50 protein-coding genes and 1 riboswitch (2 of these 51 running past the window's edge) are annotated in these 57,671 nt (G+C 59.0%); of the genes, 34 read left to right on the forward strand and 16 right to left on the reverse strand.

What is annotated here, in order from left to right:
• The 3 genes from ACA061_RS13390 to chrA all read left to right on the forward strand — a co-directional run.
• Positions 1 to 1,551 carry the 3' portion of an ABC transporter ATP-binding protein gene (locus ACA061_RS13390; protein ID WP_150603453.1) on the forward strand. The gene continues 309 nt to the left of window position 1, outside the view, so the window shows 1,551 of its 1,860 coding nt (coding positions 310-1,860); its start codon lies off the left edge, out of view; the stop codon is at positions 1,549 to 1,551.
• 249 nt (positions 1,552 to 1,800) lie between these two features.
• Entirely contained in the window at positions 1,801 to 2,556 is a 756-nt protein-coding gene (locus ACA061_RS13395; protein ID WP_150615663.1) for a bestrophin-like domain, read from the forward strand.
• 199 nt (positions 2,557 to 2,755) lie between these two features.
• Positions 2,756 to 3,964: a chromate efflux transporter gene (chrA, locus tag ACA061_RS13400; RefSeq protein WP_210700061.1), complete on the forward strand. Its 1,209-nt coding sequence runs from the start codon at positions 2,756 to 2,758 to the stop codon at positions 3,962 to 3,964.
• 51 nt (positions 3,965 to 4,015) lie between these two features.
• On the opposite strand, the gene ACA061_RS13405 is transcribed toward chrA, so the two are convergent.
• Both ACA061_RS13405 and ACA061_RS13410 read right to left on the reverse strand, forming a co-directional pair.
• Positions 4,016 to 4,768: a methyltransferase domain-containing protein gene (locus ACA061_RS13405; protein WP_497301882.1), complete on the reverse strand. Its 753-nt coding sequence runs from the start codon at positions 4,766 to 4,768 to the stop codon at positions 4,016 to 4,018.
• Positions 4,768 to 5,466 (reverse strand): glutathione S-transferase family protein, encoded by a 699-nt coding sequence (locus tag ACA061_RS13410; RefSeq protein WP_210554756.1) that lies wholly within the window; start codon positions 5,464 to 5,466, stop codon positions 4,768 to 4,770. Before ACA061_RS13410 ends, ACA061_RS13405 begins: the two co-directional genes overlap by 1 nt.
• A 153-nt stretch (positions 5,467 to 5,619) precedes the next feature.
• On the opposite strand from ACA061_RS13410, the gene ACA061_RS13415 reads away from it, so the two are divergent.
• Both ACA061_RS13415 and ACA061_RS13420 read left to right on the forward strand, forming a co-directional pair.
• A complete protein-coding gene (locus tag ACA061_RS13415; protein WP_497301883.1) occupies positions 5,620 to 6,630 on the forward strand; it encodes an AraC family transcriptional regulator in 1,011 nt (336 codons plus the stop codon).
• Positions 6,631 to 6,765: 135 nt separating this feature from the next.
• Entirely contained in the window at positions 6,766 to 7,053 is a 288-nt protein-coding gene (locus tag ACA061_RS13420; protein WP_191626453.1) for a hypothetical protein, read from the forward strand.
• 60 nt (positions 7,054 to 7,113) lie between these two features.
• Here ACA061_RS13420 and ACA061_RS13425 read toward each other — a convergent pair whose 3' ends face one another.
• Positions 7,114 to 8,016, reverse strand: a complete 903-nt coding sequence (locus ACA061_RS13425; protein WP_497301885.1) for a bestrophin family protein — start codon at positions 8,014 to 8,016, stop codon at positions 7,114 to 7,116.
• A 177-nt stretch (positions 8,017 to 8,193) separates the two neighbouring features.
• Between ACA061_RS13425 and ACA061_RS13430 the strand changes: the two genes are divergently transcribed.
• Entirely contained in the window at positions 8,194 to 8,385 is a 192-nt protein-coding gene (locus ACA061_RS13430; protein WP_150615657.1) for a hypothetical protein, read from the forward strand.
• Between the two features lie 73 nt (positions 8,386 to 8,458).
• Here the strand turns inward: ACA061_RS13430 and ACA061_RS13435 are convergent, their stop codons facing one another.
• Positions 8,459 to 9,748: a carbohydrate porin gene (locus tag ACA061_RS13435; protein WP_497301887.1), complete on the reverse strand. Its 1,290-nt coding sequence runs from the start codon at positions 9,746 to 9,748 to the stop codon at positions 8,459 to 8,461.
• Between the two features lie 95 nt (positions 9,749 to 9,843).
• On the reverse strand, positions 9,844 to 12,252 hold the full coding sequence (locus tag ACA061_RS13440; protein WP_497301888.1) for a glucose/quinate/shikimate family membrane-bound PQQ-dependent dehydrogenase: 2,409 nt from the start codon (positions 12,250 to 12,252) through the stop codon (positions 9,844 to 9,846).
• 321 nt (positions 12,253 to 12,573) lie between these two features.
• Here ACA061_RS13440 and ACA061_RS13445 point away from each other — a divergent pair, with 321 nt between their 5' ends.
• From ACA061_RS13445 to ACA061_RS13455, 3 genes are all read left to right on the forward strand, one after another.
• Positions 12,574 to 13,485, forward strand: a complete 912-nt coding sequence (locus ACA061_RS13445) for a ZIP family metal transporter (RefSeq protein ID WP_497301890.1) — start codon at positions 12,574 to 12,576, stop codon at positions 13,483 to 13,485.
• Between the two features lie 98 nt (positions 13,486 to 13,583).
• Positions 13,584 to 13,832, forward strand: a complete 249-nt coding sequence (locus ACA061_RS13450) for a hypothetical protein (protein WP_497301891.1) — start codon at positions 13,584 to 13,586, stop codon at positions 13,830 to 13,832.
• A 25-nt stretch (positions 13,833 to 13,857) separates the two neighbouring features.
• Positions 13,858 to 14,358, forward strand: coding sequence for a GNAT family N-acetyltransferase (locus tag ACA061_RS13455; protein ID WP_224796299.1), 501 nt, complete (start codon positions 13,858 to 13,860; stop codon positions 14,356 to 14,358).
• Positions 14,359 to 14,362: 4 nt separating this feature from the next.
• On the opposite strand, the gene ACA061_RS13460 is transcribed toward ACA061_RS13455, so the two are convergent.
• From ACA061_RS13460 to ACA061_RS13470, 3 genes are read right to left on the reverse strand one after another with little or no spacing between them, the layout of a single operon-like run.
• Entirely contained in the window at positions 14,363 to 15,154 is a 792-nt protein-coding gene (locus tag ACA061_RS13460) for an ABC transporter ATP-binding protein (RefSeq protein WP_150615653.1), read from the reverse strand.
• Positions 15,151 to 16,167, reverse strand: a complete 1,017-nt coding sequence (locus tag ACA061_RS13465) for a FecCD family ABC transporter permease (protein ID WP_150603467.1) — start codon at positions 16,165 to 16,167, stop codon at positions 15,151 to 15,153. Before ACA061_RS13465 ends, ACA061_RS13460 begins: the two co-directional genes overlap by 4 nt.
• The gene (locus ACA061_RS13470) at positions 16,164 to 17,177 is read right to left on the reverse strand and encodes an ABC transporter substrate-binding protein (RefSeq protein WP_497301892.1); all 1,014 of its coding nucleotides are present in this window, start codon (positions 17,175 to 17,177) and stop codon (positions 16,164 to 16,166) included. Before ACA061_RS13470 ends, ACA061_RS13465 begins: the two co-directional genes overlap by 4 nt.
• A gap of 144 nt (positions 17,178 to 17,321) precedes the next feature.
• Positions 17,322 to 17,514, reverse strand: a riboswitch (cobalamin riboswitch).
• Between the two features lie 248 nt (positions 17,515 to 17,762).
• On the opposite strand from ACA061_RS13470, the gene ACA061_RS13475 reads away from it, so the two are divergent.
• From ACA061_RS13475 to ACA061_RS13485, 3 genes are all read left to right on the forward strand, one after another.
• Positions 17,763 to 19,268 (forward strand): GGDEF domain-containing protein, encoded by a 1,506-nt coding sequence (locus ACA061_RS13475; protein WP_150615651.1) that lies wholly within the window; start codon positions 17,763 to 17,765, stop codon positions 19,266 to 19,268.
• A 194-nt stretch (positions 19,269 to 19,462) separates the two neighbouring features.
• On the forward strand, positions 19,463 to 20,620 hold the full coding sequence (locus tag ACA061_RS13480; protein WP_150615650.1) for an HD-GYP domain-containing protein: 1,158 nt from the start codon (positions 19,463 to 19,465) through the stop codon (positions 20,618 to 20,620).
• 41 nt (positions 20,621 to 20,661) lie between these two features.
• Entirely contained in the window at positions 20,662 to 25,041 is a 4,380-nt protein-coding gene (locus ACA061_RS13485; protein ID WP_497301894.1) for a response regulator, read from the forward strand.
• 19 nt (positions 25,042 to 25,060) lie between these two features.
• On the opposite strand, the gene ACA061_RS13490 is transcribed toward ACA061_RS13485, so the two are convergent.
• Complete coding sequence (locus ACA061_RS13490; RefSeq protein ID WP_150603472.1) at positions 25,061 to 25,939, reverse strand: LysR family transcriptional regulator; 879 nt, start codon at positions 25,937 to 25,939, stop codon at positions 25,061 to 25,063.
• Positions 25,940 to 26,095: 156 nt separating this feature from the next.
• Between ACA061_RS13490 and ACA061_RS13495 the strand changes: the two genes are divergently transcribed.
• From ACA061_RS13495 to ACA061_RS13520, 6 genes are all read left to right on the forward strand, one after another.
• Positions 26,096 to 26,521 (forward strand): VOC family protein, encoded by a 426-nt coding sequence (locus tag ACA061_RS13495; protein ID WP_497301896.1) that lies wholly within the window; start codon positions 26,096 to 26,098, stop codon positions 26,519 to 26,521.
• Between the two features lie 113 nt (positions 26,522 to 26,634).
• The gene (locus tag ACA061_RS13500; RefSeq protein ID WP_497301934.1) at positions 26,635 to 27,915 is read left to right on the forward strand and encodes a cation:dicarboxylate symporter family transporter; all 1,281 of its coding nucleotides are present in this window, start codon (positions 26,635 to 26,637) and stop codon (positions 27,913 to 27,915) included.
• 90 nt (positions 27,916 to 28,005) lie between these two features.
• Positions 28,006 to 29,109, forward strand: a complete 1,104-nt coding sequence (locus tag ACA061_RS13505; protein WP_497301897.1) for an alkene reductase — start codon at positions 28,006 to 28,008, stop codon at positions 29,107 to 29,109.
• Between the two features lie 59 nt (positions 29,110 to 29,168).
• Positions 29,169 to 29,912: an SDR family oxidoreductase gene (locus ACA061_RS13510; protein ID WP_497301898.1), complete on the forward strand. Its 744-nt coding sequence runs from the start codon at positions 29,169 to 29,171 to the stop codon at positions 29,910 to 29,912.
• Positions 29,913 to 29,986: 74 nt separating this feature from the next.
• Entirely contained in the window at positions 29,987 to 30,373 is a 387-nt protein-coding gene (locus ACA061_RS13515; RefSeq protein WP_150615644.1) for a nuclear transport factor 2 family protein, read from the forward strand.
• A 65-nt stretch (positions 30,374 to 30,438) separates the two neighbouring features.
• On the forward strand, positions 30,439 to 30,876 hold the full coding sequence (locus ACA061_RS13520) for an SRPBCC family protein (protein ID WP_497301899.1): 438 nt from the start codon (positions 30,439 to 30,441) through the stop codon (positions 30,874 to 30,876).
• A gap of 69 nt (positions 30,877 to 30,945) precedes the next feature.
• Here the strand turns inward: ACA061_RS13520 and ACA061_RS13525 are convergent, their stop codons facing one another.
• Positions 30,946 to 31,836: an MBL fold metallo-hydrolase gene (locus ACA061_RS13525; RefSeq protein WP_497301900.1), complete on the reverse strand. Its 891-nt coding sequence runs from the start codon at positions 31,834 to 31,836 to the stop codon at positions 30,946 to 30,948.
• Positions 31,837 to 32,048: 212 nt separating this feature from the next.
• Here ACA061_RS13525 and ACA061_RS13530 point away from each other — a divergent pair, with 212 nt between their 5' ends.
• Positions 32,049 to 33,026 (forward strand): GlxA family transcriptional regulator, encoded by a 978-nt coding sequence (locus ACA061_RS13530; protein ID WP_191626454.1) that lies wholly within the window; start codon positions 32,049 to 32,051, stop codon positions 33,024 to 33,026.
• 24 nt (positions 33,027 to 33,050) lie between these two features.
• Here ACA061_RS13530 and ACA061_RS13535 read toward each other — a convergent pair whose 3' ends face one another.
• Together ACA061_RS13535 and ACA061_RS13540 are read right to left on the reverse strand one after the other, a co-directional pair.
• On the reverse strand, positions 33,051 to 34,190 hold the full coding sequence (locus tag ACA061_RS13535) for an ATP-binding protein (RefSeq protein ID WP_497301902.1): 1,140 nt from the start codon (positions 34,188 to 34,190) through the stop codon (positions 33,051 to 33,053).
• A 179-nt stretch (positions 34,191 to 34,369) separates the two neighbouring features.
• Positions 34,370 to 35,185 carry a DUF1206 domain-containing protein gene (locus ACA061_RS13540; RefSeq protein ID WP_150615640.1) on the reverse strand — a complete coding sequence of 272 codons (816 nt, stop codon included), beginning with the start codon at positions 35,183 to 35,185 and terminating at the stop codon, positions 34,370 to 34,372.
• 325 nt (positions 35,186 to 35,510) lie between these two features.
• Between ACA061_RS13540 and ACA061_RS13545 the strand changes: the two genes are divergently transcribed.
• Together ACA061_RS13545 and ACA061_RS13550 are read left to right on the forward strand one after the other, a co-directional pair.
• Entirely contained in the window at positions 35,511 to 37,637 is a 2,127-nt protein-coding gene (locus ACA061_RS13545) for a TonB-dependent siderophore receptor (protein WP_497301903.1), read from the forward strand.
• Positions 37,638 to 37,717: 80 nt separating this feature from the next.
• Positions 37,718 to 38,653 (forward strand): LysR family transcriptional regulator, encoded by a 936-nt coding sequence (locus tag ACA061_RS13550; protein WP_497301905.1) that lies wholly within the window; start codon positions 37,718 to 37,720, stop codon positions 38,651 to 38,653.
• Here the strand turns inward: ACA061_RS13550 and ACA061_RS13555 are convergent.
• From ACA061_RS13555 to ACA061_RS13570, 4 genes are all read right to left on the reverse strand, one after another.
• Positions 38,638 to 39,084, reverse strand: coding sequence for a GlcG/HbpS family heme-binding protein (locus tag ACA061_RS13555; protein ID WP_497301906.1), 447 nt, complete (start codon positions 39,082 to 39,084; stop codon positions 38,638 to 38,640). The two genes, ACA061_RS13550 and ACA061_RS13555, sit on opposite strands and share 16 nt — an antisense overlap.
• Positions 39,085 to 39,095: 11 nt before the next feature.
• Positions 39,096 to 40,445, reverse strand: coding sequence for a metal-dependent hydrolase family protein (locus tag ACA061_RS13560; protein ID WP_150615635.1), 1,350 nt, complete (start codon positions 40,443 to 40,445; stop codon positions 39,096 to 39,098).
• 186 nt (positions 40,446 to 40,631) lie between these two features.
• Positions 40,632 to 41,789 carry an alpha/beta hydrolase family protein gene (locus ACA061_RS13565; RefSeq protein WP_497299375.1) on the reverse strand — a complete coding sequence of 386 codons (1,158 nt, stop codon included), beginning with the start codon at positions 41,787 to 41,789 and terminating at the stop codon, positions 40,632 to 40,634.
• A 56-nt stretch (positions 41,790 to 41,845) separates the two neighbouring features.
• Entirely contained in the window at positions 41,846 to 42,808 is a 963-nt protein-coding gene (locus ACA061_RS13570; protein ID WP_150603487.1) for a LysR family transcriptional regulator, read from the reverse strand.
• A gap of 279 nt (positions 42,809 to 43,087) precedes the next feature.
• Between ACA061_RS13570 and ACA061_RS13575 the strand changes: the two genes are divergently transcribed.
• From ACA061_RS13575 to ACA061_RS13635, 13 genes are all read left to right on the forward strand, one after another.
• Positions 43,088 to 44,029, forward strand: a complete 942-nt coding sequence (locus ACA061_RS13575) for a VOC family protein (RefSeq protein ID WP_210700042.1) — start codon at positions 43,088 to 43,090, stop codon at positions 44,027 to 44,029.
• A gap of 3 nt (positions 44,030 to 44,032) precedes the next feature.
• Positions 44,033 to 44,443, forward strand: a complete 411-nt coding sequence (locus ACA061_RS13580) for a Rieske (2Fe-2S) protein (RefSeq protein ID WP_210554774.1) — start codon at positions 44,033 to 44,035, stop codon at positions 44,441 to 44,443.
• Between the two features lie 87 nt (positions 44,444 to 44,530).
• A complete protein-coding gene (locus ACA061_RS13585) occupies positions 44,531 to 45,655 on the forward strand; it encodes an FAD-dependent oxidoreductase (RefSeq protein WP_210554775.1) in 1,125 nt (374 codons plus the stop codon).
• A 56-nt stretch (positions 45,656 to 45,711) separates the two neighbouring features.
• Complete coding sequence (locus ACA061_RS13590) at positions 45,712 to 47,409, forward strand: DUF1302 domain-containing protein (protein WP_497299376.1); 1,698 nt, start codon at positions 45,712 to 45,714, stop codon at positions 47,407 to 47,409.
• A 12-nt stretch (positions 47,410 to 47,421) separates the two neighbouring features.
• Positions 47,422 to 48,810 carry a DUF1329 domain-containing protein gene (locus tag ACA061_RS13595; protein ID WP_497299377.1) on the forward strand — a complete coding sequence of 463 codons (1,389 nt, stop codon included), beginning with the start codon at positions 47,422 to 47,424 and terminating at the stop codon, positions 48,808 to 48,810.
• 61 nt (positions 48,811 to 48,871) lie between these two features.
• Positions 48,872 to 49,966, forward strand: a complete 1,095-nt coding sequence (locus ACA061_RS13600) for a WD40/YVTN/BNR-like repeat-containing protein (protein WP_497299378.1) — start codon at positions 48,872 to 48,874, stop codon at positions 49,964 to 49,966.
• A 4-nt stretch (positions 49,967 to 49,970) separates the two neighbouring features.
• Entirely contained in the window at positions 49,971 to 52,445 is a 2,475-nt protein-coding gene (locus tag ACA061_RS13605) for an efflux RND transporter permease subunit (protein ID WP_497299379.1), read from the forward strand.
• Positions 52,435 to 53,670 carry an MFS transporter gene (locus tag ACA061_RS13610; protein WP_497299380.1) on the forward strand — a complete coding sequence of 412 codons (1,236 nt, stop codon included), beginning with the start codon at positions 52,435 to 52,437 and terminating at the stop codon, positions 53,668 to 53,670. The genes ACA061_RS13605 and ACA061_RS13610 overlap by 11 nt, the downstream gene beginning before the upstream one ends.
• The gene (locus tag ACA061_RS13615; RefSeq protein WP_497299381.1) at positions 53,671 to 54,252 is read left to right on the forward strand and encodes a cupin domain-containing protein; all 582 of its coding nucleotides are present in this window, start codon (positions 53,671 to 53,673) and stop codon (positions 54,250 to 54,252) included. It begins immediately after the preceding gene.
• Positions 54,249 to 55,232 (forward strand): fumarylacetoacetate hydrolase family protein, encoded by a 984-nt coding sequence (locus ACA061_RS13620; protein ID WP_210700035.1) that lies wholly within the window; start codon positions 54,249 to 54,251, stop codon positions 55,230 to 55,232. The genes ACA061_RS13615 and ACA061_RS13620 overlap by 4 nt, the downstream gene beginning before the upstream one ends.
• A gap of 10 nt (positions 55,233 to 55,242) precedes the next feature.
• Positions 55,243 to 56,244, forward strand: coding sequence for an NAD-dependent epimerase/dehydratase family protein (locus tag ACA061_RS13625; RefSeq protein WP_497299382.1), 1,002 nt, complete (start codon positions 55,243 to 55,245; stop codon positions 56,242 to 56,244).
• The gene (locus ACA061_RS13630; protein WP_497299383.1) at positions 56,225 to 57,016 is read left to right on the forward strand and encodes a cyclase family protein; all 792 of its coding nucleotides are present in this window, start codon (positions 56,225 to 56,227) and stop codon (positions 57,014 to 57,016) included. The genes ACA061_RS13625 and ACA061_RS13630 overlap by 20 nt, the downstream gene beginning before the upstream one ends.
• Before the next feature lie 49 nt (positions 57,017 to 57,065).
• Positions 57,066 to 57,671, forward strand: the start of a protein-coding gene (locus ACA061_RS13635) for an arylsulfatase (RefSeq protein WP_497299384.1). It continues 1,038 nt past the right edge of the window; only the first 606 of its 1,644 coding nucleotides appear in the window; it begins with the start codon at positions 57,066 to 57,068; the stop codon falls past the right edge of the window.

Raw genomic sequence — 57,671 nt, forward strand, 5'->3', positions numbered from 1 at the left:
GTGCAGCACCAGATATTGGCGATTAACTTGCCGTTGCGCTTGCGTTGGGATTTCCATCGTCTGATGCTGCGGCAGAGCCTTTCGTTTTTTTCCGATGAGTTTTCCGGCCGGGTCACCACCAAGGTGATGCAAACCGCGCTGGCAGTGCGCGACGTGCTGTTTACCCTGATCGAGATCATCCCCGGGATCGGTGTGTATTTCATCGCGATCATCGCGTTGGCCGGTGGCTTTGCGCTGAAACTGATGCTGCCGTTCATTGGCTGGGCGGTGTTGTTCGCGCTGGCCATGTGGTACTTCGTGCCGCGCCTGGGCAAGGTCGGGCAGGAGCAGGCCAATGCGCGGTCAATGATGACCGGGCGTATCTCCGACGCCTACACCAACATCACGACGGTGAAGCTGTTCTCCCACTCCAATCGTGAAGCGCACTTCGCCCGCGCAGCGATGGAAGATTTCAAACTGACCGGTTTTCGCCAGATGCGTCTCGTCAGCATGTTCGAGATCGTCAACCAGGCCTTGGTGGTAGGGCTGATCATGTCCGCGGGTGGTTACGCCTTGTGGTTGTGGCACCAGGGCGATGTCGGCGCCGGTGCAGTGGCGGCAATCACTGCCATGGCGTTGCGCATCAACGGCATGTCGAACTGGATCATGTGGCAGATGACCTCGCTGTTCGAGAGCATCGGCACCGTGCAGGATGGCATGGCCACACTGACTCAAGGCGCCAAGGTGCAGGACGCGCCGGATGCAGGTGTGCTGGTGACCAAGGGCGGCGCCGTTACTTTCGATAAGGTGCACTTCAACTACAACGGCGAACGCCAGGTGCTCGATGGCCTCAGCCTGAACATCCGCCCGGGTGAAAAGATCGGTCTGGTCGGCCGCTCCGGCGCCGGCAAATCCACGCTGATCAACTTGCTGCTGCGCTTCTATGATGTCGACAGCGGTGAGATTCGCATCGACGGTCAGAACATTGCGCACGTGACCCAAGACAGTTTGCGCAGCGCCATCGGCATGGTCACTCAAGACACCTCGCTGCTGCATCGTTCGATTCGCGACAACATCGCCTATGGCCGTCCGGATGCAACCGATGCGCAAATCCGCAGCGCCGCCGCCAGCGCCCAGGCCCATGAGTTCATCAGCCAACTCAGCGACCGGCAAGGCCATAGCGGCTACGACACGCTGGTCGGTGAGCGGGGCATCAAGCTGTCGGGCGGTCAACGGCAACGCGTCGCGATTGCCCGGGTGATGCTCAAGAATGCACCGATCCTGCTGCTGGATGAAGCCACCAGCGCACTGGATTCGGAAGTCGAAGTGGCCATTCAGGAAAGCCTCGATGACATGATGCAGGGCAAAACCGTGATCGCTATCGCCCATCGACTGTCGACGATCGCGGCCATGGACCGATTGATCGTGATGGATGACGGACGCATCATCGAACAGGGCACCCACAGCGAATTGCTGGAGAGGAATGGCGTGTACGCGCGGCTTTGGCAGCATCAAAGCGGCGGGTTTCTGGGTGAGGACAAGGGGTTGGTCGAGGCACTGGATCAGGCTTGAGATGCAAGGGCGCCTGGCGCGGATTTATTGAGTTCCGTCCATGCGCCCTCTATATGGGCCGACAGTAGCCCGTGGTTAACCAGAACTTTGGGCAGAGGTCGACCAATACCTGCCAGTCATCAACGCCGGCCTTCGACTCAGCATCGCGGTCATTCCCCAAAGGCAAACCCGTATCTGAATAGGGAAACTCCGAGAACGCCTGAAAGTCTATTCTCCAAGACTTGACTCCACTGTTCAGGGTGCTGATGCATGAACTCTCTCTGGATCGCCCTGGCCATCTTCGGGTGCCTGGTTGCTGCCTCGCTTCTGATGATGAATGGGTACCCCAAGCTGGCGTCCCACCACCGGGATGACGACACCAATACGGTCATTCGCCTGGTCGCCAACATTTTTGTGGTTATGACGTCGCTGGTCTTTGGTCTGATGATCAATTCTGCCAAAAACACCTACGAGTCCATAGATGCGAACTTCCATGGGTATGCAACCAGCCTGATTATTTTTGACCGGACGCTACGAGGCTATGGAGATGCGACACAAGTCACGCGCAACCGTCTGATCACCTATCTTGCGCGCGCTATCGAGACCCCGTATCGAGGTGATGAGGCATTGCAGCATCGCAACAGCGAAGCGGCTAAATACCTGGATGACGTAGGCAAGTCGCTGACCGGCATAAAGCCACCGGATCGCTTCCATGAAACGATGCTTCAGGATATCCGTCAGCAATATCATTCGCTCATCGAGCAACGCTGGAGGATCGTCGAGCAGTCAGAGGGGGCAATTCCGGGCCCTTTGATTGGAATGCTGGTTGCCTGGTTGACACTCATCTTCGCCAGCTTTGGTTACCGCGCTCCCCGGAACTCGATGGTGATTGGAATGTTTATTGTCTCGTCATTTCTCATCGCGGCCTCTGTTTACCTCGTGTTGGACATGGATGTGCCATTTCACGGCCCTATTCAGATATCCGATGAGCCCCTGCGCAGGGCGCTCGCCGAAATGCAGCTCTGAGCGGCTTGTTGGGCATTTGCATTCCAAGTGGCAGCTTCCATCCGGATGCCAATGCTCCAGCCGTTGCAGGTGGTGCGGCAGGAAGCAGCCGATCAACGTCCCCCGGTGTTTTAACGGCAATGGAACAATGACCCTGTAACTTCTCAAGAACCCGAAATACGCTATCGTTGCGCGACTATTGAAGAAGGAACGCGGGTACATGGCCGACTCTTGTACGACTGAACGAAACAGTGCCTGGTCGGTGTTTCTGATCTTTCTGCGGCTCGGATTGACTTCATTCGGTGGTCCCATTGCCCACTTGGGCTACTTCCACCATGAGTTCGTCAGCCGGCGGCAATGGCTGACCGAGCGCAGCTATGCCGATCTGGTCGCGCTTTGTCAGTTTCTGCCGGGCCCGGCGAGCAGTCAGGTCGGCATCGCTTTAGGCCTGTCCCGCGCAGGTTATGGCGGCGCGCTCGCTGCTTGGGCCGGGTTTACGCTGCCGTCAGCGATGCTGATGATTTTGTTTGCGCTGGGCCTGTCCCGTTATGGCGCTGTTCTTTCGCCCGGCGCTCTGCATGGCCTCAAAGTCGTCGCTGTCGCAGTGGTTGCTCAAGCCGTGTGGGGAATGGCACGAAACCTGTGCACGGACGTGCCGCGAATGACCCTAATGTTGATTGCCGCGTGCGTCGCGTTGCTTGCGCCGACGGCTTGGGGGCAGGTCAGTGTGATTGTCATCGCCGGGCTGCTGGGGCTGATGCTGTTCAAGCCTGCGCAACGTGTCGAACACGACGCGCTGTCGATACCGATCAGTCGCAGGGCAGGAATGATGTGGCTGGCCTTGTTTCTTCTGTTTTTGGTGGGGCTGCCGCTGTTGGCTGAACGGGTAACCGATCAAAGCCTGGCAATGGTCGATGCTTTCTACCGTTCCGGCTCTCTGGTATTCGGCGGCGGCCACGTGGTTCTGCCTCTTCTGCAAGCAGAAGTCGTGCCCACCGGTTGGGTCAACAGTGAAACGTTCCTGGCCGGGTACGGTGCTGCGCAGGCTGTGCCGGGTCCGTTGTTTACGTTCGCGGCGTTTCTTGGCGCCTCCATGAACGGCGCGCCGTCAGGTTGGGCGGGCGGCGTGATCTGCTTGTTGGCGATCTTTGCCCCAGCGTTTTTGTTGGTCGTCGGCACCTTGCCTTTCTGGGAGCGGTTACGGCGAAGCGTGCGTGCGCAAGCCGCGCTGGCTGGCGTAAACGCAGCGGTCGTCGGCCTGTTGCTGGCCGCGCTTTATCAACCCGTGTGGACCAGCGCGATTCTCAAGCCGCAAGACTTCGGCCTCGCGCTGGTCGCCCTGATGGCGTTGATGATTTGGAAGTTGCCGGCGTGGCTGGTTGTAATCGGCACGGGAGTGGCGGGGTGGGTGATGAGTGTCACGCTTTGAAAACGTCCAGGTCAGCGCTCTACGCGACCGCGCCTGTATAGCAGTTGAAAATCACACTTTGCGCGCCCAGCTACCGAACATCACGTCGCCGATATACGTTGCGCGAGAGTCTGAACGCTCCTGGTCCAGACGTTCTTGCAACGTTTCAATCCCGACGTCTTCTGCACTGGCCACCCCCAGCGCAATGATTCGCGGCAAGCACGCTCGAACAATGCTGCCGAGACCGTAAGGTGTATCAGGCGTTTGCACCAGGCATTCAGCCCGCACATGTTCGACGGCCAGGCCCGCCTCGGTGAAGAGGCTGTGCAGGTTGAATCCGATGTGGAGATCGGCTCCCTCACGCGCGATCATTTGCTGTATCCAAGCTTGCGCTTGTCTATGCAGCGGGAAAGGCTCCAGGCTTGCCGGTACCATCGTCGTATCGTGTTCTTGAAAGACCAATATGCCGCCGGGACGCAAACATTTCGACAGCGCCCGAATCGTCGCCACGGCATCCTTCTGATACATCAGCACGCGTCGCCCGACAATGGCGTCGAAAGTACCCATGGAATCTGGCAGCTCCAGAAGATCGTACTGCACAAAGGTCAGGGCAGGGTGGTCTTTTGCTGCACTGCGCTCGCGGGCAATGGCGACGGCGCGGGCGTCATGATCAACGCCGATGATCTCTCCGTCTTTTCCCACCAGTTCGGCCAGGAGAAAGGAAACATCCCCTGAGCCGCAGCCCACGTCCAGAACACGCATTGCTTTGGTGATGCCCGCGTCGATCAGCAAGCGCGTGGTGAAATCCGGTCTGTTGCTCGTCATCACAAAGCCTCATCAAGTGTTCCGGGGAAACTCCCCAGCAGCGCTTCATCTTTCGCCACGGCACGCTTATAGGCGTCGCGACTTATCAACTTCCCGGCGTAAGCGAGAAACGCGGGTCTGTGCGGCAAAGTGCCCAAGCCTAATCCCCAGCCGATGTGGGAGCCAACATAAATGTCGGCAGCGCTGAAGTGCTCCCCGGCAATGAACGGATGAGCCAGCACGGCGCGTTCAAGTTGGTCGACGGTGCGTTCGTAGCTTCCATAGCCAAAGAAGAACTCCTGATCCGCCGTCGGGTTGAAGCCGGCGCGATGATTGGTCACGGCCTGTTCCAGAGGGCCCGCGGCGAAAAACAGCCAACGGTAGTAGGCCGCCCTTTGCGTTACCGCAGGGGCCAGCCCGGCTTCCGGGAAAGTGTCTGCGAGGTACGCACAGATGGCGGCCGTTTCTGTTATGGTTTGCCCGTTATGCACCAGCGCAGGGATCTTGCCCATCGGGTTGACGTCGCGAAAGAATCTGACCCGCGGATCATCACCTTCGGCCAGCGCCGGCACTGCCAGCGCAGCGCCTCCCCAGCGGTCTGCCTGACTGGTCGCCTGGTAATCCAGAATGACCGTTTCATACGAGCAGCCGATCTCTTCAAGCATCCAGCGCACCATGCGGCCGCGAGAATTGGGGTTGGTATAAAAGGTCATCGTCATCGTGAGCTCCTTTCAGCTCGATTCGTTGCCGACAATGTTAAAAGCGAAGCTGCATCATCCCTTCGGCGGTTTGCGCCAAAACTCTCGCAGAGTGCGCCATCAACGAGGCGCTACGTCAGTAAGCCGCTTGCCTGCGGCTCGGAGCCTGGAAAAATGTCCCACCTTCAAACCAGCGCCGAGCGCTGTAGATTACCCCGAGCGTTCTGGCAATCGATCGAACAACTGGGGCTGAATCCCTCGTTGATCCAGGCGCACGCTCAATTGCCCCATGACCTTCATCTGAACGAAGCTGCCGTTGTCAGCACACAGCAATTGTTTGCCGTGTGGAACGCGATCGAGGCGCTTTCTGCAGACCCGGCCTTCGCGATAAAAATGGTCCGCGATACGCCCAGCGCGAAACACAAACTCGCGTTTCTTGCAGCGCTATATGCGGCCAGTTTTCGCGACGCACTTGCGAGGTTTTGCCGTTTCAAGCGCCTGTGCAGCCCCGACCAGATTTGCATAAATGAGCGTGCGGACAGGGTGCTATTCACGATTCAGTGGCCTTCTGGTGCAGGGCTTGCGCCTAATCTCTCGGTGGATGCCTGTTTTGCTTTGGTACTTGAACTGGGTCGACGAGGCACCGGTAAGCACCTGAAGCCTCTTGCACTGAGCTTGAGGCGCCAGCCGCAAAGCCTGGAAATCCATTCGAGTTACTTCGATTGCCCCATTCAATTCGGCGCGGCTCGTGACGAATTGAGCATGAGCGCCGCCGACCTCGATCTGCCATTTCTTCAACACAACCCGGAAATGCTGGACATGATGACGCCCGGCCTTAGCGCCGCGATGCGAGAGATCGAAGCGCCGGTTGGTTTCTGTGAGCAGGCGATTGAAGTTCTGAAACGAGCCTTGGCGGATGGTCGGCCGAGTTTGCAATATCTCGCCCGTGAACTCTTGCAAAGCGAGCGCACGTTGCAACGACGATTAACGGCGGAGGGTACGACGTTCAGCGCGCTGCTCAACGAGGCCCGGCGCCAGGCCGGATTGCACCTGCTGGCTGACAAGACGATTGAGCTGAAAGAAGTGGCTTACCTGCTCGGCTACCAGGACGTTAACTCTTATTACCGGGCGTTTCGGCAATGGGAGAACGTTTCACCGGGCGAGTGGCGACGCGCCAATGCATGAGGTTTTAGTTGGTAGAGACAGAGACTGATCAACGCCTGGCACAAATAATTTGAACGGCTCTCGGGCGCGCTCACCTAATGATTAGCTTGTGAATAATCACACAGGCACTGTGCCAATATCGGCATTCTCCGAGAGGTGATCAACGTGGCTAAAGACGACAAGAAAAGCAAAGGTGACGCTTCGAAAGCCAGCAAGGACTTGAAAGACAAAAAGTCATCACCGGCCAAGAAGTCAGCTGCGGCCTCGACGCTTTCCAAATCCTCCGACAAGAAGGACAAAAAGAAAGACGCCGAACCGAAGAAGTCTGCAAAGAAGGCTGATAGCAAGCCAGAAAAGACCAAGAAGACAGAGAAGGCTGATAGCAAGCCAGAAAAGGCCAAGAAATCAGAGAAGTCTGATAAGCCTGCAAAGAAGAAAAAGTGACACCTGCTATCTGCTAGGGCTTTACGCCCTAGCTTTCTTCAAGCCATTGGCTCCAAACCTTCAGGCCAGCTCTTCAACCCTGTGCGCATCACCCAAGGAATCACGCTGCATCGACTGCAGGTTTTTCTCGATGGTTTCGCACAGCGCTTCCATCTGAATCTGGTGCTCACTGAGGCGAAACGGGCTCTGTAGATCGGTGCCGATGCGCTCGATGGCCAGCAGCATGAAACCCACCACGGTCGAGGCGAGCGGGGTGAACCAGCCCAGCGATTCCACCAGCCCCACCGGTACGATCAGGCAGAACAGCGAAATAAACAGCCGTGGGAAATACACGTAAGGGTAGGGCAGCGGGGTATTGGCGATCCGCTCCATTCCGCCCTGGCTGTTGGACAGATCGACCATGGTCGATTCCAGCCGTGCAAGGCGAATGCTGTCCAGGCGCCCGGCCTTGTATTCCTTCGCCAGCAGGGCGGCGGAACCGGTGAGGATGTCGTTGGCGAAGTTGTTGGTGGTGCCGCTGCGGGCGAACTCGTCGGCAGGGATAAACGCGCGAACTTCTTCCGGGCAAGGCTCGCCCTGTAGATGCGCCGCGAGGCAATTCACATAGGCCACGTGGCGGCGCAGCAGGGTCGATTTGACTGGATTGACCTCATTGTCCGGGTCATCCAGCAATGTCAGCACCTGCCGGGCGTAGCTACGCGAACTGTTGATCATCATGCCCCACAGCGTGCGCGCCTCCCACCAACGGTTATAGGCGCTGCTGTTGCGAAAACTGATCAACACCACCAATGCAGAACCGAGCAATGTCAGGGGCATCAGCGGCAGGTTGATCTTGGCATTGAGAAACAACATGAAGTCTACGGTGACGGCGATATCCCAGAGCAATAACCAGAACAGGGCCCAGCCCACATAGCCCATGGTTTTGATGATCAGACGGTATTTTTTGATGATGGCTGCTTTCAAACGGAAACCTCGAGGTGAGCAGTAAGCATTAACGCCTTAGCTCGGACGGTGTTTTCGGGGTAAAGGTTCGGCGATTGAAATACCTGTCGTCCATTCGTCCAGAATGCGGCACTCCTCAGAGCGGATCGCCTCTGAACTTCAAGCACGGACTTCCCGCGCCCCGGTTGGAGAGCCAGCATGGAAATTGATGAAAATGCCCCAGGCAACAAATCTCAGCAGGAAGTGACACGCACCACGGACAACGAGACCGGACACGATCCGCAGCGCGATGAACCTGAGGTCCCGTTGCCAGCAGACGACGAAGCGCCGGTCGAGGAAGACATGAGCGATGTGGATGCGAATAACTCGGTATCGAGCGAGCATCCTTGATCAACATAATCGAGCAATAAAAAACCGGCATTGCGCCGGTTTTTTTATGTTCTGCAATCGGGAAATCGGCAGATCAGAGTGCAGCTTTCACCTGCAAGCCAAACACCAACGCATTGTCGATGTCCTGCCCGGAGAACGCTCCCGGCTCGATGATGTACTGCATATTTGGGCGCAGGGTCAGCCAGGGCGTGGCCTGATAACCGTAACCGAGTTCGATCAACTGTTCGGCGCTGTCCAGATTCGGGAACGCTGTGCCGTTGTTCAGTGCGGCGTCTTGTTGCACATCGCGACTGCGCGGGTTGGGCACGGCGCGGCCATAGCCCAAAGCAAGCGTGTCACGCGGCCGGCCTTCAAATGGTTTGTATAAAACCACCCCCGTGCCGTACCACTTGCTGAAAGGCGAAGCGGCAGAACTGGCTGCCGAATACTGGCCGAAGGCGTGCAGGCTGCGACCTTCGGACGCCTGCGAGCGCCACACCGCCTGGTCGACGAGCAGGTAATGACCACCGCGACCGGACACCTCTTTGTCGCTGTCGATGCGTTTTACATCGGAGCTGTCGTAGTAGTAACCAACCTTGTATTCACCCGGCAAGTCCCCTGCGTGCTTGTACACCAACTCGATCGGCACCACGGTACCCGTCGTGTGTTTCGGACCAAGATGCCAGGCACGGCTGGAGTCGCCGTTGCTTTCGGGGTCGACATTGAATGCGGCCACACGCAGTTGCCACGCTGGCGACAGGTCGTATTTCACCCGCACGCCCAACCGGGCGTTGGGGTAGTTGGTCCAGCCGCTGCCGCCGGACATGTTCAGCGGGTGGCCGCAGAAACCGGCGTTCATGAAGTTACACAGAATGCCGCTGTCCAGGCCACCGAGGTCGTTACCCATGGCCATGTAGCCGAGTTTGACGTTCAGCGCCGGGGTGAACAGCGAGCGTTCGTAGCTCAATTCGGTCAGGCGGGTGTAGAGGCCACCGTAGTTTTCCTGGATTGGCAGACGGTTGCCGACCAGATCGTCGGAGGCGCTGTTGCCGCGGCGGTCGTTGATGGTCAGTTGGACCTTGCCGGCGTTGTCCACGCCATACAGTTTGCTCAGGTCGAATTGCACGCCGAGCTTGATGTTCTGCGAGTAACGCGCCGAACGATGCAGCCCGCCGTCGGCGTTGTAGGCCATTTCACCGCTGTAATCGCCGGTGAACTTGATGCCATCTTCGTCCATCTGGTGGCGCAGGCCGCCCCAATCGCCAGTCAAGGTGTTGCGGGTCAACAGGTTCGAGTCGGCATCGGCGAAGGCGGGCAGGGCGGTGCTGCAAGTCAGGCCCAACAGCACGCCGTTGATCCAGCCGCTATGAGAAAAACGAAACATGGAAATCTTCCTGGTGAAATCTTCAGCGATAGGCATAAAGCGGCGCGGCACCCGAAGGTGCCGCGCACAAGTGCAATGAAGTGGCTCGCAGATGTTTACGGCAGCGCGTAAGCCATCACGTAGTCGCCACGATCGGTCGACTGACGAGCACCACCGGCGGTAATGACGATGAACTGCTTGCCGGTCTTCGGCGAAACGTAAGTCATAGGGCCGCCCTGGCTGCCCACAGGCAGACGCGCCTTCCAGACTTCTTCACCGTTGCCGCTGTTGAAGGCGCGCAGGTAGAAGTCTTGAGTGCCGGCGATAAAGATCAGGCCACCTTGGGTCGACAGGGTGCCGCCGAGGGTTGGCAGACCAACCTTGATCGGCAGGTGCATGCGGATACCCAGCGGACCGGTGTCTTCAACAGTGCCGACCGGCACTTGCCAGGCGACTTTCTGCGTCTTCATGTCGATGGCGGTCAGCGTACCGAACGGCGGAGCCTGGCAAGGAATGCCGGCGACCGACAGGAAGCGGTTTTTGTTCACCGCGTAAGGCGTGCCCTTGAGCGGTACTGCGCCCATGCCGGTGTTCAGCGATTCGCCACCGGAAGCGGCCTGAGCCTTGTTCTGCGACGGGATCATCTGAATCCACAGACCCAGGCGCATGTCGTTGACGAAGATGAAACCGTGCACCGGATCAGTGGAGATGCTGCCCCAGTTCATGCCGCCCAGCGAACCCGGGAAGCTCAGGGACTTGTCGGTGCCCGGCGCAGTGTACAAACCGTCATAACGCATCGACTTGAAATCGATCCGGCACAACAGTTGGTCGTACGGCGTTGCGCCCCACATGTCCGATTCGGTCAGGTGCTGAGCACCGATCTGCGGCATGCCCACCGATTTTGGCTGGGTTGGCGAGTACGGTTCGTTAGGGATGTTGGCCGCTTTGACCGGCACTTCTTCAACGTCGGTCAGCGGTTTGCCGGTAGCGCGATCCAGTACATAAATCTGGCCAGCCTTGGTGCCGATGACCAGCGCCGGAACGGTTTTGCCGTCCTTGGTGAAGTCGATCAGGCTCGGCTGCATCGGCAGGTCGAAGTCCCAGAGATCGTTGTGAACGGTCTGGAACACCCACTTTTCTTCACCACTGTTGGCGTCCAGCGCGAGGATCGACGCACCGTAGGTGTGATCCAGTTTGCTGCGCTCCACACCATAGATGTCGGTGGAAGAACTGCCCATCGGCAGGAATACGGTGTTGGTCGCCGCGTCGTAAGACATCGGTGCCCAGCTGTTCGGCGTGCTGCGCACATAGGTGCTGCCGTCTGCTGGCGCGTTGCGATCCTGCGGGTTGCCCGGATCGAACGCCCAGCGCATGGCGCCAGTCATCACGTCGAACCCACGGATCACGCCGCCCGGCATGTCGGTTTGCACGTTGTCGGCCACACGACCGCCAACGACTACGGTGGTCCCGGCCATCAACGGGGCGGAGGACAACTGATAGTAGCTGTCCGGGACATTGCCCAGACCGGCCTTGAGATCAACCTGGCCATTGTTGCCAAAACCCCGGCAGAACTCGCCGGTGTCGGCATCCACGGCAATCAGGCGTGCGTCGATGGTGTTGGTCAGCAAACGACGTTGGCAGTGGGCAGGGAGGGCGTCGGCCGTTTCTGGAGCGACCGGCGAGTTGTCTGGCTTGGCGACTGCCGCAGTGGCGTCGAAGTAAGCCATGCCACGGCAACGCTGCCAGACTTTCGATTGCGCGTTGATCGAGTTTTTCCAGATTTCCTTGCCGGTGTCGGCATCCAGCGCGATCAGGTTGTTGTGCGGGGTGCAGATGAACACTTTGTTGCCGACCTGCAGCGGGGTGAGCTGGTCTTCGGCACCGTTGCCATCGCTCTCGGCGACGTCACCGGTGTGATACGTCCACGCGACCTGCAATTTGTCGACGTTGGTACGGTTGATCTGGTCCAGCGCGGCGAAGCGGCTGCCACCTTCGGTATTACCGTAGTGAGCCCAATCCTTCTGCGCCTTGTCTGGCTCGACAGGGGTGAGGCCCGGGCCAGTGCCGGTCGCGGCAACTGTCGGGTGGGCGACGAACATATTGCCGGCCGCGACAGCCAGTGCCACCGCCAATACCGCGGCAACGCCATAAGCGCCACGGCGAGGCACACCGCCGTTGGCGCGGGTCAGCAGGGGATAGACCAACGTAACGGCCAGGCCGACCGCGCCGAACATGAACAGGCGCGAGAACAACGGCCAGAACACCAGGCCCACGTCGCTGACTGCCCAGACGGCCGTTGCCAGCAGGAACGCCGCAAACAACCAGGCACCGGCCGGCTTATAGCGCGCGATCAGCAAACCGGCGATGGTCATGACCAGACCACCGACCAGGAAGTACCACGATCCGCCGAGGCCGACCAACTTCACGCCCCCGGCCGCGAGGGCCAGACCGAGCAGGGCGATGATCACGCCCAACCCGATCAGAATGAATTTTGATACGCCAGAGACGCGTTGACTTTGCTTCACGTTGAGAGCCCCGTTGAAATGAAGCGCGCATTATATAGTTAGGTAACTATCTAGTTAAATCACAATTTCACCTTCAAGCGTAGTTCGTCCTTGTCAAGCGATCCAACGCGAGGCCCTGAACACGCCAGGCGTTTGCTGCGTTTGCCCGAATGCTAACGACAGGCGCTAAAATCGGCGGTGCGCGCCGCCCGTCGCAAGCGCACCATGAAAATTGCAATTTTTCCTTTCGACCACGTTTCAGATCATTGTGGATTGCCTGCACCGCTGCCGATCCCGGCGCGGACGTGCGATGTACCCACTTCAAAAAAATCAGGAGGAGCAATGTCGCAACCTGTTGCGTCTGCAAGGCCGACTCAAGCGTCAAACCGGCGCTGGATGGGCATGATGTTTTGGCTGGTACTGGCAGGGGTGGCAGTGCTGTTGCTGGTCAGTGGCTACGGTGCGTTGGTAAATACCGACCGCGCTAACTTGCAACTCGCCGTACTGGGTGGACTTTCCGGATTTGGTGCGACCGCGCTGGGCGCCGTGGCAGCCATTGCGCTGCGCGACATCTCGGCGCGCACGCAGGACACCATGCTCGGCTTTGCCGCCGGCATGATGCTCGCCGCCAGTTCGTTTTCATTGATTCTTCCCGGGATCGAAGCCGCTCGAGAGCTTAGCGGCAACCCGATGCTGGCTGCGGGCATCGTCGTGTTGGGATTGGGACTGGGGGTGGCGTTGATGATCGGACTCGACCGATTTGTCCCTCACGAACATGCCGAGAGCGGTCGGCGCGGGCCGGAAGTCGAGCGCATCAACCGGGTCTGGTTGTTCGTCCTGGCGATTACCTTGCACAACTTGCCGGAAGGCATGGCCATCGGCGTCAGTTTCGCCAATGGCGATATGCAGGTCGGCCTGCCGCTGACCACAGCGATTGCCATCCAGGACATTCCCGAAGGTCTGGCGGTGGCGCTGGCCTTGCGGGTGACCGGTATTTCAGCACTGCGCGCGGCGATGATCGCCATTGCATCCGGCTTGATGGAGCCACTCGGTGCGGTCGTCGGTCTGGGCATTTCCAGTAGCTTCGCGCTGGGTTACCCGATTGCACTGGGGCTTGCCGCCGGCGCGATGATATTTGTGGTGTCCCACGAAGTGATTCCCGAAACGCACCGTAACGGCCATGAAACACCGGCGACGCTTGGGCTCATGTTGGGCTTCGGGGTAATGATGTTTCTCGACACGGCGCTGGGCTAGTCGCTCATCGTCCGGTTTGAACTCCTGGCCTGAGTGTTGCGTCCGTTGCTGAGAGGGCCTTACTACCGTTTAAAGCCTCGCAACGGGGGATCCGTGCCATGAATGCCTACAAGAATCTGCTGAGCGATACCGAAGTCAAAAAACTCGCCGCACTGGATCGTTGGCACGCGGCGTTTGACGATGTGACGTTGCGTCGGGATAACCCGGACGGCTATCACGAAGAGCTGATCCGCCGTGCCGATGAACTGGACCGCTTGGGGAAAATCACTTTCGAAGAGTGGCGGGTGTTGCGTCTCGAAGCTGATCAAGCCTGGCTGCGCGCGGTATCTGGGGATGACTATCGGTAAAGTGGTTATCAACTATGGAGATTATGTGTCCACATTCAACATCGAGGCCGTGACCCGGTCAGAGATTGCCGAGGTCATCGACTTCGTCATGCAGGCTCGCGCTGAGCTTTTTCCGAAGCTGAGCGCCACAGGAACCCCGCCAGATCTGGCGAATTTTGAAGAGACTTACATCAGTGGCGCCGGACGTTTTCTGGTCGCCCGTAATGAAGGCCGCATCGTCGCCGCGATCGGTTATTTACCCTATGACCAGCGCTTCGAACACCTCGACTATCAGCAACTCGAGGTCGTGGAAGTGGTGCGGCTGTTTGTCATTCCCGAGTACAGACGCTCAGGATTGGCCAGTGAGCTTTACCAGACGTTGAAATCATCAGCCGAAGACGCCGGAGTCGACGTGATCTACCTGCACACGCATCCGTTCTTGCCGGGTGCGATCAATTTCTGGCTGAAACGCGGTTTTCAGGTGATCAACGTCGATCCCGACCCGGTCTGGCAGACGACTCATATGGATTGCCGAATTCAGAACTGACGGATCAGGAAGAGCGCAATCGCAGGATCTGCGCGCCGTCGAAAGGGTCGGTCAGGTAATGGGCATGCACCCCGAACGTGTCGAGCAGGCGTTGCGGGGTCAACACCTCAAGTGGTTTGCCGAGGGCGACCAGGCGACCCTTTTCCAGTACGGCCAATCGATCACAAGTCAGTGCTTGATTGAGGTCGTGCAGGGCAATCACCGTGGTCACCGGCAACGCTTGAACCACATTCAAAATAGACAGTTGATGCTGGATATCCAGGTGGTTGGTGGGTTCGTCCAGCAGCAGGATTTGCGGGCGCTGGGCGAGGGCGCGCGCGATGTGCACACGCTGGCGCTCGCCACCGGAAAGGCTGCGCCAGGAGCGATTGCGCAGATGCGTCGCGTCAACATCGCGCAAGGCCTGATCGATAATGCCATCGTCCTCGGCAGACCACGGACTGAGCGCCGACAGCCATGGCGTTCGACCCAGCGCCACGGCATCAAACACGCTGATCGCGTCGAGGGTGTCCGCCTGCTGCTCAACCACCGCCAGCGTTTGCGCGATGGTTCGGCGCGACAGCGTCTTCAACCGCTGGCCGTGGAGATGGATGTCGCCACGACTGGGCGTGCGTACGCCGCAGAGCAATTTCAGCAAAGTGGATTTGCCAGAACCGTTGGGGCCGACAAGGCCAAGGGTTTCGCCGCGACGGATGTCCAGATCAATCTCGTGCAGCAACCGCGCATCGCGGATATCAAAGCCGAGGCCGCAGCAACGCAGCACCGATTCGCCGACCACCGGGGACAGCGCATTCATCGGGCATTCCTCCGGCCGATCAGGATCAACGCGAACACTGGCGCACCGACCAGCGCGGTAATCACGCCGACCGGGATCACCTGGCCTTTGATCAGCGTGCGCGACAGCACATCAGCGGCAATCAAAAACACCGCGCCACCCAGTGCACTCGCGGGCAGCAGACGCGTGTGTCGAGTGCCGAGCAAAAGCCTTACAGCGTGGGGAATCACCAAACCCACGAAACCAATCGAGCCGACAATCGACACCATCACAGCCGTCACCAATGCGGCACAACTGATCAACAGCAATTGCACGCGCCGCACCGGAATCCCGAGCGATGCCGCTGAGTCGACGCCGAAGGTAAACGCGTCCAGCGCACGCCGATGCCACAGGCACACAACGAGCCCGATGACCGCCACCGGCACCGCCAGCCACACCGATGGCCAGCGCACGCCGCTGAGATTGCCGAGCATCCAGAACATGATGCCGCGTGCCTGTTCGGAGCTGGCCGACTTGGTGATCAGAAATGCCGTGAGCGCATTGAACAGTTGCGAACCGGCGATCCCCGCCAAAATGATCTGGCCGGTATTACCCGGTGAGCCAGCGGCGCGGCCGAGCAAAACCACCACGGCGAACGCCACAACAGCGCCGCCAAACGCACCAACTGACATGGAAATCGCCCCGGCACCGAAACCCAGCAACGCGACCATCACCGCGCCCGTCGAGGCACCAGCGGAAATGCCGAGCAGATACGGATCGGCCAACGGGTTGCGCAGCAGCGATTGCAGAATCACCCCGCAAGTCGCCAGGCCTGCGCCGCAAGCGGCAGCCACCAGCGCGCGAGTCAGGCGATAGTTCCAGACAATGCCTTCGTCGATCGGATCAAGCACATAACCGGCCGCCCACAGTTTGTTGGCCAGCACCTGAAACACCACGATGGGATCAATGGTCGTCTCACCAATGGCCACACCGGCAATCACCGCTAAAAGCAGGATGGCCAGTGCCAACAGGGTGCGTATCAACGTCGCGGTCATTTGGACAGGTCGTAGCCGTTGATGGCGCTCGCCAGTGCGGCGATGCCGTCGAACGTGCGCATGCTGGCCTGCATGGCCATGGCGTCGAGAATGATGATGCGGTTGTTTTTCACCGCGTCCATGTTGCGGGTTACGGGATCGTTGCGCAGGAATTCCAGTTTCTTCAGGTAGTCGTCAGCCGGGAAGCGCCGACGATCCATGCGCGCGATGACCAGGAACGTCGGGTTGGCTTTGGCGATGGTTTCCCAGCCGACAGTTGGCCATTCTTCATCGGACTCCACGACGTTGCGCACGCCCAGCGTGTTGAGCATGAAGTCTGGAACGCCCTTGTGTCCGGCGACGTACGGGTCGATATCCAGACTGGCACTGGAAAACCAGACCAGTGCGCTGATGTCTTTCGAGTTCTTGTCATTCGCCATGGCAATCGAGTTGGCGAGGCTCGCCTTGAGGTCTGCGTTCAACTGTTGAGCGCGCGCCTGGACATCAAAAATCTCACCGAACTGGGTGATGCTTTTATAGACGCTATCGATGCGAAACGGCGCCAGACGCGTGCCGTCGGCACCGACCAGATTGTCCTTGGCCTCGCAGTCAGACGGCATCAGATACGTCGGAATCTTCAGTTCGTGAAACTGTTCGCGGGTGCCGACCGCGCCTTGCGGCCCGACCATCCATTCCAGCTCCACAGCCACCAGTTGCGGGCGCTTGGCGATCACCGATTCGAAACTCGGTTCGTTATCGGCCAAGCGCTCGATGTTGTCGTTTTGCGCCTTGTATTGAGGCAGCACATCGTTGAACCACAGCGAAGTGCCGACGATTTTTTCGCCCAGTCCGAGGGCGAAGAGCATTTCCGTGCCGGCCTGGCCGATTGTCACCGCGCGCGCCGGGGCCTGCGCGAACGTCAGCGTGCTGCCGCAGTTTTCAATCGTCAGGGGGTACTGCGTCGGTGCAGCATGGGCGAGGGCGCTAACACCCAGGCCAACGACGAGGGCGACAAAACGAGGCAACAGCATGATGCAATCTCCATTTGAACCGTACACGGAGCCAGGGTGCAGGTTCTGGAAACACATCGCTTACGCTGCCTTGAAAGCAGTGCCAGGCCGATCACCGAAGTGACGCGCGCACAAGGATGTCCTTCCCGGACACCCCGCCGGTTAGTGATTGTTGCTTGGCCGGCAGGTCTCCTGACTGATGCGTCGTCGCCTGCTTCAGCCTTCCCGGGAGCAATCCCAGTGGCAGTTCAGAAGCAGGCTCGGCATCTACAGTTGCGGGGGCAGTTCCGTTTGATGCGCGGGGCGCATCACGGATTCCCTATTAATCCCAATTGGAAACCGGCGGGCGGCATGGTATCCGATCGTGGCGGTTGAGGCGAACGGGCGTGCTAGCTCAAGGCGTGGGGCAGCGCCAGCAGGAGGGCGGTGGTAACAACAGACCATTCATATACTTTTACGCAAAGCACTTTTCCGCCACCTATTCAGTTACTGCAACGATTCAGCGCAACTTGTATCCTTGCGTTACAAGAGGACGAATGGCCCCAGCTATTGCCCTGACCCAATAGTCGCGGGAACGGAAAACCGGACTTTCCTTAAGGTAATAACGTGAAGCGTGATTCGCACCTGGTTGTGCTTTTGCTGTTCGTGATCGGTTGCTCTCTGGCGTCATTGACGGTCTGGAAAGTATTGGCCTCTCGAGATCGGGCACTGGAGGAAGTGGATGTCCACGGCTTGAACCTGACCCAGGCGCTGTCTACCTACTCCGAGGGGATTGTCCGCCAGAGCTCGCTGCTTTTACTCGGGCTTGTCGAGCGTCTGGAAATAGAAGGTAGCGGCCCCGCGCAGATTCAGCGGCTGAGTGCATTGATCATCCGCCAGGAACCATTGATGCCACAGCTCAGCGGCATCACGATTTACGACAATCAGGGACGCTGGCTGATGTCCTCCAATCGACCGATTCCGGCCGGGGCGAATAGCAGCGATCGGACCTATTTCATTCATCATCGAGACGATCCCAGCCGTGAGACCTTTATCGGTCCGCCTATCCAGAGCCGTTCGAATCAGGAATGGGTGATCACCGTCAGCCGCCGCTTCAATGATGCGCGCGGAGAGTTTGCCGGGGTGGTGGCGGTCACCTTGGGCGTCGAAAACTTTCTTCGGTTGTTCGGAAAGATCGACGTGGGGCAGGAGGGCGCCATCGGGTTGTCTTACACCGATGGTACGTTGCTGGTTCGTTATCCATTCCGCGAGCAGGACATGGGCCGCAACTTTTCCAAATCGCCCATCTATGCCAAGTATCTTGTGGATCGATCAGTCGGCACCGCGTCGTTTACCTCCAGCCTGGATGGTGTGGAGCGGCTCTACGCCTTCCGCAAGAGTGACCGGCTGCCGTTGATAACGACGGTCGCACTCGGCAAGCGCGAAGCCCTCGCCGCGTGGCGTACGGAGGCATTGTTGTCGGCGGTGGTGGTCACCGGGCTGCTGGGGCTCACGGGCCTCATTGGCTGGTTCCTGATTCTGGATATCCGTCGGCGTACCAAAGCCGAAGATCAGTTGCGAGGCACCCAGCAGCAGTTGCTCTCAACCAATCGGCAGCTGGAGTTGCTGGCGATGAAAGACGCCCTGACCGGTCTGGCCAATCGACGCTGCTTTGATCAAAGCCTCGCCATGGAAGCCCGGCGCGCACGACGTGACGGCACGACGTTGGCATTGCTGATGATCGATATCGACCACTTCAAGCTGTTCAACGACTCACTCGGACATGTTGCCGGAGACGCCTGTCTGCAAACCGTTGGCAGAATCCTGGACGAATGTGTGCGGCGCCCCTCAGACCTGGTGGCTCGATATGGCGGTGAAGAGATGGGCGTGATCATGCCGGACACCGACATCGAAGGTGCCGCAGTCGTGGCGCAACTGATCATCGACCGCTTGCAGCAAGCAAACATCCCGCACAACGCCAGCCCGCTCGGACGCGTCAGTGTCAGCATCGGGATTGCGACAGCCACGGGGCTGGAACTGGATCACCTGCAAGGTTTGATCGAGGTAGCCGATCAGGCGCTGTACAACGCCAAGGCCCGGGGTCGGAATCAGTATGTAAGGGGTGGGTCGTGACAGGCGATCGCCTTTAGGTCTGGCACGGCATCAAAGGGCCTCTTCAAGCATTCGTGTTTTGCTACCGACAAAAGCACCTTCTCACGAGCCTGCGACTTCCTCTAGCGATTGCAGTTTTTCTAGCTACGCTTGCCAGCAAGAGAACGGCGTCAGCGCGCCCACTCGTTACTGGTCACGAAAGGGAGCCGACATTCATGGACAGCGTGCAGGACCTGTATCCATCAGCAACCGTCCTGGTGGTGGACGACACCCCCGACAACCTGATGCTGATCGCCGAGTTGCTCAAGGACAAATATCGGATCAAGGCAGCCAACAGCGGCGAGAAAGCACTGCGTCTTCTGCAAAGCGATCCGCTTCCCGACCTGATCCTGCTGGACATCATGATGCCCGGCCTGTCCGGGTATGACGTTGCCGAGCAGCTCAAGGGTGACCACCGTACTCGCCATATTCCGATCATTTTCCTGACTTCCATGGTTGCGACAGAGTACGAGATTCGCGGTTTGAGTCTGGGGGCTGCGGATTACATCACCAAGCCGATAATCCCCCCCGTGCTGTTGGCCAGGGTCGAGACTCAGATCAAGCTCAAGTCGGCGGCAGACTTCCTGCGCAATCAGAATGAATTCCTCGAGCAGGAAGTGCAGCGCCGGACCCGGGAGGTGATCGCCATCCAGGACGTCACTATTCACGCCATGGCATCGCTGGCCGAAACCCGCGACAACGAAACCGGCAACCACATTCGCCGTACTCAACACTACGTAAGATTGCTGGCCGAACTGCTGCGTGAGCATCCGCGCTTCCGGCACTTCCTCGATGAGGAAACCATCAAGCTGCTATTCAAATCAGCACCGCTGCACGATATAGGCAAGATTGGTATCGCTGATCGCATCCTGCTCAAGCCGGGACGTCTTACTGCGCAAGAGTTCGAGATCATGAAGACCCACACCACACTGGGGCGCGATGCGATCCAGCACGCCGAGGATCAGTTAGGAATCAAAGTCGACTTCCTTCATCTGGCCAAGGAAATCGCCTACGGCCATCAGGAAAAGTGGGATGGCAGTGGTTATCCGCAAGGGCTGGCCGCCGACGACATACCGATCAGCGCCCGTTTGATGGCCCTGGCGGATGTCTACGATGCGCTGATCAGTCGTCGCGTGTACAAGCCCGGCATGCCCCATGAACAGGCAGTCGAGATTATCCGCGAAGGCCGCGGTTCGCATTTCGATCCGGACATCTGCGACGCGTTTCTGGCCAATGCCGAGCAGTTCCGTGAAATCGCACTGCGCTTCATCGACAGCGACCACGACATGGCGAGGCAGTTGGCCTTGCTTGAGCAAAACGCTGACCACTCCTGAGCCCTTGGCATCACTGCACATCAAGCTGAACGAGGCCGTATATGAACAGACTGTTCGAGCTGCTCGAGCGCCTGTCCCTGCGCAATAAATTGATCATCGGCTTCGCCGCACTGCTGATGTTGAGCCTCGTACTGGGTGTGCAAAGCCTGCGCACCCAGTATTCGCTCAGGTACGAAATGCAGCAGTTGTACCAACAGGATCTGGTCGGTATCCAGCATGTGCAGGAAGTCCGGGTGCAGTTGCCGCATCTATTGCTGGCAATGCAGCGCGCAATCGCTACCAACAACGCAGACATCCGGATCAGCGCCAGAGCCCAGATGGCCGTCGCCCAGAAACGCCTGCTCGATGCTCTGGAGCAGCTTCGACCGACACTGCGACGACAGAGCAGTCTCAACAGCCTGTTGGAGTTCGAAGTGGTGTTGCGGCGTCTGCAAAAAGACGGCGATGAAGCACTGGAGTTCGCCGGCAAGGGCTCCCTTGGTCAGGCCCTGACATTACTCAACAGTAAGGATTTTCTCGCGCTGGAACAGGGAGGCGACGAGTTGCTCACTCAGATACAGAAAAACAAGGAAGCCGACATCCACGATATGGCGAAGAGTCAGGTTGAGTATGCACAGCGAAGCAGCACGATCACTTATGTCTTGCTGCTGGGCGGTTCGACGCTGGCCTTGCTCTTGACCTGGCTGGTCAGTCAATCCATTCGCGTGCCGCTCAACCGGGTGCGCGTGGCGGTTGACGAGTTGGCTTGCGGCAAGCTGGACGGTCAGATTCCTCACACCGATCTTCGCAACGAAACCGGCGACCTGGCGCGTGCCATTGCCACGCTGCAACTGGAGGCTCGTCAGCTTGAGCGACAGCGCTGGGTCAAAGCCCACGCCTCGCTGCTGCAAGTGGATCTGCAACAGGCAGAGACGCCACAACAGTTGGCGCAGGCTTTTTTCAGCCGTATCGCGCCACAGTTGGGCATGTGCCAAGGGGCTTTGTATGTCCTCTATGAGGGCGCGTCACGTCTTCGGTTGGTCGGCGGCTACGCGGTCGACAGTCAGCAGCCTCTGTCGACTGAGGTTGAACTCGGTGAAGGATTGCTCGGCCAGTGTGCACTGGATCACCAACCTCGCCAGCTCGACGATCTGCCTGAACGGTTCTGGCATGTGCGCGCGCAATTGGGTACAGCCCCCGCCACCCATCTGTTGGTTCAGCCGGTGTTGCGGGGTGAGCGCTTGCTCGGCGTTCTGGAAATGGCCGGCTTTCGACCGCTGGAAGAAAATCAGGCGTTGCTCTTGCAGGAAGTGCTGCCCAGGCTGGCCGGTGCCATGGCCATTATGGAGCGCAGTGAGGCGGCTCGGGCACTGCTGCTGGAAACTCGTCGCCAGGCGGACGAAATGGGTGCGCAAACTTTACTGCTGGAACACCAGGCCAGAGAACTTGAAGCCCAGCAGACGGCACTGCGTGCTACCGAGGCCTGGTATCGCGGCATTATCGAGGCGGCACCGGATGGCATGTTGGTACTGGGGGCCGACGGCCGCATTCTGATGACCAATCCACAAATGGACACGCTGTTTGGTTATGAACAAGGCGAGCTGATCGGCGCCAGCATTGAGCGTCTGGTGCCGCAGGCTGCACGCCAGCGGCATGTTGGATTGCGCGACGGCTTCATTGCCAGCGGCGGAACCCGGCAGATGGGCGGCGACCTCGGTGACCTGAGCGGCGTGCGCAAAGACGGCAGCCTGTTCTCCGTGGAAATCGGCCTGTCCCATTTGCCTCGCCTGGAGGGCCGCGGCGTCTGCGTTTGCGCGTCGGTGCGTGACGTGAGTGAGCGCAGGGCGATGGAGGCGAAACTGCGCACTGCCAGCGATCGCCTGAATCTGGCGCAAGAGGCTGGCGACATCGGCTTGTTCGACGTTGATCTGGTCAGCGGTACAAATTACTGGACGCCCCAGCTCGAAAGCCTGTTCGGTCTGGAGACTGGCGCATTCGGCGGCACGCTGGAGCACTGGAAGGCGCTGGTCCATCCCGATGACGTAGCGCGCGTCAGCAGCACATTCGAGAGCGCCGTCCAGCGGGGCGATGATCGCGTCGAGTTCGACTTGCGCATCGTGCGTAAAAACGATGGAAAGGTGCGCACATTCCGATCGCTCAACCGCTTCTCACGCACCCCTGACGGTAAGCCGTTACGCGCGACCGGTATCAACATCGACGTGACTGCGCTGGCAGAGGCGAGGGCAGTGGCCGAGGAGGCCACGCGGGCCAAGAGCGAGTTTCTCGCCAACATGAGTCATGAGATCCGAACGCCGATGAACGCCATCATCGGCATGAGCCACTTGGCGTTGCGTACCGAACTTGATAAGCGCCAGCGCAACTACATTGAAAAGGTACACCGATCGGCGGAGAACCTGCTGGGGATCATCAACGACATCCTCGATTTCTCCAAGATCGAGGCTGGCAGGATGAGCCTCGAACAACTCCCGTTTCGCCTGGAGGACGTACTCGACAGCTTCGCGGCCATGATTGGCCTGAAAACCGAAGACAAGGGCCTGGAGCTGCTGTTCCAGATCCCGCCCGACCTGCCCACTGCACTGCTCGGAGATCCCCTTCGTCTTGGCCAGGTGCTGATCAATCTGGGTAACAACGCCGCCAAATTCACCGAGCGCGGTGAGCTTGTGGTCGGCGTGGAAAAAGTCAGTATGCACAACGAGCGCGTGGAGCTGCATTTCTGGGTGCGCGACACGGGCATAGGCATGACAGTCGAGCAGTGTTCACGCCTGTTTCAGTCGTTCAGTCAGGCTGACAGCTCGATTACCCGCAAGTACGGTGGCACCGGGCTGGGCTTGTCTATATCCAGGAAGCTGGTGGAACTGATGGCCGGCCGCATTTGGGTCGAAAGTGAGCCTGGAGTCGGCTCCACGTTTCATTTTCAGGTGCAGCTCGGTGTGCAGCAAGACGCTCAGCCGCGCCGAATGTTCAAGGCCGGCGAACTGATGGGGCTGCGGGTACTGGTCGTGGATGATAACGCCAGTGCCCGTGAAATCCTCTCGGGTATGGCTCGCAGCTTTGGTCTGGAAGTGGACGTCGCGCAGTCCGGTAGTCTGGCCCTGCGCATGCTCGGCGACGCCGAACTCAAGGCGCTGCCGTACGATCTGGTCCTGATGGACTGGCGGATGCCCGGCATGGATGGCATGGAAGCGGTGAGCAGAATGCATTCCGCCAGCCTGTTGCATACGCCATCGGTGATCATGGTCACTGCCTTTGGCCGCGAAGAGGCTTGCGAGGAAGCCGACCGACAGGGTATCCAGTTGCCGGTGGTGTTGACCAAGCCCGTCACACCGTCCTCTTTGCTGGAAGCCATTGGTATGGTGCTGGGAAAAGGCCTGAACGGCGATACTCGGGCTGGCGAACGCGCCCAACTCAACGCCAGCACCGTAGACAGCTTGAAGGGTGCGCGGGTGCTGCTGGTCGAGGACAACGACTTGAATCAGGAACTCGCCTGCGAGCTGCTGGAGAGTGCCGGAATGCGACTGCGACTCGCCAGGCACGGCCAAGAGGCGCTGGACATCCTGGCCGAGGATGACGACTTCGATGGCGTGCTGATGGTTTGCCAGATGCCGGTTATGGACGGCTACACCGCGACCCGGAAAATCCGCCAGCAGCCGCGCTTCAACGCTTTACCGGTAATCGCCATGACCGCCAACGCAATGGACGGTGACCGCGAGCGAGCGCTGAACAGTGGTATGAATGACCATATATCCAAGCCACTCAATGTCGAGGCCATGTTCGCCACATTGGCAAAATGGATCAGTCCACGGGCAGCTCTTGCATCGCTGAATGCAACGCTGTCGGATCGGTTGCCAGACCGTATCGAGGGTATTGATGTGGCGGCCGGTTTAGCCACCTGCATGCAGCGGCGAGACCTTTATTTACGTCTGCTGTGCAAGTTTCGCGACACTCAGGCAGGCTTCGCCGAGCAATTCGAGGCCGCACTCGACGACCTCGATCCTGGCGCCACCGAACGACTGGCGCACAGTTTGCGCGGCAGTGCCGGCAACATCGGCGCCATGGCCGTGGCCCAGGCTTGCGCGCTGCTGGAACAGGCCTGCCACAACGGCGAGTCTGCTAGCGTGCTGCGAAAGCTGGCGGCGCAGGTCGAAAATTGCTTGCTCCCGACCTTGGCGGCGCTGGCCAACCTGACCGCAAACGCCCCGGCATCAATAGATGATGGTGTGCTGGTCGGGTCAGAAATCAGTGAGCGACTGAACAGTCTCAAAGATCTTTTGGTACAAGGTGACACCGCGGCACTGGACGCAGTTGCCGAACTTCGCCACATGCCACTCGCTCGGGTACTGGCAGAACGTCTGGCGCTGGTTGCCGAGCAGGTGGAACTGTTCGACTTTGATCGTGCTCTGGAACTCTTGCAGGAGGGGTAGGTTTTGCCGGGAGAGGGCGTCAGGTCAAGCCACCCTTGAATTGATCGCTGATCAGCTCCGCGAGAATCCGCACCGGTTCGGTAAAGCTTCGGCGAGAACGATGAACAAGCCCGATATCGCGGTGGAAGGTGTGGGGGCCCAGGTCAATTGCGCGAACGCCTGCCGGCCATTCCGGCTTGGGTGTTGTCTGCGGTACCAGCGCAACCCCCACGCCGTTTTCGACCAGTTTGATGATGGCCTCCAGCTCATCCAGTTCGCAGACTTCATGCAGGGTGAAATGCATCTGCCGCAGAAAACGGTCCACTTGCCTGCCGCCGAAAGATGATCGGTCGTAGCGAATGAATGGCTGGCTGGACAGCAGCTCCGACCAGTCGTCTCCCTCCACTTCGCGGGGCACGATCAGACGGTAGGGTTCAAGCGCCAGCGTCGTCCAGCGCAGGTCACTCTGAAGCGAGAAGGGCGGGCGGATGATGGCGGCCATGTCGATCTCGCCGGCGTCAACGAGGTTTACCAACTCCATCGACAGTCCCGGAATAACACGAGTGCGGCACTGCGGACATTGTTGGTGAAACCTGGCCAACGCATCAGGCAAACAGGAACGCTGCACCGACGCGATGGCGCCAATGTTGACCAGCACGCTTGCCGGTTGTCCTGCCGTCGTGGAGCCCAGATTCTCGTAAAGCCTGAGCAGCTCCTGCGCTTGCAGGAGTATCTGGTGACCCATTTTGTTGAGATGGGCCGAGCGGCCTTTCCTGTCGAAAATCTCGAAGCCGAGTTCAGCCTCCAGGCGTTGGATCTGCGCGCTCACGGCGGCCTGCGTCAGGCCGATCTTGTTGCCGGCTGCGGCAAACGTGCCTTCGCGCGCCACGGCGATAAGTGTCTTGAGTTCTTTGATCATTCACAAATATTAATTGTGTTTCTGAGAAATATATATTGATTTTTATGTTTGGTTTTCCGCCCTAGGATGTTTCCCATCCCCGGCAACGGCTGAACCCAGAGAGCCAATGACGGTGGGAATGTTCGCCAACCAACAAAAAATATCACTGGAGTTCTGATGAGCCTCTCGCCATTCCATCTCGCAATCCCCGTCTACGATCTGGCTGCTGCGCGCACCTTTTATGGTGAAATTTTTGGTCTTGAAGAAGGGCGCTCCAGCACCCAGTGGGTCGATTTTGATTTTTACGGTCACCAATTGGTGATTCACGAGCATCCAAAAACCGCTTCCCAGGAAAGCGTGCATAGCAACCCGGTCGACGGGCACGACGTTCCGGTTCCGCACTTCGGCATCATTTTGGGTTGGGAGCAATGGGAAGCACTGGCCGAGCGTCTGAAGTCGTTTGGTACCGAGTTCGTGATCGAGCCGTACATTCGCTTTAAAGGGCAGGTCGGTGAGCAAGCCACCATGTTCCTGTTTGATCCTTGCGGCAATGCACTCGAATTCAAGGCCTTCAAGGACATGAGCCAGCTCTTCGCCAAGTAACAACGCTGATGGCACAACGGCGTTGTGCCATTTGATCTCAAGTGAGCTGGAAGCTCATGACTCTAGCAACTGCGAATAGACGCAGACCTTTCATTCCAACAAGAAGGCTAGACATGAAACGTATTCCCTTGGTGTGGCAAATCGTTGCCGGGCTGTTGCTTGGCGTGCTTGTCGGTTGGTACTTCAATACGCATCCGCAGTATCAAACTTGGGTGAGCGTGGAGATTCTCAAACCGCTCGGTGACATCTTTATCAAGATGATGAAGATGGTGGTTGTACCGATCGTGTTCTGTTGCATGATTTTGGGCATTGCCGGCGGTGGCGATAACAAGTCGTTTGGCCGTATGGGTATCAAGTCGCTGGGGTATTTTTTTGCGATTACCGCATTGGCCATTGTGATTGGCTTGTGCTTCGCCAACGTCTTCGAGCCGGGTAAAGGCACCGACATTTCCGGTATTTCGCACAGTACGGCGGCGATCAGCATGGAGCCGTCCAAAGGCGCGTTGGTGATTTTGCAGAACATCGTGCCTGACAACGTATTGGTGGCAATGTCGGAAGCCAAGCTGCTGTCAGTATTGTTTTTCGCCGTGCTGTTTGGTCTGGCATTGAATGCGCTGCCGAGAGAAAAAAGTGCGCCGGCAATCGCGGTTGTACAGAGTATTTCGGATGCGATGTTCAAGGTTGTCTCGATCGTCATGGCCTACGCGCCCATCGGCGTGTTCGGCATGATTGGTGCCACTGTCGCGACCTTTGGCTTTGCTTCGCTGTTGCCCTTGCTCAAGTTGATCGGGGTGGTTTATCTGGCGCTGATTGCCTTCGCGTTAGTGATACTCGGCGGTATCTGCTACTTGATTGGTGAAAATATTTTCAAGTTGATCCGCTACTTCCGTAATGAGTTGATTCTGGCGTTTTCGAGTGCCGCCTCAGCCGCCGTCATGCCGCAGTTGATGACCCGCCTGGAGAACTATGGCGTGCCGCGGCGGATCGTCAGCTTCGTGGTGCCGGTGGGTTATGCGTTTAATCTGGATGGCGCATCGATTTTCCTTGGGGTGGCGACAATCTTTGTGGCGCAGCTCTACGGCATCGACCTGTCGCTGTCTCAACAGATTTTGCTGGTGGTGACGATGGTGCTGACGTCGAAGGGCGCGGCAGGGGTGCCAGGTTTTGCCATCATCATCTTGTCCGCAACATTGGCGTCTGCCGGGCTGCCATTAGAGGGCGTGGCGTTGATCGCCGGTATTTTCAGGATTATCGACAGCGGCACCACCACGCTGAACGTATTGGGCAACGCCATCGCACCGCTGGTGATCGCCAAGTGGGAGAGGGTTGCACTGGAGCCTTCACGCACTCAACCAGCAGCTGCGGCCAACCATGCGATAAACAGCCGCCTTTGAAACAGCACTTATCACGAGTAAGCGCCTGCTGGCATTGGGGCTTTTTTTTACTTATTAACTAGACGACCGGTCTATTGGTCTGGAGATTTTATGACTGATACAGCTTTTGACACTGACCTTTTTTCGCCCACGAACATGGGCGCGCTGCAATTGGCTAATCGCATTGTCATGGCCCCCGTGACACGTAGCCGAATGGCTGACGACGGTGTACCGAATGAGATGCACGCCACTTATTACGCCCAGCGCGCCAGCGCAGGCTTGATCATCGCCGAAGCGACGAACATTTCTGCTCAGGGGCGCGGCTATGCCATGACGCCGGGTATCTGGTCGCAAGAGCAGGTCGCCGGGTGGAAAAAAGTCACGGACGCCGTGCACGCGGCCGGCGGCAAAATCGTCAGCCAGTTGTGGCACGTCGGGCGTTTTTCCAGTGTCGAGTTGCAGCCTGACGGCGCCGCGCCTGTAGCACCTTCGGCAATCAAGGCTGAAGGCAGCACATACACCGAAAAAGGCTTTGTCGAGGTGTCGATGCCTCGCGCGCTGGAGACTTCGGAGATCCCGGGGATCATCGAGCAATACAAACGGGCTGCGCAGAATGCCAAGCGGGCAGGGTTCGATGGTGTGGAAGTGCATTCGGCCAACAGCTATCTGCTCGATCAGTTCCTGCGCGACTCGACCAATCAGCGCACTGACCGCTACGGCGGCTCAATCGAAAACCGCGCTCGACTGACGCTGGAAGTCACCGAGGCCGTGGTTTCGATCTGGGGCAGCGACCGGGTCGGTATTCGCCTTTCGCCAGTAACACCCGATGCGGGGAATACGCCCCCCGACAGCAACGTCATGGCGACTTACGGTTACCTGATTCAGCAGCTCAATCAATTCGATCTGGCCTACCTGCATTTCGTTGAAGGCGCTACTGCCACATCCCGCACGGTCCCCGAAGGCGTGGACCTGGACGCTCTGAGTGCGCAGTTTGAAGGCGCGTTCATTGGCAACAACAACTACGACCTGCAAATGGCGCTCGAGCGTCGGGCCCAAGGCCGGATCGATGCAGTGGCATTTGGTCGTTTGTTTATTTCCAACCCGGATCTGGTAGAGCGCTTGCGCCGCGGTATCGAGCTGACCATCGCCCCACGCGAGAGTTACTACGGCGGAGGCGCCAAAGGCTACATCGATTGGCCTACCGCTAGCGTCTGAATAGCAACCTTGCGCATCAAGCACGGTGCAACAGCATTCACCGCAAAGAGGCAAAGAACATGAATTATCTGCAAAACAAAGTCGCCATCGTCACCGGCGCATCGTCTGGTATTGGCGCGGCAACCACCCGTGCGCTGGCTGCACAAGGCGTGCGTGTGGTTGCTGCCGCACTGGATGAAAAGGGTCTGGAGTCCTTCGTCGCGCCACTGCGCGAAGCTGGCAATGAGGTGGTTGCTTTCACCACTGACGTGACCCAGCCGGATCAAACCCAGGCACTCGCCAGGTTTGCCCAGCAAACCTACGGCACCGTCGACATTCTGGTGAACAACGCCGGGCTGATGCTTTTTTCCAACTGGGTCGATCTGGCCGTGCAGGATTGGGAAAAGATGATCGACGTGAACATCAAAGGCTATCTCAACTCAATCGCCGCGGTGCTGCCGTTGATGCTGGCGCACAAGTCCGGCCAGATCCTCAATATGGATTCCGTTGCCGGCCATCAGGTCGGGCCAGCGGCAGGCGTGTACAGCGCCACCAAATTCTTTGTCCAGGCCATGACCGAATCGATGCGCAAGGAACTGGGCGTTCAGCACGGCATCCGCGTCAACACGGTCAGCCCCGGAGTCATCAATACCGGCTGGGCAGACAAGGTCAGTGATCCAGAAGGGCGCAAGGCCGCTCAGGCGCTCAACAAGATTGCCATCGCGCCCGACGATATCGCCCGAGCCGTCATTTACGCACTCAACCAGCCTGAAAACGTAACCGTCAACGACCTGGTCATCTCGCCCACTCGTCAGGATTGGTGACGCCTGGGCCGAACCTTCCCTCCAGCGCTTCAGATCAGAACGCTGGACCGCTCCATCACAGAAAGGAAAACGTCATGTCTACAAACATCAAAGCCGTACCGACCGCTGATTACAACGCGGTCATCGCCACTGCCAGTCAGTACGTCGAAGGTCTGCGGGTCGGTAGCGCTGATAGCGTTGCCCAAGCCTTCCATAAAGACGCCGTGATGTACGGCTTCACCAATGGCGAACTGCTCGGCGGTCCGATTAAAAACCTGTTTGATTTCGTGCAAAAGAACGGCGCTGCGCCGGATATCACCACTCGACTCGACGTGTTGGCGATTACTCCAACGACTGCGGTAGTGCGCGTTGATATGGAAAAGGACGCGATCGGCGCTGACTACAACGACTACCTGACCCTGATCAAAATCAACGGCGTCTGGAAGGTTATCGCCAAGGTGTATCACCAGTTCGACGTGTAAATGTCGACCGGTCCCGGCTCGCTTGATGCCGGGATCGGCCAGTTATCTTTTTGAGGATCTATACAATGCCGATGGTTGAATTTTCCGCGGTCATGGACAGCGAGGCACAACGCGTCTGGAGCGTGGTGAAGAAGTTTGGCGAGATTCACCAATGGCATCCCGCGATTGTTCAAAGCAACATCGAAAGCGGCGGGCCTGACGGGTTAGTGGGTTGCGTGCGCAAACTCACGCTGGCTGATGGCGCAGTGGTCACGGAGCGGTTGTTGTCAGTCGATGACCGCGCGTTAACGCTGGCCTACCGTTTTGAGCAAGCGCCGCTGCCTCTCGACAACTATGTGGCATCGGTTCGCTTGGTGGCTTTGACGGGGCAGAACAGAACCCTCGTCACCTGGTCTGCAAGTTTCGATCTGCAAGAACCGAATACCGCCGAGCACTATCAGGCGTTGATTCGGAACCTGATCGTTGATGGCCACGAGGGGATGCAGGCGTTTCTGGTTCAGTGATGCTTGAAGCAAGGGCCCCGCAGGGCCCCGACAATTCAACAATTATGCATTTACGTTAGAGGGTTTATGTCAGAACTCCAGTGAAGCGCCGTCTTCCGGGATATCTACGCGACTCTCGATACCCTGCTTTTTGACATAGGTGCGCAACGCTTCACGGGTCAGGGACATGTGATTGATTGCGTCCATGTGCACAGCGACGATTTTCGCGTTTTTCGCGGCCTTTGAAGCACGCAGAACGTCCTCCTTACCCATGATGATCGCGCCCTCGTAGCCGGTCATTTTGGCTTTGCCAGCGTTAAGCACGATGACTTCGGGGTGATATTTTTCGATGGTCTGGTCAACTTCTTTACGCCAGATAGTGTCACCGGCGAGGTACAGGGTCTTGTAGCCAGGCGCTTGGAAAACCACGCCCATGGCTTCGCCCAACGGTTTCGCGAGGGCTGGTACGGCATACATTTCGTCGGTGCCATGCTGTCCGCCAGTCTTGGTGATTTTGACGCCGCCGAACTCAGCCTCATCAGTCAGTACGCGCACGTTCTTGAAACCTTGCGAGCGAATCAACTGCGCATCCTCTTCATGCTGAGCAAATAAAGGGATGTCTTTTGGCAGCGCTTTCTGTGCGGCATCGTCCCAGTGGTCAAGATGCGTATGCGTGACGATGACAGCGTCGACACCGGCAATAACGTCTGCCGGCGACTCGGTCAGATCCACCAGCGGATTGCGCAGATTGCTGCGGTAGGTATTTTCAAATCCTGGGTAGGCTCCCTTCTTGGCCAGCATTGGATCGATCAGGAAGGTCGTGCCGCCGTAGGTGATTTTCACCGTTGCGTTACGCACTTGCTGCAAGTCCACTTTATGGGCTGCATCCGGCGCCTTGGGGGCGTTTGAGCCGGCAAAGGCCGGTGTCGCGGCCGCTGCGCAAGCGATACTGAGGGCGAGCGGAAGAGTTCTGAAGTTCATGTGGTTAATCCTGTTGATACATCGAGAACACCATTCTTGCCGACCCCCCCCAAACCTGACAGTGGCCTGAGTGACATACTTCGATATAATCGGGCCAGTCGATCAGCGTCCCCTGAAGATTCCAGGGGAGGTCGATATTCCATGGTCACGGTCGTCCATCCTCCCCGTGTGCGATGGATAGAAGCCAACCAGCAACGGTCTGAGGCTGTCTGATGCAATCCATACGCGTTGCTGTTCTCGCCTTTAATGGCGTCAGCCTGTTCCATCTTTCTGTGCCGGGAATGGTATTGGGCACTGCTCAGTCGGCACCCGGTGAACCACAGTACGAGATCAATTACTGCGCAGAAACGCCGGGAATGGTCAGTAGCGACCAAGGCATTGGCCTGAAGGTCACTCATGGCCTGGAACTGATGGAGGCATCCGATGTAATCGTGATTCCGGCGTGGGGCGATCAATCGGTGGTGGCGACAGAGCAGCTTGTGAAAGCCTTGCAGCGCGCCAATGCCCAGGAAAAACTCATTGTCGGGTTGTGTCTGGGAGCCTTCGTGCTCGGCGATGCCGGGTTGCTTGATGGCAAAGAAGCCACCACACACTGGGCTGCCCGAGACGAGTTTGCCCGGCGTTTTCCCCTAGTGCGTTTCAGGCCCGAAGTGCTCTATGTCAGTGCCGGCAATATCATGACCTCGGCGGGAACCGTAGCAGCCATCGATTGTTGTCTTCATCTGGTTCGCGAACGCCTTGGTGCTGATATCGCGAATCGCACCGCGAAGATGCTGGTGACGCCTCCACACCGGCAGGGCGGTCAGGCTCAGTACGTAGAACATCCTGTCCCACAACTCCCTAGCGAAACTCATTTGTCTGATGTATTGGTGTGGGCGCGAAAGAACCTGGCCAGTGATCTGTCGCTCGACGTGCTAGCGGACATGGCAAAAATGAGCAGGCGCACATTTACTCGGCGATTCAGGGAAGCGACCGGCAGTACCGTCTCGAAATGGTTGAACGCCGAGCGCGTTGTCAGAGCGCAAGAACTTCTGGAAACGACTGAGCTGCCTGTCGAATGCGTTGCCGGTGAGGCAGGTTTTGGCACACCCTTATCGTTGCGCAAGCAATTTGCCGCTCATCTCGGCACTTCGCCTTCTGAATATCGGCGTACGTTTTTTCGCGAGATGAGTCCACGCCGTCACCAATGATGTAGATCTTGCTGACGCGAAGAATCACTGTTCGTCGGGATAAAGTTTTGGGACTGTCACGACGAATGTAGTACCGCTTTGCGGATTCGAAATGACCTCGATAACACCGCAGTGCGATGTAACGATCTCTGAGGCAATAAACAATCCCAGCCCCAAGCCTTCAGTAGGGCCATGGTCGATAATCGAGTGCTGAGAAAAACGACCCATCGGGTTGAAGATGAACGGGATCACGTCATCTGGAATGTGCTCACCGCTGTTATGCACGGTGAAAATGACATTCTCCTCAGCGGCGACCAGAGTGACGGTCACTGGCTGCTGGTTATCGCCATGCTGTACGGCATTGCCGATCAGGTTGGAAAGAACCTGCTCCATCCGTGCGCCATCGAAGTCCCCCACACAGGATGTTTTTGTCTGCAAGAGAATATCCGCATCAGGGTGAAACGCCCGGATTTCATCAACGATGCGCTCGCACACAGGCAACAAATCCAGGCGCTCCCGTTTAACCGGTATGCCCGGGCCCATCTGGCAGCGTGTCAAATCCAGCAGGTCGCCGACGATCTGACTGGCACGTTTGACGCTGGTGTAAATTTGCGTCGAGATCTTCGTGGCCTTGGGGCCGATGTCTTCTGAGCGCCTCAACATGTCGGCGCCGAGCAAGATAGCGCCAAGCGGGGTTCTCAGATCATGGCCAAGGATGCCCAGAAATATGTTCCGTGACGCTTCGACGGCTCGTGAATAGCTTGCAATTGACTCGGCGAGGGCCTGGTCAATTGCTTCATGAAACCTTGTCATGTCATCCACGTCGAGTGGCGTGCCGGCCTTGATCTGTTTTGACCACTGACCGAGGACGCTGGCTCTGAGCGCACGATATTCAGAGACCATCTGATCGATCGTGAACCCTGCCATCAGCCGCGTGACTGCGTGGGTTTCCGCTGGCGTTTCGGAGTCATTTGACGGGGCATTGCCATGTGCCTTCGCCAGTTGTTCTTTTGCAGTCTGTTTAGTCCGCAAATCGAGCACGATGGCGTGGAGCATCTGTTCGGCATGATCACGCAGCGCTTCTGTGTCCAGCGGTGCGCCGGGCGTTTCTATCGTTCGCGCAAAATCTTCCCAGTCCTGCAGAATCGGCTCGAGGTTGGTGGTGATGAAGTCGGACAGTCGCATGTTCGTGATCCTGGTCAGGAGCGCGAGTTCCAGACAGGAAAGATGGGGAAGCCGCAACGTGAAGTAGAACACGGATTTGCTGTTTTGCTGCGCTGTCCTATCAAACGTAGCGCCCTGAACGCTGATTCCGCTATGCGTTACTTGGGCGCTCGCCTTACAGGGCAGCATTCACTTTGCCGCTAGCGCTTATCTACCCCCGGCACATCCATGTTTATCTTGCGCCAGGCACCTTCGGAGAAACTGTAAACCGAGAATGCGATCAATCCCAACGCCATCACCATCAGAATCAAACCGCCAAAAGGCATGTTTTGCAGCGCATCAAGGGCTTCCTTCATGCCCGGGGGATTGGTGGCTTTATAAAGAGATCCGCTGATCGCCATCAGCAGTGCAATCTCGATAAACACGACGCCTCGGGCAATCAATCCGAATTGCGCCACAGGGCGGATATAGCGCATCACATCTTCGTCAGCCTCAAAGTACTTCTCGAACGACGCTTTCCAGCCTTTGATGATGTGCGCAATGCCGACACCTAACGGCACTAGCGCCACTAGGTAGACCAGCAGGTTTGAATGTTCGAACGACAAAAGATGTGCCAGCAGATCCTTGGTCTTGCCATCACCGGAATTACCCGAGCTGCCAGCACCACTGACAAGCAGGCCCAATGCAAAAACCGCCAGTGCGCCATTGACCAGACCTCCCGCGAACAAACCTGCACGAATAACGAGGCCCTTGAGTTCGGTACCGTGATGATCAACGTCGCGAACGGCTTGCAACACCCGCCATGCAGCGAAGGCGAGTAGTCCGGCCACCACCAGCCCAATCAAGACATACCCGAATGGCTGGCTTAACAACGCCTCGAGACTTTTATGACTGTCTTTTGGTTTCGTAGCGTCTTGAGCCGCCAGCAGCGCGAATATTCCGATGATCAGATACAGAACGCCCCGAGCGGCATAACCGCAACGCGCGAGCAGAACAAGGGTGTTTTGGGCAAGCATTGAAATATTTCCGAACAGAGAAGGTGTATACGAGCAGACCCGCCGCTGCAGCAGGGGTTCGATAAAGCACTGTGCGGCGAACTTCAAGGATTTGTGAGTCGTTACTGGCAATGGGCCCCCGGCTTTTTCATCATCACTACGCGAGTACGCATTGGTTGCGCAAACTGAGTTGTCGGAAAGGCTCGTTTACCAGCATTGCCATCCACGTGACGCCGACAAATACAAATGCGAATACGTATCAAACACTCGCAATGTCATATATCATCCCCCGCGAATTATTGGCACGTATGCCGTCCCATTTGGCTCTTTCCTCAAGGCTTCCTCGATGCGTCGTACTCTGGTTTCCATCTGTGTGCTTCAGGCGTTTTCCGCTTCCTCTTGGGCGGAGCAGGCGACATCCGATACAACCGTTCTGGAGTTGCAGGCGACCGATATTGTCGGCACTTCAGAGTACGAAGCGGCCCAAGGGCCGGTGAAGGGCTACCGCGCAACGCGTTCTGCCAGCGCAACGCGAACCGACACGTCGATTCATGAGACACCGCAGTCACTCAGCGTGGTGACCAAAGATGCTGTCGAAGACATCGGCGCGACTCGCCTTCAGGACGCGCTTGATTACGCCGGCGGGGTAGGACGGGCCAATAACTTCGGTGGCCAGGGGCTGACTTCTTTCACGGTGCGTGGATTTTCCACGGGCGAGTTCTATCGCAACGGTTTCCCGATCAACCGTGGTTATCCGAACATGCCGGATGCGAACACCATCGAGCGTCTTGAAGTACTGCGAGGCCCGGCCACTACTCTCTATGGCCGGGGTGATCCGGGTGGCACGTTCAATGTGGTCTCCAAACAGCCTTTGACGGAGCGCACCGTGACCCTGGGCAGCCAACTCGATGATCAGGGAATGAAGCGTGGCACGCTGGATGCGTCCGGCCCGCTCGACGAAGAAGGCCGCCTGGCGTATCGATTGAACGTGGTGGGTGAGGGCGGCGATACCTTCCGTGATCATGTTGAAACCGAACGCTATGGTGTGACGCCGGTTATTTCCTGGCAGGCCAACGACGATACCAAGGTGATCTTCGAGGGCGATTTCATGCGCAATAATCACCCGCTGGATCGTGGCGTGACGCGCTATCCGAAGCAGATTGGCACCGCGTCTCGCGATACTTTCTTTGGCGAAAAGAACGTTGGCAAATTGCACAACGACAACAACATGGCGCAGCTGCGTTTCGAACATCTGCTAAGCGATAACTGGACGTTGGGCGGTGGTTTCCAATGGCTCGACGGCACCTTGCAGGGCAATGCCATTGAAGCGAATGGCGTCGCTGCCGACGGGCGCACGCTGGGGCGCAACTTCAACTATCGCAAACTGGAGTGGACGGACAAGGACACCCAACTGAACCTCACCGGACACTTTTCAACCGGTGGCTTCGATCACACGCTGCTGACCGGAATCGAGTACGAAGATTACGACTATAAGTCCATCATCCAGCGTTCCAGCGGCGCAGTAGGTGCCTACCCGATTGATATCTTCAATCCGGTGTATGGTCAGCCTCGTCCAGCCCTGACCCGCACGCCGACCCACGACAAGGAAAATCTCAAGACCTACGCCGCCTTCGTCCAGGATCAGGTGGCATTGACCGAGCACCTGAAAGTTTTGGCGGGCGCCCGGTTCGAGCGTTTCGAGCATGACTATGAAACCTATGTACCGGGCGGCAAAAGCTGGGAGGCAAGCGACAATGCGGTGACCCCGCGTCTCGGAGTACTTTATGACCTTACCGATACCGTCGCGGTGTACGCCAATACCGCGCGCTCATTCAAACCCAATACGGGCGCGAGTCGGCAGGGTGGCGGTTTTGAGCCGGAAAAGGGTAAGTCTTATGAGGTGGGGATCAAATGGGAGGCGCTGGATCGCCAGTTGAGTGTTGACGCGGCGATCTACCAGATTGAAAAACGCAACGTCCTCACCACCGATCCTGTGGACTCCACTTTCAGCGTGGCGGCCGGCGAGGTACGCAGCCGTGGCTTTGATCTCAACGTCGCAGGCAACGTAACCCCAGAGTGGCGGGTGATTGGCGGTTATGCCTATGTGGACGCCGAGGTTACCAAGGACAATGTAATTCAGACGGGCACGCCACTGATGAACATTCCGAAGAACAGCTTCAGCCTGCTCAACGTTTACGAATTCCAGGATGGCAATCTGAAGGGATTGGGTTTGGGTATGGGCAGTAAATACGTTGCCGAACGTGCGGGCCAGACCGCTAACACGGCGTTTTCGATGGGCAGTTACACCGTTGTCGATTTGCTCAGCTTCTACAAGATCAACGACAAGGTCAGGCTTAACCTTGATGTGAAGAATGTCTTCGACCGGGACTATGAAGAAGGCGCCTTTGGTAATGTCTACGCGTACCCTGGTGAACCGAGAATTGTTCAAGTGGGTGTTTCTTACACTCTGTAGACGATTCGGTGAAATGAAGCGCTGTTAATCATGCCCGCAGGACGGGAGAATACTGATCCAAAACCTTCAGCGGACTCCGCATGCGATATAGACGCCTCGACCTGAACCTGTTGGTTGCGCTGGATGCCTTGCTGAGTGAGTGCAGTGTGAGCAGGGCGGCCGAGCGTCTGTGTCTGGGGCAGTCGGCCACCAGTTCGGCACTCGGGCGTTTGCGTGAGCATTTCAACGACCCGTTACTGGTTCAAGTGGGGCGGCGTCTGGAGCCAACGGCGTTGGGCCTGGAGTTATTGCCGAAGGTGCGTGCGGCCTTGGCTCTGACGCGGGAAATCGTCGATGCACCGCTGAATTTCGACCCGGCCCAGTGCAATCGGCACATCACGTTGGTGGCCTCCGATTACGTGGCGGACGTGCTGTTTTCGGCTGTCAGCCGTGAATTGGCGCATATCGCTCCGGGCGTTCGTCTGAGCCTGCGGGACATGCCGCTGCCGCGCGACGGTGATGTCGTCAGCGAGGCGCTCGACTATCGGCGCAGTGATTGTGTGATCGTGCCGCGGCAACGCGTGAATCCCGCGTACTCGCAGATGCCGCTGATGACTGACCAACTCTGTTGCATCGTCTGCGCGCAGCACCCGCAGTTTGCCGAAGGCCTCAGCCTGGCCGACTATTGCGCCGCCGAGCACGTCGTGCGCGAGTTTGCCGACGGGCGCAACCTGGCAATGGACGCCGTGCACCTGCATGAACTTGGCATTGAAAGGCGTGCCGCGGTGACTGTTGAAAGCTTTGTACTGATGCCGGAATTTATTGTCGGCACGGCGCGCATCGCCACCGTGTTCCAACGGCAGGCGCAGCGCTTTGCACAGCGTTTCCCGTTGCGCATTCACCCGGCACCGCTGGCGTTTCCGCAGGCCGAGCAAGTCCTGCAATGGCATCCCTATCAAGAACATGACCCGGCCATGCAATGGTTTCGCGGCCTGCTACTGGAGCAGGCCGCGCTGCTCGATCAACCGGGGACCTGATCACCGCTGTCGGCCACCAGTCCGGCGTGGGCGATTGCGTGTAATGCACAGCGTTCGTCGTTGTCCGAGGTATCGCCGCTGATGCCGATGGCACCGAGAATCACGCCCTCGGCATTCCGGATCAGCACGCCGCCCGCCACCGCAATCACCTCACCGCCGGTCAAACTGTTGATGGCATCGAAAAATGCCGGCATGGCCTGCGCACGTCGCGCCAGCTCACGTCCTCCAAAACCCATGCCCAGGCAACCGCGCGCCTTACCGGTGGCGATTTGTGGGCGCAGAAATGTCGCGTGCTCGTCGCGCAGAACCGCCAGTGGATGGCCGGCGGCATCCAGTACGGCGACGCCCAGAGGTTTGATCCCGGTGTCCCGAGCGAAGCGCATGGCTTCACTTGCCATGTTCATGGCGGTCAGCAAATCGAGTCGTTGCATGGCATCAGTCCTCATACCGTCCACTTGCCCAGTTGGGCAACGCGGTCGCGGGTGTAGAGATCTGTCCATTTCAGCGAGTTGAAATCAGACACTTGTTTAGGATTGTAGGGGCTGCGATCCATGCGCACCGGTTGGCCGGATTTATAGACGGCTTTAATGCGTGAACGGTCTTGAAGGAGACGGATGTCATCCAGCGGCGAGCCGTCGAGCAACAGAAAGTCTGCCTGCTTGCCCACTTGCAGCGAGCCGAGGGTTTCACCGCGCGGCATGCAGCGCGCACCGACAGCGGTTGCGGCGTATAACGCTTCGGCCGGTGTGAAGCCGAGTCGGGTCACCAGTAACTCCAGTTCCCGGGCATGCCACTCGCCGTACGGTGTTACCGCAAAACCGCTGTCACTGCCGCAGGCAAAGGGTACGCCGGCAGCCTTGGCGCGCTTGAGTACCGCCGAACCCACTTCCAGTGTGCGTGCGCAATAACCCGCATAACCCGTGCTGATCGCCGGGTCATGGGGCTGGCAGAAGTCCACAGTGTTTTGCGGAAACGTCATGGTCGGGGCAAGAATGCTGCCGGCCTCAAGCAATGCTTCGATGCATGCGTCATCCATATAAAAGGCATGGAAAACCAGATCGACCCCAGCGCGTGCCGCGTACATCACGGCCTCGCGACCGTAGGCATGAGTGGCGACTTTGCAGCCCAGGCGGTGAGCCTCTTCGACCATCTCAAAGGTTTCGTCGGCGGTGAAGGCCGCGATGATTTCACCATTGGGACGGCGGTGCGTGCCGTCCATGGCGATCTTGATCAGGTCGACCCCATCCTTGGCTTGCTTGCGAATCTCCGCGAGGGCGTCGCTACGGCTGGTGACCAGTTGCGCGGTGAAGTATTCCGGGGCGCCGACCCGGCTCGGGAACCAGTCGTTAAGGCTCTGCCGATTGGTGATGACGCGGCTGCTGGCCGCGATACGTGGGCCTTCAAACAAACCGGCGGCGACGGCATTGCGCACGGCGATGCTCAGCTGGCCGCTGTCGCCGGGGCAGACCATGCTGGTGACGCCGGCAGCCAGTACGTGCTGCGCGAAAAACATCCCGCGCAGTGCGCGAAACTCGTCGCTGGTCCACAGATCAATGTCTTCTTCGCTTTGCGCATTACCGAACGCCAGATGCGTGTGCACATCCACCAGACCCGGCATGACGAAGTTGTCGCCGGCATCCACTTGTGTGTCGCCAGGCTGGGGAGAGGGTGCCATCGCGGTTGGGCCGACGTAAGTGAGCAGGCCGTTTTCGACGATCAAGGTTTGTTGTTGGCGGGTTTCAAGTCCGGTGCCGTCGAACAGGGTCTGGCATTTCAGATGCAGGGCAGTCATGGCGTCTTCGCTTTGTGATTGTTATGCAAAGCGAGGCTAAAGAGCAGGCGGGTGCAGAACCAGCAGATTGCATCGATGCCTGCGTATTGATCGCGTCAATAGGTGCCTTTGGTTCAACCCGTAAACGCAAAAACGCCGGAGAATCGAAAGATTGTCCGGCGTTTTTTTGGGCGTGGTTCCAACGGATCAGGCGGTGCGGCCGCCCAGGGTTTCGGCGATCCAGTCTGCGATGTATTGACCGGCATTGATGCTGTTGTCGAAACTGGAATGCTGCACACCGCCCTCACGTTCGGTGAAGATTTTCAGCTCGCGTTTCGGGCTATTGACCAGTTGTTCGTAGGTACGGTGCGCCCACTTCAGCGGGATCTGCGAATCCTTTTCACCGTGGGTGACCAGGAACGGCACCTTGATGCGATCCAGTATGCCGTCCAGATGCACGTTTTCGGCGATGGCCATGAAGTCATCAATGTCTTTGGCACCCCAGACCCAACTGACGTGCGACCAGTAATGCGGCACCGGAAAGCTGCCTTCTTTTTCCAGACGACGCTTTTGCACATCGCGCCAGTCGTGGTTCGCACCCCAGACCACGCCGCAGGCAAACCGCGGCTCGAAGGCCACCGCGCGCGGGCAGTAATAACCGCCGAGGGAGACACCTTCCAGGCCGATGCGCTTGGCATCCACGTCGCTGCGGGTTTCCAGCCAGTCGACCACGCGACTGGCCCAGTGCTCGCTGTCATAACGGGCGATCAGGTTGTGCAGGCGCAGTGCTTCGCCGGTTCCGGGCTGGTCGATGATCAGCGATGACACGCCGCGTTTTGCCAGCCAGGCCGGCAGGCCGACGCGGTATTTCATCTCTTTGGTCGAATCCAGCCCGTTGACCTGAACCAGCAGCGGCGCGGGGCCGCTCACCCCTTCAGCACGAACCAGCAGGCCGGAAATATGTTTGCCTTCATACGGGATTTCCACCCGCTCACAGTTTTCCCGCAACAGCTCGATACCGCGTTTGAAGGTCTGCAAAAAGCGCTGATACAGTTCGGTACGACCCGCAGCGCCGTGGGCTTGCAAGCGTTCGCACGTCAGGTAATAGGTGGCGGCGCGACTGTATTTTTCGCCGGCGGAAAGCAGCCGGCCATTGCCTTCATCTTCTTCGGCGAGGCCACACAGCTTGTCGGCCATTTTCGCCCAGGTTTCGCGAAACGCCTGGGTGCCGGCGGCGTCAGGTTGCTTGGCGGCTTCTTGCAGCGGGGCACACATTTCTTCGATTTCGCCCATCCGGGCGCCCATTTCAATGGCCAGATCGACAGAAAGATTCCACACGTAGTTAGTCGGGAAGTAGCGGAACATTATTGTTGTCCTTGTGGTTGCCTTGACGATTGCAAGGCACGTTAAGGACGGCCCGACTATTTGGCCAATCGTGACTCGGGATGGGAGGTATCGCGCGCGGCGATAGCAGCCGGTTCCAGATCCGTGATGAATTCGCTGATGCGCTCGCGCAGCCAGCGGTGCATGGCATCGCCATCGACGCTGCGGTGCCAGAGCATGAACTCACGCATGACCGGGATCTTGACCGGCGGCGGCAGGATGCGCAGCGGCAGATATTCGGCGTACAGACGCGCAAGGCGTTGGTGCATGGTCGCGATACGTTGGGTGCCGACAATCAATTGGGGGAGGGTATTGAAGTCATTGGTGATGACTTCCAGTCGGCGATTGAAACCGTACTGGTTCATGAACCATTCCTCGATGCTCATGTGCCGGGTCCGCCCGAAGCCGACCGACACGTGGCCCATTTCCATGTACTGCTCAAGGGTCAGGCTGTCGCCGACCTGCGTGTTGCCTTGCCACACCACGCACACATGATCTTCTTCAAACAGCAGCTGGGACGGGTGACCCTCGATGATGTACCGCTCGGGCACGATCATCAGGTCGACCTCGCCGCGCACCAGCAATTCGCCAGAGTTGTCGCTGGGGCCGAGCATCTCGAAGGTGATGTTCGGGGCTTCCTGATGGATTTTCTGGATCACCTGAGCAAACAGCACGCTGATCAGATAATCCGAGGTCACCAGGCGGAAATGCCGCTTGCTGACCGCCGGGGAAAACACCGGTTTGGCGGTAATCGAAGACTGAATCGTCAGCAGCACTTCGCGCACCGGTTCGCTGAGCTCCACCGCATAAGGTGTGGGCTGCATCTTGCGGCCGACCTGGACGAGCAATTCGTCTTCGAAATAGGTACGCAAGCGCCCGAGTACACCGCTTGTAGCCGATTGAGTCATGTGCAGGCGTTCGGCGGCACGGGTGATGTTCTGCTCCTGAAGCAACACATCGAGCGCCACCAACAGATTGAGGTCCAGGTGATTGAAACGCATAGGCCACGTCCATTTTTATATTTATTTTCGCGATACATTCGGTCGAATACATCGCCGCGTCAACCCTCCCGTTATTCGCTGTGTCAGTCGCTGCGCAGGTATCGCGATCGGCGATAGGTCGCATCCCGACAGACGATTAGTCAGCTGCCAGATCCCGCGTCAATCTTCGCCGCAGTCGGGCCTCTTGCCGACACCACCACCGGATTCCAAGCATGGCTGATCGCCTGAACAGCCGTTGGCAACAGTCTCCACAATCATAATTTCAATGGAGTGGTAGCCATGAACATCATTGGCCTTGATGCCCTGATCTTTGGCGTCGATGACATCCAAGCCTGTAGCGATTGCCTGCGTGACTATGGCCTCGCGCCGATTGGCGTGGACAGCAATGGCGGGCGTTTTGAAGCACTGGACGGTACCGCCGTGATCATCCGGCGCGCAGACGATGCGAACCTGCCGGCCGCCATCGGCCCCGCGCCGTCGATTCGCGAAACCGTCTACGGCGTAGCGGGCGTGGCAGACCTTGATGCAATCGAAGACGAACTGGCACGTGACCGCCAGGTGAGCCGCGATGCGGATGGCGTGCTGCACAGCGTCGACGACATGGGTTTTGCGATTGCTTTCCAGGTCAGCGTGCGCAGGCCGTACAGCGCCCCGGATGACTTGACCAACGCGGCCGGCAATTCCCCGCAACGTCCGCTTAATCAACCCGGTATCAGCCTGGACATGAGCGCGCTGCCGCGCACCTTGTCGCACGTCGTGTATTTCGTTCCGGATGCGGCGAAAGCCGAGGCGTTTTACGCCGAACGCCTGGGTTTCAGAACCACTGACACCTTTATCGGCGCCGGACCATTCATGCGTCCGGCGGGTTCTGATGACCATCACTGCCTGTTCATGATCCAGACGCCACCGCACATGAAAGGCTGCGAGCACTTCACGTTCCACATGGGCAGCGGCACCGAAGTGTTGTTGGCGGGCACGCGTTTCGAGCAAAAAGGCTGGACCAGTTTCTGGGGGCCGGGCCGCCATCTCTTTGGCTCCAACTGGTTCTGGTACTTCAACAGCCCGCTGGGTTGCCATATCGAATATGACGCCGATATGGACAAGCACGACGACGCCTGGGAGGCACGTCGCGCGCCGCTGTCGGCGGATAACTCGCAGCTGTTCCTGTTCAATTCGAAAGAAAAATGGGCACCCGGCGGCCCGCCACCGAAGCTCGGCTGAACCATGGTCGACCACGGGTTTTACCTGTGCCGACTGGAAGAGCTGGTGGAAGGGCAGGCGCGTGGATTCGATCCGCTGCAACGCGGTAAAGACAGTGTTTTTGCGCTGATGCACCAAGGTCAGGTGCGGATTTATCGCAACAGTTGCCCGCATCTGGATGTACGCCTGGAGTACCGCAAAGACCGGTTCCTGTCCGCCGATGGCCAGTTGATCGTCTGTTATGCCCACGGTGCGCAGTTTCTACCTGACACCGGCGAATGCATCTACGGCCCGTGTCTGGGCCAGACACTGGAAGCGCTTGAGTGGTTTCTGGAGGAGGGTTGCGTGGTGCTGAAAATGCCCGTCGCGGGAGAGGTGCAGCTACAAAACGAGGTATCGCGCCTGGCGATACATCGCATCCCTACTCGCGATTAGTCAAATCCCTGGTTTGCCCGGAAGCTGGACCCAACGACGCAGCGCCCCGCGCTGCAGCGAATCACAAGAATAAGAAGCGAGATTGCCATGAGTGCAGTGAACAAAGTTCTGATCGTGGGCGGCGGTATCGGCGGCCTGTGTGCAGCCATCGCGTTGCGCCGCAAAGGTATTGCAGTTGATCTGATAGAACTCAAGTCGCAGTGGACCGTGTACGGCGTCGGCATTATCCAGCAGAGCAATGTGGTGCGCGAAATGGCCAAGCTGGGCGTGCTCGACGGTTATCTCGATGCGGCATACGCCTTCGAAGACGTCGCCATTTACGGCCCGGGCGGCCAGCAACTGGCTCGCATCCCCGGTCAGCGCCTCGCGGGCCCTGAATACCCGGCGAACGTCGGCATCTCGCGGCTGGCCCTGCACAATGTGCTCAGCACCACGGCGATGGAGCTCGGCGCCAATGTGCGCCTGGGCCTCAGCGTGGAATCGCTGAATGACCGGGGTGACAGCGTCGAGGTGGTGTTCACCGACGGTACTGACGGCACCTATGATCTGGTGGTCGGCGCCGACGGATTGTTCTCCAAAGTCCGCGAACTGTTGTTTGGCGACACATACCAGCCGCGCTTCACCGGCCAATCGGTGTGGCGCTACAACTTCCCACGCGCCGCGCAAATCGATCACCTCGCCAACTATCAGAGCGCCGCCGGCAACGCCGGGCTGGTGCCGTTGGCCGGGAACTTGATGTACATGTTCCTGACCTCCCATGAACCCGCCAATCCGTGGATGGATCCCGCCACCCTGGCCGAGCAGATGCGCCAACGCCTGCAAGGCTTTAGCGGTTTGATCGGCGAATTGCGCGAGCAAATCACTGACAGCAGCCAGGTCGTTTACAAACCGATGGAAGTGATTTTCGTCGACGAGCCCTGGCATCGCGGTCGCGTCCTGCTGATCGGCGATGCCGCCCACGCCACCACGCCGCACCTCGGTCAGGGCGCCGGTATGGCGATCGAAGATGCCGTGGTGCTCAGTGAAGAACTCACGGCCGGCGGCAGCGTTGAGCAGCAACTCGAACGCTTCATGGCGCGGCGCTTTGCCCGCTGCAAGTTCATCAGCGAAAGCTCGGTGCTGGCCGGCGACAAGGAAATGCAGCAAGACCGGGATTTCGACCGTATCGGCCTGGTCAAGCAGATGCTTGCGCGCACGGCTGAGCCAATCTGATTACACACCCAGCATTCCCACAGCAGTTACCACTATAAAAACAAGAGGTTAACGCGATGGTTAGCTCAACGACTGCGACGCTCGCGCGCCGCCCGGTTCGCTTGTCTGCACCCTGCGGTTTGAGTCTGGCGGCGGCATTGGTGCTGTGTAGCCAGGCCGTTCAGGCGTTTCAGGTCGAGACCGGTAATCCCGATTTCAACCTGCGCTGGGACAACACGGTGAAATACAGCACCGCGTGGCGAACCGAGAATCCCAGCCACAAACTGACCCGTGGCCAGGTCGCGCTGAACCAGGACGACGGCGATCGTGCCTTCCAGAAGGGACTGATCTCCAACCGAATGGACATCCTCTCGGAACTGGACATGTCGTTCAAAAACGTCGGCGCACGGCTCAGTGGCGCGGCGTGGTACGACACCGAGTACCAGAACGACAACGACAATAATGACCCCAGCCGCGCCAACGCGCGTTCGGTTGGCTACGACGAGTTCACCGATGACACCCGCCACTTGCACGGCGGCGATGGTGAGTTGCTGGATGCGTTTGTCTACTGGAACGGCGAGATCGCCGAGCGCTCCACGTCCGTGCGTGCCGGGCGCCATGGTTTGATCTGGGGCGAAAGCCTGTTTTTTGGTGCCAACGGCATTGCCGGTGGCATGGCGCCGGTCGATGTGGTCAAGGCACAGTCGGTGCCCAATACCCAATTCAAGGAAATCACGCGCCCGGTCAATCAGCTCTCGGGCACGTTTCAAGTGACCGACGATGTCTCGCTCGGGGCGTTCTACCAACTGGAATGGGAAGAAACACGCTTGCCGGGTGCAGGCAGTTATTTCTCCACCAGCGACACCATCGGTGAGGGCAATGAACGCCTGATCGTCGGCGCGCCTTTTCCGGCGTTCCTCGGTGGCAACGCCGGCAGTCCGGCGGCGTTTTTCCACGGCAAAGACAAAGACGCCAAGGATTCGGGGCAGGGCGGTCTGCAACTGAAATATAACGCCGAGACCGTGGAGTACGGCCTGTACGCCATCCAGTACCACGACAAGACGCCCAAGCTGTACCTCAAACCTTCCGCCGGTGCGCCGAATTTCAGCACCGGCCAGATTGGCGACTACTACTGGGTTTACCCGGAGGAGATCCGCGCGTTGGGCGCCAGTTTCTCCACCACGGTTGATGCCTACAGTTTTGCCGGTGAAGCCTCGATGCGCTGGAACATGCCACTGGTCTCCAACGGCGTCACCGTGCTCCCTGGGGTGGCGGCCGACAACGACGATGACGCGCTTTATGCCGTCGGGCGCACAGCGCACATCAACCTCAATGTGATCGCTTCGTTCGGGCCGAACTTCATTGCCAAGGAGTCGGGATTCGTCGGTGAGATCGCCTGGAACCGTCTGCTCAATGTCACGAAAAACCGTGCCGCCCTTGACCCCGGCGCCACCGATGACGGCCTCGGCTTCAAGGTGGTCTACACCCCGACCTATCGCCAGTTTTTCTCAGGCGTCGATATCAGCATTCCTGTTGGCCTGAGCTATTTCCCCCTCGGCAAGTCGGCAGTTGTCAGCTCATTCGGCCCGGATAACGGCGGCGACATGAACATCGGTATCACCGCGACTTACCTGGATCGCGTGACCGCCGGCCTGACGTACACGCATTACTACGGCCCCGAGAACACCAACCTCAACGCAGCCAGCCAATTCAACTTCCAGCAATCGCTGAAGGACCGGGATTACCTGGCCTTCTCCGTCAAGACCACGTTTTAAGAGGACTTGCGCATGACCCATAACAACAAAAATGCCGCATTCACACTCAAAGCCTTGTGCTTCGCGCTGCTCGGCAGCCTGGCGGTGTTGAGCCAGGGCGCAACGGCGGCCACGGCTGACGAAGCGGCGAAGCTGAACAAGTCGCTGACGCCGATGGGCGCTGAGCGCGCAGGCAATGCCGACGGTTCGATTCCGGCCTGGGACGGTGGCTACACCAAGGTCGACCCAGCCTTCAAGGAGGGTGGCAAACGCAGCGATCCGTTCGCAGCGGACAAACCGTTGTTCAGCATCACCTCGAAAAACCTCGCGCAATACGCCGGCAAGCTGACCGACGGCACCAAGGAAATGTTCAAGCGTTTCCCCGACACCTATCGCATTGATGTGTACCCGACCCGCCGCACGGCCGCAGCGCCGCAGTGGGTTTATGACAACACGCTGAAAAACGCCACTCGCGCCAAACTGGTCGACAGCAGCGCCGGCCCGGTGCCGGAAGGTGCCTACGGCGGCATCCCGTTTCCGATTCCGAAAAATGGCGCTGAAGCCATGTGGAACCACATTCTCAACTGGCGCGGTACGTCGTTGTCCATGCACTTTCGCCATTACCTGATGACCGCCGACGGCAAACAGGTGATGACGACTGACGGCCAGGCCATCCAGGAAATGCCTTATTACTACCAGGACGGTACGCCTGAATCCTTCGCCGGCGATTACTGGCTGTTCCGCCTGCTCAACGTCGGTCCGCCGCTGCGTGCCGGCGAGCAGATCATGGGCCGTACCAACATCAATGGCGACAAGTCTCAGGCCCACGTCTACCTGACAGGGCAGCGCCGCGTGCGCAAGTTACCCAACGCCTGCTGCGATACACCGACACCGGCGACTGCCGGGGTCATGTCGTTCGATGAACTGAGTGTATTTCAGGGTCGAATCGACCGTTTTGACTGGAAGCTGATCGGCAAGCAGGAGATGTACATCCCTTACAACACCAACAAGGTGCAGGCCGCTGGCAAACCCGAGGACCTGTTTCTCGCGCATCACATGAACCCCGATGTCGTGCGTTGGGAATTGCACCGGGTGTGGGTGGTGGAAGCCGATCTGGCACCGGGCAAGCGTCATCAGCTACCGAAGGGCCGTTACTACCTCGATGAAGACACCTGGCAAGCCATGCTCGGCGACCGCTGGGACGCCAACGGCCAGTTGGCCAAAACCCTGTGGTCGCTGCCAGCGGTGCTGCCGGACTTGCCTGCCCAGGCGCAATTGTCTTCGGGCTTCTACGACCTGACCTCCGGCGCCTGGTTTATCCAGAACGTTTACACCGGCCAGCCTGAGCAGTACGGCGTGGTGGATCGCTATAAGGCCTCGGAGTTTTCGCCGGCGGCGATGGCGGGTGCCGGGGTTCGCTGAATCGGACCGGGTCACGCTGCGCAAGACGTGACCCGGTTTCACAGGATTTTCGAGGTCGCATATGAACACTTTCTCAAGGCTGGTGTGCCTGTTCGCATTGTCCTGGGTCGGGCCTGCGAGCCTGGCGCAGGCTGGCGCTGTGGGCGATACCCTGAGCACTGCGGCCATGCGAGTACCGCAAGCGCAGCACGCCGTTCTGCTGGATCTGGCTCGGGCCGGCGCGCGACTGGTGGCAGTCGGCGAGCGCGGCGTCGTAGTGCTTTCCGACGACAACGGTACGAGCTGGCGACAGGCCGAGGTACCGGTGTCGGTGAGCCTGACAGCGGTGCAATTTGTCGATGCCAGCCTGGGTTGGGCGGTCGGCCACGCCGGTGTTGTGCTGATGTCCAAAGACGGCGGCGAACACTGGGCGCTGCAACTCGATGGCAAGCGCGCCGCGCAGCTCGAATTGAAGGCGGCCCAGGAACAATTGCCTTCAGCCGTAGACACGGATGTCGCCGCGACACGGGTGCAAACAGCTGAACGCATGGTGGACGAGGGCGCGGACAAACCCTTCCTCGCGCTGGACTTTGTCGACGCCCGGCACGGCCTGATCGTCGGCGCCTATGGCCTGGCATTCGAAACCCGCGACGGTGGGCGCAGTTGGCAGTCGCTGATCGGCCAGATCGACAATCCGGCTGGCGCACATCTCTACTCCATCGCGCATCAGGGTGAGCGCTGGTTTATCGCCGGGGAGCAGGGCTATCTGGCGCGATCCGAGGACAACGGCCACAGCTTCAAGCCAGTCGACAGCCGTTATTCAGGCAGTTTTTTTACCCTGCAAACCGACGCCGACGGCACGCTGCTGGTGGCTGGCCTGAAAGGCAACGCGTTTGTCTCCCACGACTTTGGCGACAGCTTCCAACCCGCGCCCGTGGCGCTGCCGATCTCCTTCAGCGATGCGATTCGCAGCAGTGACGGTCAGTTGCTGCTGGTCAATCAGGGCGGCGCGCTGTTTCGCACCGATCGCCAACCTGGCGCGCTGCTCAAGCCCTACGGCAAACCGTTGGGCAGGCCCGTTTCCAGCCTGATCGAGGCCGCCGACGGCAGCCTGGTCATGGCGGGTTTTACCGGTGTGACGCGTGTATCGCCACCCACCGTAACTGCTTCGGAGTGAGGTTATGAAGTCATTCGACAACGCCACGGCCAGCCTGGCGAGTTTCGACCCACGCTCAGGCTCGGTGGTGGAACGCACGCTGTTCAATCACCGCGTCTGGGTGCTGCTGGTGTGTGTGCTGACCACCCTGGTGCTGGGTTTTCAAGCGACGCGGATCGAGCTCAACGCCAGTTTTGAAAAGATGATCCCTACCCAGCATCCCTACATCGCCAATTACCTTGAACACCAGAAGCAACTCACCGGGCTGGGTAATGCCTTGCGGATCGTCGTGGCGAACCGCAAGGGCGATATCTACGACGCCGAGTATCTGAAGACCCTGCAGGCATTGAGCGACCAACTCTATCTGTTGCCCGGTGTCGATCGCGCCTACATGAAGTCCCTGTGGACGCCCGCCACCCGTTGGGTAGCCGTGACCGAAGAGGGCCTCGACGGCGGCCCGGTCATCCCCGATGACTACAGCGGCACTGCGGCCAATCTGGAAGCGTTGCGCCGCAATGTTCAAAGGTCCAATGAGCTCGGCCAGTTGGTGGCGCTGGACCAGACGTCGAGCATCATTTACGTGCCGCTGCTGGCCAACACCGCCGACGGAAAGGCACTCAACTATTCGACGCTGTCCGAGCAACTGGAGAATCTGCGCAACACCTACCAAAAAGACGGGATCGAGATTCATATCACCGGCTTCGCGAAGAAAGTCGGCGACCTGATCGACGGACTGAAACAGATCCTGTTGTTTTTCGCCGTAGCCATCCTGATCACCACTGCCGTGCTGTTCTGGTACACCCGTTGCCTGCGCAGCACTTTGCTGGTGGTGTTCTGTTCATTGGTGGCGGTGGTCTGGCAGCTCGGTTTGTTGCCGTTGCTCAACTACCAACTGGATCCGTACTCGGTGCTGGTGCCGTTTCTGGTGTTTGCCATTGGCATGAGTCACGGCGCGCAGAAAATGAACGGCATCATGCAGGACATCGGTCGCGGCATGCATCGCGTGGTGGCCGCGCGCTTCACCTTCCGCCGCCTGTTTCTGGCGGGGCTGACGGCGCTGCTCTGCGATGCGGTGGGGTTCGCTGTGCTGATGCTGATCAAGATCCAGGTTATTCAGGATCTGGCCGTGATCGCGAGTATCGGCGTCGCGGTGCTGATCTTCACCAACCTGATTCTGCTGCCGGTTTTGCTGTCGTACGTCGGCGTATCACCGCGTGCCGCACAGTTGAGCCTCAAGAGCGAACAAACCGAGCAGGCCGGTCTGCGCCGTCATGCCTTTTGGCGCTTCCTGGACCTGTTCACCCAACGCCGTTGGGCGAGTCTGTGCATCGCCATCAGTATCGCCCTGGCAGCAGCCGGTTTTGTCGTCAGCCTGCAACTGAAGATCGGCGACCTCAATGCCGGCGCCCCGGAGTTGCGTGCAGACTCGCGCTACAACCAGGACGACGCTTTTCTCACCCGGCATTACGGCGCCAGCAGTGACCTGTTTGCAGTCATGGTGAAAACCCCGGCCGGCGGTTGTGCGCGTTACGACGTTCTTGCCAAGGTCGATGCGCTGGACTGGCAACTGCGTGCGCTGCCGGGGGTGGATTCGACCAACTCGCTGGCCTTGCTTAACCGCCGCATGCTGGTCGGGCTCAGCGAAGGCAGCGCCAAGTGGTACGAGCTGCAGAACAATCAGGCGATGCTCAACATGATCACCGCCAGCGCACCTCGCGGCTTGTACAACGAAGATTGCAGCCTGTTGACGCTGTATGCCTACCTCACCGACCACAAGGCCGAAACCCTGACGCGCCTGGTCGAGCACGTGGAAACGTTCGCCGCCGCCAATAACACCGATGAGGTGCAATTCTTGCTGGCGGCAGGGAATGCCGGTATCGAGGCGGCGACCAATATCGTCGTCAAGCAGGCTAACCGCGAGATGCTGTTCTGGGTGTATGGCGCGGTGATCGTGTTGTGTCTGATCACCTTCCGCTCATGGCGTGCCACGGTCTGCGCGGTGATTCCGCTGATGCTCACCTCGATTCTCTGCGAAGTGCTGATGGTCTGGCTGAACATTGGCGTGAAGGTCGCCACGCTGCCGGTGATCGCTCTGGGTGTGGGCATCGGCGTCGACTATGCCTTGTACGTGATGAGCATTTTGCTCGGCCATCTTCGCCGCGGCGCGAGTTTGTCCGAAGCCTATTACCTGGCGCTGGTGTCCACCGGCAAAGTGGTGATGCTGACCGGTATCACCCTGGCGATTGGCGTAGCGACGTGGATGTTCTCGCCGATCAAATTCCAGGCCGACATGGGCGTGCTGCTGGCGTTCATGTTCGTCTGGAACATGGTTGGCGCCCTGGTACTGCTGCCGGCGCTGGCGCATTTCCTCCTGCCTGTACGCCGCTCGTCTACCGATGCGGTTGTGCGAGCCGGTGTGTTGAGCGTGACGAAACCAGCCACCGCGGTTGCGGGCAATCCCGAACATCTGCACACCCAGGAGCGTTGCCATGCGCGTTGAAACCTCAGCCGTGAACGCCGGCAGAACAGCCGGGCTGGCGCAATCGCTGTTGTTGCTGCTGGGCAGCTGCCTGCCGGTACTTGGCGCGGTGCTGCTGGCGCCGGTGCTACCGCGCATGCAAGCGCACTTTGCCGACGTTGCGAACAGCGCAGTACTGGTGCCGATCGTGCTGACGTTGCCGGCGTTAATGATTGCCCTGTTGGCGCCATTTGCCGGAATGATCGCCGACCGCCTCGGGCGAAAACCGTTGTTGCTCGCCAGCATGGGGCTTTACGTGCTCTGCGGTGTACTGCCGCTGTGGCTCGAATCGCTGCCGGCCATCGTCCTCAGCCGCGCCGGCATCGGTCTGGCCGAGGCGGGCATCATGACCTGCTGCACCACGCTGATGGGCGATTACTACAGCGGCGCCCGACGCGAGCGTTTGTTTGCCTTGCAGATGGTCGCCACGTCGCTGTCCGCAGCGGTGTTTATCGCGCTGGGCGGTTTTCTCGGGCAGGACGACTGGCGCACGCCGTTCGCGTTGTACGCCGTCGGGCTGGTCTTCCTGCCGCTGATGGCGTGGAAACTCTGGGAGCCGCAATCGCACACCCGGGCCGAGCATCCACTGCACAGCGCGCTGGTCGACAAATTCCCATGGCGCGCGCTGACCCCGATGTATGCCTTGGCACTGTTGGCCGGCCTGAGCCTGTTTATCGTGCCGGTACAGGCCGGGTATCTGCTCAATCTGCTGCACGTCGATGCGCCGCAGGACATCGGCATGACCATGGGCGCCAACCAATTGGGTGTGCTGGCCGGGGCGCTGAGCTTCCGCCTGTTCAGTGGCATGCGTGCGCAGCACATGTTGTTGATCGCCTATGCGCTGGCGGGCGTCGGCGGCTTGTTGATGGCCAATGCCGGCAGCCACATGCAGGTGGTGGTCGCGGTGACGATCAACGGCCTGGGCATCGGCTTGATGTTGCCGACGCTGATCACCTGGATCATGGCGCAGGTCGACTTTCATCAACGCGGGCGCGCGGCGGGGTGTTTCACCGCGGCGATTTTTGCCGGCGAATTCATCAGTCCTTTGGTCGTACTCGGCATCACGCATGGCGTCAGCTCGGCGCTGCCGCATGCCTTGGCCATTGTGGGTGGCCTGCAATTGCTGGTGGCGCTGTTTTGCCTCGCCATCCCCAGACTCGGCGGATTGTTGCCCCGAGCGCCGCTGACAACTGAACGAGAACTTTAAATGCAGACCCTTCCCGAGTTCAAAAGAGTGGTCACCGGCCACAACGCCCAAGGCCGGGCCATTGTCGCCAGCTGCGGGCCGACGCCTAACGTGTTCCCGCTGCTGGCGGTGCCCGGCACGGTGTTTTACGAATTGTGGAACACCGGCGCCAGCCCCGCACCGCTCGACAATGCGAGTGATCCGAGCGCCCAGCCGTTGCGACTCAGTCCCGCGGCGCAAGGCAGCGTGATTCGCGTGGTCGACATCCCGCCCGACAGCGTGCAGAACCAGGTCAGCGATGAAAACGCCGCGGCGGTATTTGCCGAAATCGGCGAGTCGCATGCCGGCACGGGGCAGGGCGCAGGCAAACACAAACTGATGCACCGCACGGAAACCCTCGACTACGGCATCGTCACCGAAGGTGAGGTCTGGCTGGTGCTGGACGAGGAAGACGTGCACCTCAAGCGCGGCGACGTGGTGGTGCAACGCGGCACCAACCATGCCTGGAGCAACCGTACCGAAGCGATGGCGCGCATGGTGTTCATCCTGCTCGACGGGCGCTTTGCCGCTGAACTGAATTCTGTGCAAGGAGCATCATCATGAAACTCGCCACGCTGAAAAACGGCCATCGTGATGGACAACTGGTCATCGTCTCGCGGGATCTGCAATGGGCACTGGATGCCGGTTCGGTGGCGTACACCCTGCAACAGGCTATAGAAGACTGGCCTGATGCCGAACCGCGCTTGCAGGCGCTGGCCACCCGGTTGAACGCGGGCGATGCGCCTGACGCGTTTGCCTTCGACCCGACTCAGGCCATGGCACCGTTGCCACGCGCCTACCAATGGTGCGACGGCTCGGCATTCCTCAGCCATGGCGCGCTGATGCAAAAGGCTTTCAACCTTGACCCCATTGAAGGCGTCGAACACACGCCGTTGATGTATCAGGGCGCCGGCGATGATTTCCTCGGCGCCCACGACAACATTGCGCTGCCCAGTGAAAGCCAGGGCATCGACTTTGAAGGCGAGTTCGTCGTGCTGGTGGACGACGTGCCGCTGGGTTGCAGCGCGGAGCAGGCCATTGGGCACATCAAGCTGATCCTGCAGATCAACGACGTCAGCCTGCGCGCGCTGGCCCCTCGGGAGATGAAAACCGGCTTCGGCTTTTTGCAGGCCAAACCGTCGTCGAGCTTCGCCCCGGTGGCAATCACCCCGGACGAACTGGGCGATGCCTGGCGCGACGGGCGTGTGCATCTGCCGTTGCAGGTGAGCTGGAATGGCGAGTGGTTCGGTCATCCACACGGTGGGCAGATGACCTTCGGTTTTGGCCAGTTGATCGCCCATGCCGCGCTGACTCGCCGGTTGGGTGCCGGCACGTTGATCGGCTCCGGTACGGTTTCCAATGCCGAGCGCAGTGTCGGTTCGGCCTGCATTGCCGAACGCCGCGCCATCGAGATGATCGAGCACGGCGCCCCGCAAACCGCTTTCATGCGCTTCGGTGATCGCGTGCACATGAACGTCCTGGGGGCTGACGGTCAGTCAGTGTTCGGCGCGATTGAGCAATGCGTCGTCAAGGCCCAAGGCTAAGGAGCGGCACATGCGTGTGTTGATTACCGGGGCCAACGGCTTCGTCGGGCGCGAACTGGTGCGCTGTCTGCTGGCGAAGGGCAGCGTGCGTGGACGGATCATTGTTTCGATGCTGGTGCTGGACACTGACTTGCAAGGCCTGCCGGACGATCCGCGATTGCGCCGTCATCGCGGCAATATTACCGACGCCGCGTTAATGCGCCGAGTGCTCGCCGATGGCATTGATGTGGTTTTTCACCTGGCGAGCATTGCTGGTGGCGCGGCGGAAGAACATTACACGCAGGGCTACCAGGTCAACCTCTTGGCGAGCCTCGAATTGCTCGACCAGTTACGCAACAAAACCCAGCCGCCGGTGCTGGTGTACGCCAGCAGTGTCGCGGTCTACGGCGGCGAATTGCCTGTGCGTATGAATGAGCAGGCACCGCTGCATCCGGAGCTTTCTTACGGTACGCACAAGGCCATGGTCGAGAGTGTCATTGTCGACCTGGCCCGGCGCGGGGAAGTGGACGGTCGCGCACTGCGCCTGCCCGGCATCGTTGCCCGCCCGCGCGAACCCAACGGATTACGCTCGGCGTTCATGAGTGACTTGCTGCGCGCCTTTGCCGAAGGCGAGTCCTATCTTTGCCCGGTTTCCGCCGAGGCCACTGCTTGGTGGATGTCGGTGCGCTGCTGCGTGAACAACCTGATGCACGCCGCTGAGCTGGATCACCACGAACTCGAATCGCAACGGGTGTGGCAATTGCCGGTACTGCATCTGTCGATTGCCCAAGTGGTCGATGCCTTGGCGGCGAGCTACGGGCAGGAACGTCGCAACCTGATCACTTACGTGCCCGACAGTCAGTTGGAAGCGCTGTTCGGGCGTCTGCCACCGTTGAAAACCCCACAGGCGCGTGCCGCCGGTTTCAGCCATGACGGCAACGCCGCCACGTTGATTCGCAACTCACTGAACCCCGCCGCCCCTCGGCATTTATCGATTACCGGAGATTCCCTGCATGCAGCCAGCCAAGCCTAAACGTCGCCTGGTCGACCTCTCGGTCACCCTCGACAATAACCCTTACACCGATCCGCCGCCGTTGCTGCCGAAGATCGATTACATGGATCACCAGCAGGGCTGGCCAGAAATGGCCGCGATGTTTCCCGGTCTGCAACTGGACCAGATGCCGGGTAAAGAGTCATGGGCCGCCGAGCGTCTGCAAATCACCACCCACAGCGGCACGCACATGGACGCGCCGTGGCATTACGCGTCGACCACCGATGGCGGCCAACCGGCATTCGGCATTGATGAATTACCGCTGGACTGGTGCCTGCAACCGGGGGTCAAACTGGATTTTCGGCACATGCCCGACGGCCATGTGGTGACCGCGCAAGAGATCGAAGCGGAGCTGGCCCGTATCGACCATGTGTTGCAGCCGCTGGATATCGTGTTGATCAATACCCGCGCCGGCGCATTGTTCGGTCAGCCCGGCTATCTGGATGCCGGCGTCGGGATCGGCCGTGAAGCCACGATGTATCTGCTGGAGCGCGGTGTGCGGGTAGTCGGAACCGACGCCTGGAGTTGGGACGCGCCGTTCAAGTACACCCGCGAGCGATTCGCCGCCAGCGGCGACGCCTCGATCATCTGGGAAGGGCACAAGGCCGGGCGTGATATCGGCTACGGGCAAATGGAAAAACTGGCCAATCTGGAAACCTTGCCGGCCAATGGCTTCGTGGTGTCGTGCTTCCCCTACAAAATCAAACACGCATCGGCCGGATTCGTGCGCGCGGTGGCGATCTTCGAGGAGTGAGTTGCCGCTGCTGCCCGTGGCATTTTGATTAAACAACAAGAGAGAAACCATGCCTTTTCTGCGAATGCCTTTAAGCCTGCTGCTAGGCGCGCTGACGCTGGGGAGCAGCCTGGCGATGGCTGCCACTGCGGAGTCGACGCCACCGAACATCCTGCTGATCGTCGCCGACGATCTGGGTTATTCCGACCTCGGCAGTTTTGGCGGTGAAATCAACACGCCCACCCTCGATTCACTGGCGCGCGAGGGCTTGCAGTTCACCAGCATGTACGCCGCGCCGACCTGTTCGATCACCCGTTCGATGCTGATGTCCGGCACCGATAATCACCTCGCCGGGCTTGGCACCATGGCCGAAGCGCTGCAGCCGTTTCAACGCGGCAAACCGGGGTATGAGGGGTATCTGAATCAACGTGTCTACTCGGTGGCCGAGCTGCTCAAGAATGGCGGTTACCAAACGCTCATGGTCGGTAAATGGCACTTGGGTCTGGAGGCTGATCAGGGCCCCGATCAGCGCGGATTCGAGCAGTCGTTCACTTTGTTGGAGGGCGGCGCGTCGCACTTCAAGCCTTCTAGCGTTGAACCGAGCAAACTGGAGCAAGTGCATTACCGGGAAAACGGCCGGGCGGTGCAGGTGCCCGAGAGTTTTTATTCCAGCGAT

Source organism: Pseudomonas sp. LBUM1668, assembly GCF_059695715.1.

Coding starts and splice junctions, on each gene's coding strand:
- ACA061_RS13610 (WP_497299380.1), top strand. CDS start 52,435: ATGCGCGTTGAAACCTCAGCCGTGAACGCCGGCAGAACAGCCGGGCTG.
- ACA061_RS13505 (WP_497301897.1), top strand. CDS start 28,006: ATGACTGATACAGCTTTTGACACTGACCTTTTTTCGCCCACGAACATG.
- ACA061_RS13465 (WP_150603467.1), bottom strand. CDS start 16,167: ATGACCGCGACGTTGATACGCACCCTGTTGGCACTGGCCATCCTGCTT.
- ACA061_RS13540 (WP_150615640.1), bottom strand. CDS start 35,185: ATGCTTGCCCAAAACACCCTTGTTCTGCTCGCGCGTTGCGGTTATGCC.
- ACA061_RS13570 (WP_150603487.1), bottom strand. CDS start 42,808: ATGCGTTTCAATCACCTGGACCTCAATCTGTTGGTGGCGCTCGATGTG.
- ACA061_RS13600 (WP_497299378.1), top strand. CDS start 48,872: ATGAACACTTTCTCAAGGCTGGTGTGCCTGTTCGCATTGTCCTGGGTC.
- ACA061_RS13575 (WP_210700042.1), top strand. CDS start 43,088: ATGAACATCATTGGCCTTGATGCCCTGATCTTTGGCGTCGATGACATC.
- ACA061_RS13535 (WP_497301902.1), bottom strand. CDS start 34,190: ATGCGACTGTCCGACTTCATCACCACCAACCTCGAGCCGATTCTGCAG.
- ACA061_RS13485 (WP_497301894.1), top strand. CDS start 20,662: ATGAACAGACTGTTCGAGCTGCTCGAGCGCCTGTCCCTGCGCAATAAA.
- ACA061_RS13450 (WP_497301891.1), top strand. CDS start 13,584: ATGAATGCCTACAAGAATCTGCTGAGCGATACCGAAGTCAAAAAACTC.
- ACA061_RS13585 (WP_210554775.1), top strand. CDS start 44,531: ATGAGTGCAGTGAACAAAGTTCTGATCGTGGGCGGCGGTATCGGCGGC.
- ACA061_RS13555 (WP_497301906.1), bottom strand. CDS start 39,084: ATGCAACGACTCGATTTGCTGACCGCCATGAACATGGCAAGTGAAGCC.
- ACA061_RS13520 (WP_497301899.1), top strand. CDS start 30,439: ATGCCGATGGTTGAATTTTCCGCGGTCATGGACAGCGAGGCACAACGC.
- ACA061_RS13525 (WP_497301900.1), bottom strand. CDS start 31,836: ATGAACTTCAGAACTCTTCCGCTCGCCCTCAGTATCGCTTGCGCAGCG.
- ACA061_RS13615 (WP_497299381.1), top strand. CDS start 53,671: ATGCAGACCCTTCCCGAGTTCAAAAGAGTGGTCACCGGCCACAACGCC.
- ACA061_RS13530 (WP_191626454.1), top strand. CDS start 32,049: ATGCAATCCATACGCGTTGCTGTTCTCGCCTTTAATGGCGTCAGCCTG.
- ACA061_RS13405 (WP_497301882.1), bottom strand. CDS start 4,768: ATGACGAGCAACAGACCGGATTTCACCACGCGCTTGCTGATCGACGCG.
- ACA061_RS13510 (WP_497301898.1), top strand. CDS start 29,169: ATGAATTATCTGCAAAACAAAGTCGCCATCGTCACCGGCGCATCGTCT.
- ACA061_RS13490 (WP_150603472.1), bottom strand. CDS start 25,939: ATGATCAAAGAACTCAAGACACTTATCGCCGTGGCGCGCGAAGGCACG.
- ACA061_RS13480 (WP_150615650.1), top strand. CDS start 19,463: ATGGACAGCGTGCAGGACCTGTATCCATCAGCAACCGTCCTGGTGGTG.
- ACA061_RS13435 (WP_497301887.1), bottom strand. CDS start 9,748: ATGTTTCGTTTTTCTCATAGCGGCTGGATCAACGGCGTGCTGTTGGGC.
- ACA061_RS13515 (WP_150615644.1), top strand. CDS start 29,987: ATGTCTACAAACATCAAAGCCGTACCGACCGCTGATTACAACGCGGTC.
- ACA061_RS13545 (WP_497301903.1), top strand. CDS start 35,511: ATGCGTCGTACTCTGGTTTCCATCTGTGTGCTTCAGGCGTTTTCCGCT.
- ACA061_RS13630 (WP_497299383.1), top strand. CDS start 56,225: ATGCAGCCAGCCAAGCCTAAACGTCGCCTGGTCGACCTCTCGGTCACC.
- ACA061_RS13580 (WP_210554774.1), top strand. CDS start 44,033: ATGGTCGACCACGGGTTTTACCTGTGCCGACTGGAAGAGCTGGTGGAA.
- ACA061_RS13445 (WP_497301890.1), top strand. CDS start 12,574: ATGTCGCAACCTGTTGCGTCTGCAAGGCCGACTCAAGCGTCAAACCGG.
- ACA061_RS13410 (WP_210554756.1), bottom strand. CDS start 5,466: ATGACGATGACCTTTTATACCAACCCCAATTCTCGCGGCCGCATGGTG.
- ACA061_RS13595 (WP_497299377.1), top strand. CDS start 47,422: ATGACCCATAACAACAAAAATGCCGCATTCACACTCAAAGCCTTGTGC.
- ACA061_RS13470 (WP_497301892.1), bottom strand. CDS start 17,177: ATGCTGTTGCCTCGTTTTGTCGCCCTCGTCGTTGGCCTGGGTGTTAGC.
- ACA061_RS13500 (WP_497301934.1), top strand. CDS start 26,635: ATGAAACGTATTCCCTTGGTGTGGCAAATCGTTGCCGGGCTGTTGCTT.
- ACA061_RS13415 (WP_497301883.1), top strand. CDS start 5,620: ATGTCCCACCTTCAAACCAGCGCCGAGCGCTGTAGATTACCCCGAGCG.
- chrA (WP_210700061.1), top strand. CDS start 2,756: ATGGCCGACTCTTGTACGACTGAACGAAACAGTGCCTGGTCGGTGTTT.
- ACA061_RS13605 (WP_497299379.1), top strand. CDS start 49,971: ATGAAGTCATTCGACAACGCCACGGCCAGCCTGGCGAGTTTCGACCCA.
- ACA061_RS13560 (WP_150615635.1), bottom strand. CDS start 40,445: ATGACTGCCCTGCATCTGAAATGCCAGACCCTGTTCGACGGCACCGGA.
- ACA061_RS13620 (WP_210700035.1), top strand. CDS start 54,249: ATGAAACTCGCCACGCTGAAAAACGGCCATCGTGATGGACAACTGGTC.
- ACA061_RS13460 (WP_150615653.1), bottom strand. CDS start 15,154: ATGAATGCGCTGTCCCCGGTGGTCGGCGAATCGGTGCTGCGTTGCTGC.
- ACA061_RS13590 (WP_497299376.1), top strand. CDS start 45,712: ATGGTTAGCTCAACGACTGCGACGCTCGCGCGCCGCCCGGTTCGCTTG.
- ACA061_RS13625 (WP_497299382.1), top strand. CDS start 55,243: ATGCGTGTGTTGATTACCGGGGCCAACGGCTTCGTCGGGCGCGAACTG.
- ACA061_RS13395 (WP_150615663.1), top strand. CDS start 1,801: ATGAACTCTCTCTGGATCGCCCTGGCCATCTTCGGGTGCCTGGTTGCT.
- ACA061_RS13565 (WP_497299375.1), bottom strand. CDS start 41,789: ATGTTCCGCTACTTCCCGACTAACTACGTGTGGAATCTTTCTGTCGAT.
- ACA061_RS13430 (WP_150615657.1), top strand. CDS start 8,194: ATGGAAATTGATGAAAATGCCCCAGGCAACAAATCTCAGCAGGAAGTG.
- ACA061_RS13495 (WP_497301896.1), top strand. CDS start 26,096: ATGAGCCTCTCGCCATTCCATCTCGCAATCCCCGTCTACGATCTGGCT.
- ACA061_RS13550 (WP_497301905.1), top strand. CDS start 37,718: ATGCGATATAGACGCCTCGACCTGAACCTGTTGGTTGCGCTGGATGCC.